Annotated in this window: 41 protein-coding genes and 1 pseudogene; 24 read left to right on the top strand and 18 right to left on the bottom strand. The window is 70.3% G+C overall.

Translation table 11 applies throughout. The annotated features are described in order from the left end of the window. Positions 1 to 557: electron transfer flavoprotein subunit alpha/FixB family protein (locus ACFPMG_RS10885; RefSeq protein WP_376995142.1), on the top strand; the 557-nt coding region annotated here is incomplete at its 5' end. Positions 558 to 586: 29 nt separating this feature from the next. On the opposite strand, the gene ACFPMG_RS10880 is transcribed toward ACFPMG_RS10885, so the two are convergent. From ACFPMG_RS10880 to ACFPMG_RS10810, 15 genes are all read right to left on the bottom strand, one after another. Continuing rightward, complete coding sequence (locus tag ACFPMG_RS10880; protein ID WP_376995141.1) at positions 587 to 1798, bottom strand: YlbE family protein; 1212 nt, start codon at positions 1796 to 1798, stop codon at positions 587 to 589. Positions 1799 to 1972: 174 nt separating this feature from the next. Next, positions 1973 to 2458 (bottom strand): MarR family winged helix-turn-helix transcriptional regulator, encoded by a 486-nt coding sequence (locus tag ACFPMG_RS10875; protein WP_145626201.1) that lies wholly within the window; start codon positions 2456 to 2458, stop codon positions 1973 to 1975. A 98-nt stretch (positions 2459 to 2556) separates the two neighbouring features. Then, positions 2557 to 2937 (bottom strand): oxalurate catabolism protein HpxZ, encoded by a 381-nt coding sequence (gene hpxZ / locus ACFPMG_RS10870; RefSeq protein WP_376995140.1) that lies wholly within the window; start codon positions 2935 to 2937, stop codon positions 2557 to 2559. Next, a complete protein-coding gene (locus ACFPMG_RS10865; protein WP_376995139.1) occupies positions 2934 to 4103 on the bottom strand; it encodes an amidase in 1170 nt (389 codons plus the stop codon). The genes hpxZ and ACFPMG_RS10865 overlap by 4 nt, the downstream gene beginning before the upstream one ends. Positions 4104 to 4160: 57 nt before the next feature. Then, positions 4161 to 4835: an SRPBCC family protein gene (locus ACFPMG_RS10860; protein ID WP_376995138.1), complete on the bottom strand. Its 675-nt coding sequence runs from the start codon at positions 4833 to 4835 to the stop codon at positions 4161 to 4163. 4 nt (positions 4836 to 4839) lie between these two features. Then, the gene (locus tag ACFPMG_RS10855; protein WP_211103669.1) at positions 4840 to 5328 is read right to left on the bottom strand and encodes a (2Fe-2S)-binding protein; all 489 of its coding nucleotides are present in this window, start codon (positions 5326 to 5328) and stop codon (positions 4840 to 4842) included. Then, positions 5325 to 6137, bottom strand: coding sequence for an FAD binding domain-containing protein (locus ACFPMG_RS10850; protein ID WP_376995137.1), 813 nt, complete (start codon positions 6135 to 6137; stop codon positions 5325 to 5327). Before ACFPMG_RS10850 ends, ACFPMG_RS10855 begins: the two co-directional genes overlap by 4 nt. Further along, positions 6134 to 8503, bottom strand: a complete 2370-nt coding sequence (locus ACFPMG_RS10845; protein WP_376995136.1) for a xanthine dehydrogenase family protein molybdopterin-binding subunit — start codon at positions 8501 to 8503, stop codon at positions 6134 to 6136. The genes ACFPMG_RS10850 and ACFPMG_RS10845 overlap by 4 nt, the downstream gene beginning before the upstream one ends. A 22-nt stretch (positions 8504 to 8525) precedes the next feature. Then, positions 8526 to 9230 (bottom strand): ABC transporter ATP-binding protein, encoded by a 705-nt coding sequence (locus tag ACFPMG_RS10840; RefSeq protein WP_145679927.1) that lies wholly within the window; start codon positions 9228 to 9230, stop codon positions 8526 to 8528. After that, entirely contained in the window at positions 9217 to 10020 is an 804-nt protein-coding gene (locus ACFPMG_RS10835) for an ABC transporter ATP-binding protein (RefSeq protein WP_094307001.1), read from the bottom strand. Before ACFPMG_RS10835 ends, ACFPMG_RS10840 begins: the two co-directional genes overlap by 14 nt. Continuing rightward, positions 10017 to 11054 carry a branched-chain amino acid ABC transporter permease gene (locus ACFPMG_RS10830; RefSeq protein ID WP_376995135.1) on the bottom strand — a complete coding sequence of 346 codons (1038 nt, stop codon included), beginning with the start codon at positions 11052 to 11054 and terminating at the stop codon, positions 10017 to 10019. Before ACFPMG_RS10830 ends, ACFPMG_RS10835 begins: the two co-directional genes overlap by 4 nt. Next, positions 11051 to 11923, bottom strand: coding sequence for a branched-chain amino acid ABC transporter permease (locus ACFPMG_RS10825; RefSeq protein WP_376995134.1), 873 nt, complete (start codon positions 11921 to 11923; stop codon positions 11051 to 11053). Before ACFPMG_RS10825 ends, ACFPMG_RS10830 begins: the two co-directional genes overlap by 4 nt. Positions 11924 to 12095: 172 nt before the next feature. Further along, positions 12096 to 13250, bottom strand: coding sequence for an ABC transporter substrate-binding protein (locus ACFPMG_RS10820; protein WP_014199597.1), 1155 nt, complete (start codon positions 13248 to 13250; stop codon positions 12096 to 12098). Between the two features lie 58 nt (positions 13251 to 13308). Then, positions 13309 to 14898, bottom strand: coding sequence for a gamma-glutamyltransferase family protein (locus tag ACFPMG_RS10815; protein WP_376995133.1), 1590 nt, complete (start codon positions 14896 to 14898; stop codon positions 13309 to 13311). A gap of 7 nt (positions 14899 to 14905) precedes the next feature. Continuing rightward, positions 14906 to 15757, bottom strand: coding sequence for a sulfite exporter TauE/SafE family protein (locus tag ACFPMG_RS10810; protein WP_376995132.1), 852 nt, complete (start codon positions 15755 to 15757; stop codon positions 14906 to 14908). A 679-nt stretch (positions 15758 to 16436) separates the two neighbouring features. On the opposite strand from ACFPMG_RS10810, the gene ACFPMG_RS10805 reads away from it, so the two are divergent. From ACFPMG_RS10805 to ACFPMG_RS10740, 14 genes are all read left to right on the top strand, one after another. Beyond that, entirely contained in the window at positions 16437 to 17708 is a 1272-nt protein-coding gene (locus ACFPMG_RS10805; RefSeq protein ID WP_376995131.1) for an amidohydrolase/deacetylase family metallohydrolase, read from the top strand. A gap of 157 nt (positions 17709 to 17865) precedes the next feature. After that, the gene (locus ACFPMG_RS10800) at positions 17866 to 18144 is read left to right on the top strand and encodes a hypothetical protein (protein WP_376995130.1); all 279 of its coding nucleotides are present in this window, start codon (positions 17866 to 17868) and stop codon (positions 18142 to 18144) included. A 108-nt stretch (positions 18145 to 18252) separates the two neighbouring features. Beyond that, positions 18253 to 18642, top strand: a complete 390-nt coding sequence (locus ACFPMG_RS10795) for a hypothetical protein (protein WP_376995129.1) — start codon at positions 18253 to 18255, stop codon at positions 18640 to 18642. Positions 18643 to 18908: 266 nt separating this feature from the next. Continuing rightward, positions 18909 to 20045, top strand: coding sequence for an ABC transporter substrate-binding protein (locus ACFPMG_RS10790; protein WP_376995128.1), 1137 nt, complete (start codon positions 18909 to 18911; stop codon positions 20043 to 20045). Between the two features lie 98 nt (positions 20046 to 20143). Beyond that, positions 20144 to 21016, top strand: coding sequence for a branched-chain amino acid ABC transporter permease (locus ACFPMG_RS10785; protein WP_014200179.1), 873 nt, complete (start codon positions 20144 to 20146; stop codon positions 21014 to 21016). A gap of 1 nt (position 21017) precedes the next feature. Further along, positions 21018 to 21989, top strand: a complete 972-nt coding sequence (locus ACFPMG_RS10780; protein ID WP_149166790.1) for a branched-chain amino acid ABC transporter permease — start codon at positions 21018 to 21020, stop codon at positions 21987 to 21989. After that, the gene (locus ACFPMG_RS10775; RefSeq protein ID WP_040137892.1) at positions 21986 to 22774 is read left to right on the top strand and encodes an ABC transporter ATP-binding protein; all 789 of its coding nucleotides are present in this window, start codon (positions 21986 to 21988) and stop codon (positions 22772 to 22774) included. The genes ACFPMG_RS10780 and ACFPMG_RS10775 overlap by 4 nt, the downstream gene beginning before the upstream one ends. Further along, positions 22771 to 23535, top strand: coding sequence for an ABC transporter ATP-binding protein (locus tag ACFPMG_RS10770; RefSeq protein ID WP_376995126.1), 765 nt, complete (start codon positions 22771 to 22773; stop codon positions 23533 to 23535). Before ACFPMG_RS10775 ends, ACFPMG_RS10770 begins: the two co-directional genes overlap by 4 nt. 97 nt (positions 23536 to 23632) lie before the next feature. After that, positions 23633 to 24844 (top strand): FAD-dependent monooxygenase, encoded by a 1212-nt coding sequence (locus tag ACFPMG_RS10765; protein ID WP_376995124.1) that lies wholly within the window; start codon positions 23633 to 23635, stop codon positions 24842 to 24844. 131 nt (positions 24845 to 24975) lie between these two features. Continuing rightward, positions 24976 to 25731: a maleate cis-trans isomerase family protein gene (locus tag ACFPMG_RS10760; RefSeq protein ID WP_376995122.1), complete on the top strand. Its 756-nt coding sequence runs from the start codon at positions 24976 to 24978 to the stop codon at positions 25729 to 25731. Positions 25732 to 25745: 14 nt separating this feature from the next. Next, the gene (locus ACFPMG_RS10755; protein ID WP_376995120.1) at positions 25746 to 26555 is read left to right on the top strand and encodes an alpha/beta fold hydrolase; all 810 of its coding nucleotides are present in this window, start codon (positions 25746 to 25748) and stop codon (positions 26553 to 26555) included. 27 nt (positions 26556 to 26582) lie between these two features. Continuing rightward, positions 26583 to 27629: a 2,5-dihydroxypyridine 5,6-dioxygenase NicX family protein gene (locus tag ACFPMG_RS10750; protein WP_376995118.1), complete on the top strand. Its 1047-nt coding sequence runs from the start codon at positions 26583 to 26585 to the stop codon at positions 27627 to 27629. Then, on the top strand, positions 27626 to 28240 hold the full coding sequence (locus ACFPMG_RS10745) for an isochorismatase family protein (protein ID WP_376995117.1): 615 nt from the start codon (positions 27626 to 27628) through the stop codon (positions 28238 to 28240). The genes ACFPMG_RS10750 and ACFPMG_RS10745 overlap by 4 nt, the downstream gene beginning before the upstream one ends. A gap of 91 nt (positions 28241 to 28331) precedes the next feature. Beyond that, positions 28332 to 29096: a TetR/AcrR family transcriptional regulator gene (locus tag ACFPMG_RS10740; protein WP_376995116.1), complete on the top strand. Its 765-nt coding sequence runs from the start codon at positions 28332 to 28334 to the stop codon at positions 29094 to 29096. Between the two features lie 125 nt (positions 29097 to 29221). Here ACFPMG_RS10740 and ACFPMG_RS10735 read toward each other — a convergent pair whose 3' ends face one another. Beyond that, on the bottom strand, positions 29222 to 30250 hold the full coding sequence (locus ACFPMG_RS10735; RefSeq protein ID WP_376995115.1) for a LacI family DNA-binding transcriptional regulator: 1029 nt from the start codon (positions 30248 to 30250) through the stop codon (positions 29222 to 29224). Positions 30251 to 30471: 221 nt separating this feature from the next. On the opposite strand from ACFPMG_RS10735, the gene ptsP reads away from it, so the two are divergent. The 5 genes from ptsP (at position 30472) to ACFPMG_RS10710 (ending at position 38340) form a co-directional block, all read left to right on the top strand. Continuing rightward, the gene (gene ptsP, locus ACFPMG_RS10730; protein ID WP_376995114.1) at positions 30472 to 33012 is read left to right on the top strand and encodes a phosphoenolpyruvate--protein phosphotransferase; all 2541 of its coding nucleotides are present in this window, start codon (positions 30472 to 30474) and stop codon (positions 33010 to 33012) included. After that, positions 33009 to 33977 (top strand): 1-phosphofructokinase, encoded by a 969-nt coding sequence (gene pfkB, locus ACFPMG_RS10725; protein WP_376995113.1) that lies wholly within the window; start codon positions 33009 to 33011, stop codon positions 33975 to 33977. Before ptsP ends, pfkB begins: the two co-directional genes overlap by 4 nt. A 35-nt stretch (positions 33978 to 34012) precedes the next feature. Continuing rightward, on the top strand, positions 34013 to 35743 hold the full coding sequence (locus ACFPMG_RS10720) for a fructose-specific PTS transporter subunit EIIC (protein WP_376995112.1): 1731 nt from the start codon (positions 34013 to 34015) through the stop codon (positions 35741 to 35743). A gap of 261 nt (positions 35744 to 36004) precedes the next feature. Further along, positions 36005 to 36592, top strand: a complete 588-nt coding sequence (locus ACFPMG_RS10715; RefSeq protein ID WP_376995111.1) for a DUF6655 family protein — start codon at positions 36005 to 36007, stop codon at positions 36590 to 36592. A 143-nt stretch (positions 36593 to 36735) separates the two neighbouring features. Next, positions 36736 to 38340, top strand: a complete 1605-nt coding sequence (locus tag ACFPMG_RS10710) for a sensor histidine kinase (RefSeq protein WP_376995110.1) — start codon at positions 36736 to 36738, stop codon at positions 38338 to 38340. A gap of 61 nt (positions 38341 to 38401) precedes the next feature. Here ACFPMG_RS10710 and ACFPMG_RS10705 read toward each other — a convergent pair whose 3' ends face one another. Then, positions 38402 to 39118 carry a LuxR C-terminal-related transcriptional regulator gene (locus ACFPMG_RS10705; RefSeq protein WP_376995109.1) on the bottom strand — a complete coding sequence of 239 codons (717 nt, stop codon included), beginning with the start codon at positions 39116 to 39118 and terminating at the stop codon, positions 38402 to 38404. Positions 39119 to 39387: 269 nt separating this feature from the next. Between ACFPMG_RS10705 and ACFPMG_RS10700 the strand changes: the two genes are divergently transcribed. The 4 genes from ACFPMG_RS10700 (at position 39388) to ACFPMG_RS10685 (ending at position 41732) form a co-directional block, all read left to right on the top strand. Next, a complete protein-coding gene (locus ACFPMG_RS10700) occupies positions 39388 to 39588 on the top strand; it encodes a hypothetical protein (protein WP_014200194.1) in 201 nt (66 codons plus the stop codon). 100 nt (positions 39589 to 39688) lie between these two features. After that, positions 39689 to 40117, top strand: a complete 429-nt coding sequence (locus ACFPMG_RS10695; RefSeq protein ID WP_376995107.1) for a VanZ family protein — start codon at positions 39689 to 39691, stop codon at positions 40115 to 40117. 109 nt (positions 40118 to 40226) lie between these two features. Further along, positions 40227 to 40469, top strand: coding sequence for a hypothetical protein (locus tag ACFPMG_RS10690; protein ID WP_376995106.1), 243 nt, complete (start codon positions 40227 to 40229; stop codon positions 40467 to 40469). A 153-nt stretch (positions 40470 to 40622) separates the two neighbouring features. Then, positions 40623 to 41732, top strand: coding sequence for an FkbM family methyltransferase (locus ACFPMG_RS10685; RefSeq protein ID WP_376995105.1), 1110 nt, complete (start codon positions 40623 to 40625; stop codon positions 41730 to 41732). 6 nt (positions 41733 to 41738) lie between these two features. Here the strand turns inward: ACFPMG_RS10685 and ACFPMG_RS10680 are convergent. After that, positions 41739 to 42921: pseudogene (locus ACFPMG_RS10680) on the bottom strand (tetratricopeptide repeat protein); the annotation flags it as partial.

Raw genomic sequence — 42921 nt, 5'->3', positions numbered from 1 at the left:
GGCCCATCTACGCCGGCAACGCCATCGCCACGGTGAAGTCCGCCGACCCGATCAAGGTCGTCACGGTGCGCACCACCGCCTTCGAGGCGGCCGCCGCCACCGGCGGTTCGGCCACGGTCGAGAGCATCGCCGGGACGGGCGACGCCGGTTCGGCCAGGTTCGTCGGCCAGGAGCTGACGAAGTCGGAGCGTCCGGAGCTGACCCAAGCCAAGATCGTGGTGTCGGGCGGCCGCGGCATGCAGTCGGGCGAGAACTTCAAGCTGCTGGAAGCGCTGGCCGACAAGCTGGGGGCCGCGGTCGGCGCCAGCCGCGCGGCGGTCGACGCCGGCTTCGTGCCGAACGACTATCAGGTCGGCCAGACCGGCAAGATCGTGGCGCCCGAGCTGTACATCGCCGTCGGCATCTCCGGTGCCATCCAGCACCTCGCCGGCATGAAGGACAGCAAGGTCATCGTCGCCATCAACAAGGACGAGGAGGCGCCGATCTTCCAGGTCGCCGACTACGGCCTCGTCGCCGACCTGTTCAAGGCGGTGCCGGAGCTGGAGCAGGCTCTGTGACGCCATAGGCGTCGCCGGCCCCCCGGACGTCAGGCGCGACGGTCGGGGGCGTCCGGGAAACCGGCGCGGCTCAGCCGGTCCACCGCCGCCACCGCCTCGGCGTGGCAGGAGGGCGGGTGCCAGGCGAGGCCGCGCCCGACGATCCCGTCCTCCCCCGCCGCGTGCAGCGCGGCCAGACAGACCGGGGGCACCGGGCCGCCCAGCAACACGGCGCGGGCGTCCAGCCCGACGCGCCGCCCGTGGATGGGATGGTCGGCGCAGAGCAGCCGGTCCGCCGCCGCGATGACCGTCTCGGCCGCAGCCCCCAGCTCCGCCCGCAGCAGCGGGGCGGCGTCGAGCGCCAGCGCGCCGAAGCCCAGCGCGTCGATGACGGCGCTGTCCCCGATCGCCGGCAGACGCGGGCGGGAGGCTCCGCCGGGAGAGCCGATGTCCGGCCCCTGCGGTGCGGCCACCGGCGCGCTCGCCCAGCCCTCGCCCATCATGCCCGACAGGCGCAACCCGAAGCGCATCCCGTTGCCGCCGGCCGCCGTCACCAGCGCCGCCCCCGGCACCCCGTCACCGGCCAGCATCGTCGCCTTGCAGGCGGCCATCCACGGGTTGAGGAAGAACTGCCCGGCCTCCTTCAGGAAAGCGCAGACCGCACCGGTCCCGCCCAGCCGCGCCACCAGCGTCTCGGTCAGCAGGGCCGAGGCCACCCCGACGCGCCCGTGCAGCTCGTCCCCCTGCTCCATCGCCTCGCATGCGATGCCACGCAGTTCCACCGGCCCGATCCCGGCCAGCGCCGGGCCGACCACGCCGTGCAGCAGGCGCAGCCGCTCCACCACCGCGCCGCTGACGATGCCGAAGCGCAAAGCGGGGCCGCCGCCCTCGTTGAGCGGGCTGTAGGCGCGGGCGCCGGAGCCGCCGGCATCCTCCACCACATGCAGCCACATCGACCGCGACACGACGGCGGCGAGCGGGGTGACCACGCCGGAATCCTGCGCCGGACGCAGGGTCACGGCGCCGCTCCGCACCAGGGTGCGGGCCTCCTCCACGCCGTCGGCCATGCCTTCGAACAGCAGCGCCGCGGCGGCGGCGTTGAGGATCGGCGGGCAGATTTCCGCCGGATCGGCGAAGGGCGGTCCGGCGTGCAGCAGCGTGTGGCGGTCCAGCCCGATCCGATCCCCGGCGGTTCCGGTCTTCGTCCACACCGGATCGGCGGTCAGCATCCGCTCCACGGCCCGCGCGGTGGCGTCGTTCATCGCGTGTGTCCTTTGCGTCCAACCCCTCTCCCGTCCCGGGAGAGGGTGCCCGCGAGAGCGGGCGGGTGAGGGTCGTGCGAGGATCAAGGCGCCGAGCCTTGGCGGCACCTTCACCCTCCCACGCTGGCGCGTGGGTCCCTCCCTCTCCCGGGGCGGGAGAGGGAATGCTTCACCTCATGGCAGGTGCAGCGGGGCGCGGCCGTAGCCGTTGCTGGCGTCGACCAGATGCAGCAGGTAGCGCAGGAAGACCGCGCGGTCCTCCTTCGGCAGGGGCGCGATGGTGCGGTCGTGGGCGCGCTGGGCCTTCTTGTCCATACGGCGCAGCAGCTTCCGGCCCTCCGCGGTGATGGCGGCCAGCTTCATGCGTTTGTCCACCGGGCTGGCCCGGCGCTGGATCAGCCCGCGCTCGGCCAGCCGCGCCAGCACGCCCGCCGTGGTCGTGCGGTCGATGCCGATCTGGGCGCCCAGCGTCACCTGATCCAGGTCGGGCCGGTCCACCAGAGCGGTCAGCACGCTGTACTGGACGGGGGTGATGTTGAACTCCGCGCACTCCTCCATGAACATGGCGACGTGGATCTGGTGCAGGCGGCGGATGAGGAATCCGGGACGCTCCGCCAGGACGCGGTACGCCTCTTCGATCAGGGGGTCGTCTAAGGTCATCGCGGGCGGTCCGTCGGAGCGGGTTTGGGAAAGCGGTGAACAGAGAGAGGATGGCGGCGGGCGTGAGAATCGGCAACCGGGCCGGACGCCCGTGACCTCTAGCCCATTAGCGACACATGCGCCGCGACGATCCGCCAGCCCTCCGGCATGCGGACCCAGGTGTGGCTCTGCCGCCCGACGCGCTCGGTGGAGGGGCGCGTGAACTCGGTATTGGCGGTCGCCATGTCGCGGCCATAGGTGGTGATGACGGTGTTACGCAGGGTTCGGTCCAGCCCCGCCGCCGGGCGGCCCTGGCGGAAGGCGGCGATGGCGTCGTAGCCGTACAGGTTCTCGCCCACGCCGTAGCGCAGGGTTGCCGGGTGGTTCCAGAACAGCTCGTCCAGGACCGCCACGTCGTTGCCGGTCAGCGCGCGCTCGTAGCGCTCGAAGGCGGCGGTGACCTCGGCCACCACCTCGGGGATGTTGATCTCAAGCGTCATGCGAACAGATCCTCGGCGATGGCCAGAAGCGCGGAGTCGCTTCCACGCGGCCCGATGAGCGACAGGCCGAGCGGGCAGCCCTGGAGCCGCGCCGCGGGAATGGAGAGTTGCGGCAGCCCGGCCAGACCGGCGGGGCAGAGGATCGCCAGCGCCCGACCGCGCTCCGCGTCCACCGCCGCCCCCGACGAGCCGCGCAGCGGCGCGATGCCCGGCGCGCTGGGCAGGACGATCAGCCCGTCCGGTCCCAACAGCTCGTCCATCCGCCGGCGGATGCCCTCCCGCGTCTCCGCCGCTGCGCGGGCCAGGTCGGGGTCGAGCGTGGCCGCCGCCACGAAGCGGTCGCGCACCCCCGGCCCGAAGGTCGGTTTCGTCGCCGTGATCCAGGCGCCGTGCGCCGCCCAGGCCTCGGCGGCCTGGAGCGTCTGGAAGACCAGGCGCCACCGCTCCAAGCCCTCCGGGGCCAGCGTCACGGCCTCCGCCGCCCCGAACCGCTCCCGCAGCCGGTCCAAGGCCGGGGCGAGAGCGGCGCGCACCGCGTCCCCCGCGACGGCGAAGGCGTCCTCGGCGATCAACAGGCGGCGAAAGGCCAGATCGGGCGCCGGGGGCAGCAGCACCGCCCCGACGCGGCGGAGCAGCGCCGCCTCCCACGCGAACCAGCCCACCGTGTCGAAGCTCGGCGCCAGGGGGACGGAACCATCCAGCGGAACCGCCCCGTGGGTGGGCCGCATGCCGTAGAGGCCGCAGTAGCTCGCCGGCAGGCGGATCGACCCGCCGGTGTCCGTCCCGATGGCGAAGTCCACCGCCCCGCCCGCCACCGCGGCGGCCGACCCGCTGGAGGAACCACCGGGGATGCGGCCCGGCGCCTTCGGATTCTCCGGGGTGCCGTAATGGGCGTTCTCGCCGGCCAGGCTCCAGGCCAGCTCGTCGGTCAGCGTCTTGCCGGCGACGCGCGCCCCGGCGTCGAGCAGCCGCTGCACGGCGGGCGCGGTGTCCTGCGGAACCTCGTGGGTGCGCAGCCAGTCCGGGTTGCCGGCCCCGGTGGGCAGGCCGGCGATGTGGAACAGGTCCTTCACCGCGAAGCGCAGCCCGGCCAGCGGGCCGTCCGCGGCTCCGGCGACCTCGGTCCGGCCGTAGGGGACGAAGGCGTTCAGGGGGTCGTTCGGCATGATGCGGTGATGAATCTCATCATAGGTTCGAATCCCCTCTCCCCTCTGGGGAGAGGGTCAGGGTGAGGGGGTTGCGCTTTTGCCGGACGCACCGCCACGTGCATCCCCCTCACCGGCCCTCCGGGCCACCCTCTCCCCAGAGGGGAGAGGGTTGGAAAAGAGCTTGCGCAGCCAATCCTTCAACATGCTCCACAGGAGATTGCCAGCGTTCAGTTCCTTGGCAGGCTCCGGCGAAGCCGCGGAAGCCGCGACGGGCTCCGCGTCCTCCACCACCGCCGGTGCCGTGGCGGCGAGCTTGGTTTCCAGGTTGCGGGCGAACTCGGCGGTCAGGCGGTTGGCGATCTCCTGAACGATGGCGCCGCGACTGAACTGGGCCAGCACGCCGGTCAGCGTGAAATCGACGGTCAGGTCGATGCGCGTGCCCGGCCCCTCCTCCACGACGGCGAAGGTCACGTCGGCCTTGGCGCGGGAATTGTTCTTGGGGTCCGTGCCCTGGCCGTGGATGACGCCGGTGTGGGTGGCCTCGTCCATCGTCAGCGTGCCCTCGCCGGCGAAGGCGGCGGCGATGGGGCCGAGCTTCACGCGCATCTGCCCGAAGATCCGGTCGCCCTCGCGCGGCTTGGTCAGCGAGGCGCCGGGCATGCAGGCGATCACCTGCTCCACGTCGCCCAGCAGCGGCCAGACGCGGGCGCGCGGGAAATTGACGGCAAGGGTCTGGGTCATGGTCGGCATGGGATTACCCCGCGTTCGTGTTGCGCGCGTCGATGACGCGGCGGATGGCGTTGACGATCCCGACATAGCCGGTGCAGCGGCACAGGTTGCCGCTCATCGCCGTGCGGATCGCCGGGTTGTCGGCGTCCGGGCAGCGCAGCACCACGTCGCGCGCCGCCACCAGCATCCCCGGCGTGCAGAAGCCGCATTGAAGCCCGTGCTCGGCGGAGAAGGCCTCGCGCAGCTCCGCGGCGACGGGGTCGTCGTCTAGCCCCTCCACCGTGGTGACGGACCGCCCGTCGCAGGCCACCGCGAAGGTGATGCAGGAGCGCGCCGGCTCGCCGTCGATCAGGATGGTGCAGGCACCGCACACGCCGTGCTCGCAGCCCAGATGGGTGCCGGTCAGCAATTCCCGCTCGCGCAGGAAGTCGCCCAGATGCTGGCGCGGCGGCACGCTGGCCTCGACGCGCGTGCCGTTGACGGTCAGGGAAATGGTTTTGGCGTGGGCGCTCATGACATCACCTGCGCGATGGCGCGCTTCAGCGCGACGGTGTGGGTCTTCAGGGCGATGGGGTCGTCCGCGGCGGGGCTGCCGGCGAGATGCGCGGCCAGCGCCGCTTCCGTGCAGCCGCCCGCGAACAGGGCGGGGCCGTCGATCACCACCGGTTTGCCGGAGGTCGCCCCGGCGACGCAGCGCTGGACGCCGCGGGCCGGGTCGATCAGCACCGCGCCGGTGGCGTGGGAGAACTCGCCGGTCTTGCGGCAGACCTTGTAATAGCCCCAGCGCGCCCGGTCGGACAGGGCGGGCACATGGATCTCCGCGACGATCTCGCCCGGCTGCAGGGCCGTCTCGAAGACGCCGAGGATGAAGTCGGTCATCGGCACACTGCGCCGCCCGCCCTGACCGACGATCACCACGTCGGCGCCGAGCGCGGTCAGGACGTTCACCCAGTCCGCCGCCGGATCGGCGTGGGCGAGGCTGCCGCCGATGGTGCCGCGGTTGCGCACCGCGCGGTAGGCGATCACCGCCGCCACGCTGGGAAGCACGCCGCGCGTCACGTCCGGGTAGTCGCCGTCCTCCAGCCGCGCGTGGGTGACGCAGGCCCCGATGACCAGCCGATCGCCCTCCCGGCGGATCGTTTGAAGCTCGGCGATGCGGGTGATGTCCACCAGCAGCTCCGGCTGGGCCAGCCGCAGGTTCAGCATGGGGCCGAGCGACTGGGAACCGGCCACCGGCCGCACCATCACGTCCTCGCGCGCCAGAAGCTCCAGCGCCGCGTCCAGCGTCGCCGGCTGCGCGTAGTCGAAATCGACCGCCTTCATGCCGCACCCCGCTCGCCCGCAATGGCGGAGAGAATGGCTTCCGGCGTCATCGGCGCGTTCGTCACGATGACTCCCAGCGGCTTCAGCGCGTCGTTGATGGCGTTGCAGATCGCCGCCGGCGGGGCGATGGCGCCGCCCTCGCCGATGCCCTTCACGCCGAACTCAGTGTAGGGCGAGGGGGTCAGCATGTGGATGATCCTCACGTGCGGGACCTCGGTGAAACCGGGGATCAGGTAATCCGCGAAGGTGGAGGCGAGCGGCTGGCCCTCCGCGTCGTAGGGCATCCGCTCGTAGAGCGCGGTGCCGACGCCCTGGGCGACGCCGCCGTAGATCTGGCCGTCGACGACCATCGGGTTGACCATGGTTCCGGCGTCCTCGACCACCACGTAATCGAGGATTTCGACCTGCCCGATCTCCGGGTCCACGGCCAACGCCACGGCGTGGGTGGCGTAGGAGAAGGTACCGTGGTCGCTGCCCGGCTTGTAGCCGGCGGTGACCTCCAGCCCGCCGCGGTCCACGTCGGCGGGAAGAAGCTGCGGCGCGCGGTACCAAGTGTGGGCGATCTCGCGGATGGTCACCGCGGCGGCCCCGGCCTTCACCGACCCGCCCTCAAGCACCACCCCGTCCGGCCCGGCCTGCATCAGATGCGCGCCGATCCGGCGCAGCCGCTCGGCCAGCGTGCGGCAGGCGGTGGCGACGGCGCCGCCGGCCATGACCATGCTGCGCGACCCCCAAGTGCCCGTCGAATAGGGCGTCAGGCCGGTGTCGCCGTGCACCAGCTTGATCTTCTCCAGCGGGATGCCCAGCACCTCGTGCGCGACCTGGGCGAAGGTGGTCTCCATGCTCTGGCCGTGCGACTGCACGCCGACGCGCAGCTCCAGCCCGCCGTCCGGGGTGATGCGGGCCTGCGCCTGCTCGTGCCCCGGCACCATGGGAATGCCCCAGCCGTGATAGACGGCGGTGCCGTGGGCCGACTGCTCGCAATAGGTGGCGAAGCCGACGCCGATCAGCCGCCCGTCCGCTTCCCCGGCCTTCTGGCGGGCGCGCCAGCCCTCAAGCTCGATGGCGGCGACGGCGCGGCGGACGGATTCGGGATAGTCGCCGCTGTCGAAATGCTTCTTCGTCACGTTGTCGAAGGGCATCTTCTCCGGCGGGACGAGGTTTTCCAGCCGCACCTGCCACGGCTCCCGCCCGACGGCGTCGGCGACGGCGTCGATCATCTGCTCCATGGCGAAGCACACGCCGGTGCGCGCCACGCCGCGGTAGGGGACGATGGGCGGCTTGTTGGTGCAGACGGAGAAGGTGCGGCAGCGGTAATGCGCGAAGTCGTAGGGGCCGGGCAGGATGCTGCCGACTTGGGCCGCCTCCAGGCAGGCGGAGAAGGGATAGACCGAGTAGGCCCCGGCATCGACCCAGGCGTCGGCCTCGATCCCCAGCAGCCGCCCGCGCGCGTCGGCGTAGGCGGTGATCTCGTAATGGTGCTCGCGGGCGTTGGCGGCGGCGACCAGATGCTCCCGCCGGTCCTCGGTCCAGCGGACGGGGCGGTCGAGACGCATGGCGAGCCAGCCAGCCACGACCTCCTCCGGCTGGAGCAGGCCCTTCCAGCCGAAGCCGCCGCCGACGTCCGGCGCCACCACGCGGATCAGCCCCTGGTCGAGGTCCAGGCATTCCGACAGGCCGGCGCGCACGATGTGCGGCATCTGGGTCGAGGTGGTCAGGACGAGCTGTTCGACGTGGCGGTCCCAGTGGGCGACCACGCCCTTCCCCTCCAGCGGCACCATGCACTGGCGCGCCGTGCGGATGGTCCGCGACACCTTCACCGGGGCGGTGGCGGCGATCTCCGCGATGTTGCCGCCGACGTTGGTCTCCAGGAAGACGTTGTCCGGCCAGTGGTCGTGCACCTTCGGCGCGCCCGGCGTCACCGCCTCCAGCATGTCGGAATTCACCGGCAGCTCGGCGTAATCGACGAAGACGGAGGCGGCGATGTCCTCGGCCTCGGCGCGTGTGGCGGCGACGCAGACGGCCACCGGCTCGCCGACGAAGCGCACCTTGCCGTCGGCCAGCGCCGGCTGCTCCGACACCTTGAAGCCGGGCAGGCCCGAGACGGCGCGGATCGGCTTGACGCCGCCCGCCGCCAGATCCGCCCAGGTGAAGACGGCGCCGAGGTGCTCCTCCGGAATCTCGATGCCGGTGATGGTGGCGTGGGCGACCGGGCTGCGCACGAAGGCCAGTTCCTTCATGCCAACCAGGGCAATGTCGCCGACGAAGCGGCCCCGCCCGCGCAGCAGCCGGTCATCCTCCTTGCGGCGGACCCTGGCGCCGACACCGGAACCGGCGCCCGATCCGGCGGTGCTAACCTCTCCCATTCCCTGACCCTCTCTTTTTTGCTTAACCGCCCAGATAGGCGCGCTGGATGTGGTCGTTGGCGAGCATGGCCTGTCCGGTGCCCTGCTCCATCACCTGCCCGCTTTCCAGCAGGTAGGCGCGGTCGCACATGTCGAGCGCGGCATAGGCGTTCTGCTCGACCATCAGCACGGTGGTCCCTTCCCGGCGGATGTCCGACACGATCTCGAAGGTGCGCTCCACGAGGTTGGGGGCGAGGCCGAGCGACGGCTCGTCGAACAGCACGATCTTCGGGCGCGACATCAGTGCCCGCGCGATGGCCAGCATCTGCTGCTCGCCGCCCGACATGGTGCCGGCGGGCTGGTTCAGCCGCTCCTTCAGGCGGGGGAAGCGGTCGAACAGCCGCTCCATGTCCTGGGCCACCGCCTGATGGTCGCGGCGCAGATAGGCGCCCATCTCCAGATTCTCGCGCACCGTCAGGTGGGGGAAGACGCGCCGCCCCTCCGGACAGTGGGCCACACCCAGCGCCAGCACCGTGCGGGGGGCGGCGTTGCCGATCTCCCGCCCCTCGAAGGTGATGCGGCCGGACGCCAGCGGCAGAAGGCCGCTGATGGCGCGCAGCGTGGTGGTCTTGCCGGCGCCGTTGGCGCCGATCAGGGTGACCAGCTCCCCCTCCTCCACCGTCAGCGAGACGTTGCGGAGCGCCGGGATCTGGCCGTAGCAGACGGTGATCCCCTCAACCTTTAGCATGCTTCACCCCCTGGCCCAGATAGGCCTGGATCACGTCCGGATTGGCGCGGATGACCTCCGGCGGGCCTTCGGCGATGATGCGCCCGTGGTTCAGCACCACCACGCGGTCGGAGATGGTCATCACCATGCGCATGTCGTGCTCGACCAGCAGGATGGTCACGCCGCGGTCGCGGATGCGCTGGACGACGCCCATGAAGGCCTCCGTCTCCGACGGGTTCAGCCCGGCGGCCGGCTCGTCCAGCAGAAGCAGCTTCGGATCGGCGGCCAGCGCGATGGCGATGCCGAGCAACCGCTGCTCGCCGTAGGCGAGATTGCCAGCCAGCTCGTCGGCGCGGTGCGACAGGCCGACGAAGGCCAGGATCTCGGCCACCGCCGCGCGCATCCGCTCCGTCTCCGCCCGCACCGAGGCGAGGCGCAGCAAAGCCCCCCAGGTCTCCGCCCGGCCCTGCCGGTGCATCCCGGTCAGCACATTGTCGAAGACGGTGCAGCCGGCGAAGATGCTGGTGCGCTGGAAGGTGCGCACGACGCCCAGGCCCGCGATGCGGTTGGAGGACAGGCGAGTCAGGTCGGTGCCGCGGAACAGCACCTTGCCGCCGGTCGGCTTCAGGAAGCCGGTGATGACGTTGAAAGCCGTCGTCTTGCCCGCCCCGTTGGGGCCGATCAGGCTGACGATCTCCCCCTCCGGCACGGCGAAGCTCATCGAGGCGATGGCGATCAGGCCGCTGAAATGAACGGCGACCTCGCGCACTTCCAAAATCGGCGCGGCGGATTCGTCGAACGCGAGGCTCATGCCGAGGTCTCCTTGCGCAGGCCCAGCGCCGTTCCGGCGACGCGCTTGCGGCGGCCGGCGAACCAGTTCTTCACCGCCGGGACGATGCCCTGCGGCAGGAAGAAGACGACCACGATCATGGCGACGCCGTAGATGATCCACTGCACCTCGGGCCGTGCCACCTCGCGCAGCACCTCGGGCAGGATGCCGAAGGCGAGGCCGCCGACGATCGGCCCGGCCAGCGTGCCCTTGCCGCCCGTCACCACCATGATGACCATGGTCACCGTGTAGATGAACATGAAGACGTCCGGGTCGACGATGCGGATGTAGTGGGTGTAGAGCCCGCCCGCGGCCCCGGCCATGCCCGCCGCGATCACCGTGGCGACGACCAGATAGCGCGTCACGTCGATCCCGACCGAGCGCGCCAGCGACTCGTTCTCGCGCAGCGCCACCAGCGCGCGGCCGACCCGCGACTGCACCAGCCGCTGGATCACCAGGAAGCAGACCACCGCGACCGCCAGCACCAGAAGGTAGTTGTATTCCTTCCTGTAGAGCGGGAGCACCCCGTCCCACGGCAGCCACACCGACAGCGGCGGGATGTTGTTCAGCGCCATCGGCCCCTCGGTCAGGTCCACCCAGTTCAGCGCGACCATGCGCATGACCTGGGCGAAGCTGATGGTGACGATGACGAAGTAGGCCCCGCGCACCCGGAAGGCGAGCTTGCCGATCAGGAAGCCGAACAGCGCCGCCACCAAGATGCCGCCGAGGAAGGCCACCCACACCGGCTGCGGCCCCAGCACGAAAGGCTCCACTCCGCCGAGGTCGAGGTCGAAGCCCAGCGACAGAAGCGCGCTGGTGTAGGCGCCGATTCCGAAGAAGGCAATGTGGCCGAGGCTGAGCTGCCCGGTGTAGCCGAGCAGCAGGTTCAGGCTCATCGCCCCGATGATGAAGATGCCGGTCGAGGTCAGGACGTAGAGGATGTACTGGTCGCCCAGCCACAGCGGCCCGACCGCCATGACCAGGACGAACAGCCAGGGGAGGAGACGCGTCGTCATCCGATCCGCTCCTTCATGGCGAAGAGACCCTGGGGCCGCACGATCAGCACGGCGATGATGAGGATGAAGCCCATGGCGTCGCGGTAGCCCGACGACAGGTAGCCGGCGCCGAACTCCTCGGCGAGCGCCAGCACGAAGCCGCCGATGGTGGCGCCGGGGATGTTGCCCAGCCCGCCCAGGATGACGATGGCGAAGGCCTTCAGCGCCACCAGATCGCCCATGGTCGGGGTGACCACGAAGATCGGGCCGAGCAGCGCCCCCGCCGTGGCGGCGAGGCCGGAGCCGAGCGCGAAGGTCAGCGTGTACATCAGCCCGCGGTTGACGCCCATCAGCGCCGCCGTGTCCGGGTCCTGGAAGGTGGCGCGCATGGCGACGCCCAGCTTGGTCCGGTTGATGAGCAGGTAGAAGCCGCCCAGCAGCAGCAGCGCCACGCCCAGGACGAACAGCCGGTTCATGCCCACCGACACCGACCCCAGCACCACCGGCTCGGTCGGGAAGGGGCTGGGCACCGACTTCGCGACACCGCCCCAGACGAGTTGTTCCCCGGCCTGCATGGCGATGCCGGCGCCGATCATCACCAGCATGGTGGTGTCGATGTCGGCGCCCTTGAGCGGGCGCAGCAGAGTGAATTCGATCAGCGCGCCCAACGCCATGCCCAGCAATGCTGCCATCGCCAGGGACATGAAGAAGTTCAGCCCCATCATTCCGGCCAGCATGTAGGCCATGTAGGCGCCGAAGGTGTAAAGCTCGCCATGGGTGAAGTTGACCACGCGCATGATGCCGAAGATCAGCGTCAGGCCGATTCCCAGCAGCGCGTAGGTCCCCCCCAGGACCACGGCGTTCAAAAGATGCTGCAGATGCGCTTCCACCGCGTGTCTCCTTACTTCCCCTCTCCCGTCCCGGGAGAGGGTGGCGCCGAAGGCGACGGGTGAGGGTACCGGCAAGGATCAGCGCCTTGATCCTCGTACGACCCTCACCCTTCCCACGCCTGCGGCGCGGGCCCCTTCCCTCTCCCCAGAGGGGAGAGGGCGGTGAAGCCGGTTACGGCATCGTCACCTTGCCGTCCTTCACCTGGACGACGTAGACGTTGGCCTCGTTCTGACCGCTCTCCTTGCCCTCCGGGCCGTCCTTCTTGAAGGCGATGTCGCCGTTCACGCCGTCCAGCTTGACGGTCCACAGCGCGTCGCGGATGGCCTGCGGCTCGGCCTTGCCGGCTTTCTTGATGGCTTCCACGATGGTCATGATGCCGTCATAGCCGCGGTAGCCCTCGGTCAAGCCGGCGAAGTCGTAACCCTTCTTGTTCCAGCCATCGACGAAGGTCTTGGCGACCGTCGGGTGCACCGCCTTCTCCGGGAACCAGGGGGCGAAGAACAAGGTGAAGTAGCCGCCGTCCGCCGCGGCACCCGCCTGCGCGATGAGCTGGTCGGGGGACGAGGAACCACCGTTGGTGATGACCCGGTGCGGAAGGCGCAGCTCGGCCGCCTGCTTCAGGATCAGGGTGATCTGCTCGACGCCGGTGGTGACGAACAGCGTGTCGCCGCCCGACTGCTTGATGCTGGAGAGCTGCGCCGACAGGTCGGTGGCCTCCGGCGCCATCGTCTCGGTGACGCCGATCTTGACGCCCTTGGCCTGGAGCATCTTGCGGAACTCGTCGGCCGAGCCGCGGCCGAAGTCGTTGTTCACCGCCAGGAAATCGGCCTTCTGGATGGCCGGCTGGAAATGGTCCAGCTTCTCCGCGAAGGACTTAGCCTCCATGGCGGAGGTCGGGGCGATGCGGAAGACCCACGGGTTGCCCGAGGTGGTGATCTTGGTCGAGGAGGAGGTCTCCACCACCATCGGCACGCCGTATTCCACCAGCTTCGGCATCACCGCCAGGGTGAAGGTGGAGCTCCAGGCGCCCATCAGCACCGGGACCTTGTCGCGCACGATCAGCTTCTCGGCGGAGGCGACGGCCTCCTTCGGGTTGCTCTTGTTGTCCTCGATGATCAGCTGGATCTTCTTGCCGAGAACGCCGCCGTTGGCGTTGACGACCTCCTCCGCCACCCGCGCGCCGTTGGCGACGTAGTTGCCCGACGCGGCGACCGCGCCGGTCAGCGGCTGGGTCACGCCGATCTTGATCGTCTCCTGCGCAAAGGCCACGCCCGGCGCCAGCAGCGCGGCGCTCAGCAGCAACGCCGTGGTCTTCATCGTCCGCATGTCGTCTAGCCCCCTCTTTTTGATTTGAACCGTCAGGTCGTCGGTCGCTCGGCGGCACTCACCAAGCGGCGACCGCGCCGTCGCTGCGGGGATCGGTCGCCCCCTCCAGCGTTCCGTCGGCATGGCGGACGATGGCGCCCGCATGCCCCATGGTGCTCGTGTACGGATCGAGCAGTTCGACCGCGTGCCCGGCGTCGCGCAGGGCGGCGACCAGGGCAGGGTCGAAGCGGCTTTCCAGCTTCAGCGTCACGCTGTCCTCGCCCCAGGTGCGGCCGAGCAGCCAGCGCGGCGCCGTCACGGCGGCCTGCAGGCCCTGCCCGAACATCGCGTAGCGGGAGAAGACGGCGGCCTGCGTCTGCGGCTGCCCCTCCCCGCCCATGGTGCCGTAGACCATGCTGCGCCCGTCGTCGAAGCGGGCCATCGCCGGGTTCAGCGTGTGGAAGGGCTTGCGCCCCGGAGCCAGCGCGTTCCAGCCATCCTCCACCAAGCGGAAGGAGGCGCCGCGGTTCTGCCAGGTGATCCCGGTCTCCGGCAGCACGAGGCCGGAGCCGAATTCGAAATAGACGCTCTGGATCATGCTGACGGCGCGGCCCTGCCCGTCGATCACGCCCAGCCACACCGTGTCGCCGGGCTTGGCGACATGGGGCCAGGGCAGCGCGCGGGCGCGGTCGATGTTCGCCGCCAGCCCGTCCAGCACCGCGTCGTCGAGGAAGCTCTGCGCCTCGCGCCCCATGTAGGCCGGGTCGCCGACCTCGCGGTCGCGGACCAGGAAGGCCTGCTTGGTCGCCTCGATCAGCCCGTGGATGTGGTCGAAGCCTTCGCCCTGCGTCACGCCCAGCCGGTCGAACAGCGCGAGGATCATCAGCGATGCCAGACCCTGCGTCGGCGGCGGGTGGTTGAACAGCAGCGCCCCGCGCACGCCGACCGACAGGGCCGGGCGGCGGTGCGCCGCGTGGGCTGCAAGATCCGTCGCATCCACCGGCGAGCCGGCGCGCTGCAGATCCGCCGCGATGACGGCGGCGAGCGGCCCGCGGTAGAAGCTCTCCAGCCCCTCCGCCGCCAGCCGGCGCAGCGTGGCGGCCAGCGCCGGCTGCTTCAGCGTGGAGCCTTCCGGCGGCACGGCGCCGCCCGGCAGGAAGGTGTCCTTGAAGCCGGGGACGTCCTTCAGCTCGTGCAGCTTCTGGCGGGTCAGCCCTTCCTGGCTGGCGGTGACCGGGATGCCCTGCTCCGCGTGGGCGATGGCCTCCTCCAGGATGCGGGCGAGCGGCAGCGGCTCGGCCCAGCCGGCGCTGACGGCCAGCGCCTCGCGCCAGCCGTCGATGGTGCCGGCGACCGTGTTCGCCGCCAGCGGCCCACGCCAGGGCACGGTGGCGTGGCCGTGGCGCCGGTAGAGGTCGAGCGAGACGGCCTTGCCCGCCCCGCCGCAGGCGTCGATGGCGACGGGGTCGCGCCCCGGCTCGGCGATCAGCCAGAAGCCGTCGCCGCCGATGCCGGTCATGTGCGGGTAGACGACGGCCAAGGCCGCGGCGACGGCGACCGCCGCCTCGACGGCGGTGCCGCCGTTGCGCAGGATCTGGAGGCCGGCCTGGCTGGCGAGATGGTGCGGGGAGGTGACCATTCCCCGGCGGCTGCGCGGCGTGTTCAGCATGGGAACCTCACGGAAGAAGGCCGTAGATCATCCGCGCCGCCGTCAGACCCAGGAACAGGGCGAAGACGCGGCGCAGGACACGGGTGTCGAGGCTGTGGGCGAGCCGCGCGCCGAGCGGCGCCATGGCCATGGAGGCTGGCAGGATCAGCGCCAGCCCCAGCAGGTTGACATAGCCAAGGCTGAAATCCGGACGGCCCGGCACGCTCCAACCGGTCAACACGAAGCCCACCGTTCCCGGCACGCCGATGATGAAGCCCAGCGCCGCCGCCGTGCCGACCGCGCGGTGGATCGGATAGCCGAACAGGGTCAGGATGGGGACGCTGAGCGTGCCGCCGCCGATGCCCATCATCGCCGACACCATGCCGATGCCGCCGGCCAGCCCCTGGCGCGGCGCGCCGCTCGGCAGCCCATCGGCAATCCGCCACTCGGGCTTGCCAAACAGCATGTGCAGCGTGACCAGAACCGCCATCCCGGCGAACACCGCCGTCAGCACCGGGCCGCGCACCACGCCGGCCACCGCCGTTCCCGCCAGCACGCCGAGGAAGATCGCCGGTCCCCAGGCCCGCAGCAGCTCGCCGTCGACGGCGCCGCGGCGGCGGTGGGCGCGCAGCGACGTCAGCGAGGTGGCGATGATGGTGGCGAGCGAGGTGCCGACCGCGACGTGCATGCGCACGGCCTCGTCCACGCCCAGCGCGGTGAACAGGTGATAGAGCACCGGCACGATCACGATGCCGCCGCCGACCCCCATCATGCCGGCCGCCAGCCCGGCGAAACCGCCGGCCAGCAGCAGCCCGCCGCCGAGGATGGGAAGCTGCGGCACCGCCGCGATCCCCAGCCCGGTCACGGGATGCCCCGCCACATCTGCAGAAACCCTCTCATTTTTATGGATATCCGACTTTTTCCGTTGGTTTCCCATCCCTTTGCGAACGCCGTGCCAACCGGCAGAACACTGCGCATTTCGGTTCGAAGGGAAGGAAGGCGCGGCGTGGCGCCAAGGCCGGTAATCGCCCCAATATTGGGCAAATGGATTGACGGAGGGGCATCGCGGCTCTTGGAAAACGCACTCCATCGCATTGAAAAACAATCAATAATCGTGTGTTTCGGGAACTTTGATTCTCCGCTTCATTCGTGCGCAACCTCTGCCTGCTGCGCGGGCATTAATCAGCATACTGACGATATGATGATGGCCATGGATGGCCTTTGCATGCCCCACCGCGGCGACGGTGACCAGCCCCTGGAGCCCTTTGAAACCCCTGGTTTTTGCCTTGGCTTCTGTGTTCGTGCACAAATTGGTGGCAGGGTGCCACGCCATGCCGCCACGCCGTGAATCATCAGCATACTGCGGAAAATCGAGCACCGGCGGGCGGCGGGCGCATGCCGTGGTATGCCGTATTGTGCGTATTTTGACCACCAAATGCCCAACGGACGGTCATTCGTCAGTATGCTGAAGTTTTGTGCGCCCCGGCACCTCCGACCCGCCCTGGCATGATGCTTGCTGAAAGGACGGCCAGATAAAAATCAGCGCAAGAAGGTGGGTTATGTCAGAGACGCACACGTTCGACCTCGTGCTCCGCGGCGGACGGATTCTCGATCCGGCCAACGGGCTGGATCTGGTCGGCGATCTGGCGGTCGCGAAGGGCCGCATCGCGGCGGTGGCGGAACGGCTGCCCGACGATGCCGCCGACACCATCCTCGATGTCTCCGGAAAGCTCGTGACGCCGGGCCTGATCGACACCCACGCGCACGTCTTCGAGAAGGTAACCGGGCGCTTCGGACTGAACCCGGACATGGTGGGCGTGCGCTCCGGCGTGTCGACGCTGGTCGACCAGGGCGGGCCGAGCCTGATGACCCTTCCGGCTTTCCGCCGCTTCATCGCCGAGCCGGCGCGCTCGCGCACGCTGTGCTTCCTGTCGGCCTATCTGGTCGGGGGGCTGGAGGGCCATTACTACCCGCAGCTCTATCGCCCGGATTGCGTCGATGTGGACGCGACCATCCGCGTCGGGCGCGAGAACCGCGACATCGTCAAGGGCATCAAGGCTCACGCGGAGGTCGGCGGCGCCTCGCGCTGGGGCTTGGACGTCATCAAGCAGGCCAAGCGCATCGCCGACGGCATCGGCGTGCCGCTCTACGTCCATCTCGGCCAGCTCTGGCCGGAGGTGGAAGGCGGCGAGGCCGTCGATCCCGACATGCTGGTGGAGGAGTTGGTCCCGCTTCTGGATTCGCGCGACATCCTGGCCCATCCCTTCACCCGCCACCCCGGCGGCTTCATCTCCACCCGCACCGGCGAGGTGCATCCGGTCATCTACAAGGCGCTGGAGCGCGGGCTGACCGTGGATGTCGGCCACGGCTCGCATTTCAGCTTCGAGATGGCGCGGCGGACGCTGGCGGCGGGCATCCTGCCCTACACGCTGGGCGCCGACCTGCACGGCTACAACGTGAAGGCCCCGACGGCGGGCGCCGGCGGCGACCGCGAGGCCAACCCTTTCTACGGCGTCGCCCCCTTCAGCCTGACCCACGCGATGACCGAGCTTCTGACGCTCGGCATGGCGCTGGGCGACGTGCTGAAGACGGTGACCAGCAACCCCGCCGCCATGCTGGGCATGGCCGACGAGATCGGCGCGCTGTCTCCGGGCATGGCCGCCGACGTGGCGGTGCTGGAGGTCAAGGCCGGCCGCTGGCAGCTCAGCGACAACAGCGGCGAGCGGGTGACCGCGCCGGAGATGATCGTCCCGGCCTTCTCGCTGCGCGAAGGCGTGGTGCAGGAGGTGGACAGCCCGCTGCTGCCGAAGCCGATTCCGGTTGCGGCGTAAACGAAACGGTGCCCCCACCCTAGCCCTCCCCCGCTGACGCAGGGGAGGGGACTGCCGCCGCTTCGCATATTTCTCCCTCCCCTGCGAAGCGGGGGAGGGCCGGGGTGGGGGCACCGTCGGCCCCCGAACACTTCATCATCCGACAAGGACTCCGCCCATGTCCGAAGCCGCGCTTGCCTTCTGGATGTTCGAGGTCCCGGCCCGCTGCCGCGATGCCGAAGGGCGGCGGCTGGGCAAGGCCCGCGCCCTGCTGCTGTCCCACCCGCGGCGCCAGCAGCGCATGATGCTGGAACTGGCCCACGACACCCCGCTCGGCACGGGAAGCCGCGTCGTCACACGGCGCGCGGCCTTCGTGGTCGAGCGGTGCGAGGGCGAGTCCGGCTTCGGCTTCCGGCGCTACGCCGTGCGCTGCGTCGGGACGCGGCCGGCGCCCTGACAAAAGCAGGCGTGACAAAAGCTGGGCACGGCTGATCCACATCAAGGCGCCGAGCGCTCCGATGGCGAATATTAATCGAACGATTAATAACCAGCTTCGGAGACTCCCATGACCACCCCCGCCCCCGCGCCGCAAGAGGGCCTGTGCGCGACGCTCCTGCGCGGCTGGCGCGGCGTCCGCTCCCTGAACGCGCTCCAAGCGCTGGCCCCGCACGACCGCGACCGCGTGCTGGCCGATGCCGGGCTGACCGACCTGACCGCCCCGGCCGTGCTGCGCGCCGGCCATGTCGGCGCGCTGCTGCCCGCCGCGATGGCGCTGCACGGCGTCGACGGCGCCGCGGTGGAGCAGGACCGCCCCGACCTGATGAACGACCTGCAACGGGTCTGCGCGCTCTGCCGCGGCGCCCGCACCTGCCGCCGTCTGCTGGCCGAGGGCTGCACGCAGCCGGAGCACGCGCTGCTCTGCCCCAACGCCGACACGCTCGACGCGCTCCGCTGAGGAGCGCGCCGAACACGGCGCCAAAACACAGCCGCAAAAAATCCCCAACCGTCTTCGTCGGAAAAGCGATTGACAGCGCCGCGACGCGACCGTTAGCATCCCTGCATAATTAATTGGCCGTATAATAAAACACGGGAACGGTTGCCGCATCGGACGGCGCGCGTTCCCGCAACGGGCCGACGCGCCCACGCCGGGAACGGCGGGGCGCCGACAGGGAATCGTCATTCGCCGTCATCGCGACATCACCGTCGAACGCGGAGGGAGAGATGAGAAACGTGGTACTGGGCGGCCTGCTGTTGACCGGCGTCACCGCGTCGGTTCCGGCGCAGGCGCAGGACACGGTCAGGATCGGGCTGGTCCAGCCGCTGACCGGATCGGTCGCCTACAACGGCAAGTCCGTGGTGGAAGGCGCCCGGCTCGCCGTCGAGGAAATGAACGCCGCGGGGGGCGTTCTCGGCAAGAAGATCGAGCTGATCGTCGAGGACGGCCAGTGTACCCCGGCCAACTCGGTCAACGCCGTCGAGAAGCTGGTGCAGAAGGACAAGGTTGTCACGCTGGTCGGCGCCTTCTGCAGCTCCGCCACCGCGGCGATCATGCCGGTGGCCCAGAAGTACAAGCTGCCGCTGATCACCGGCGTGTCGTCGAAGGCCAGCCTGACGGAGCAGGGCAATCCCTACTTCTTCCGCGCCGCCGAGACGGACGCGCTGATGGCGGAAGCCTTCGCCAAGATCCTCGCCAACGACCTGAAGCTGACCAAGGTTGCCTACATCGGCGTCAACGACGACTGGGGCCGCGGCGGGGTCGAGGAATTCTCCCGCGACCTGACGGCGCTGGGCGTCAAGACGGTGCTGACCGAGTATTTCGACCACGGCGCCACCGACTTCTTCACGCTGCTGACCAAGCTGCGCGCCGCCAAGCCGGACGGCGTGTTCGTCGCCGCGGAGACCCAGGACGGTTCCATCCTGGTCAAGCAGATCCGCGAGATGGGTCTGGACACCAAGGTGTTCGGCGTCGGCTCCTGGGCCACCGCCGACTTCATCAACCTGACCGGCGAGGCCGCGGAGGGCATCCACGCCGCCGTCCCCTACGCCTCCAGCATGGACACCCCGCGCAACCAGACCTTCGTCCAGAAATACCAGGCGAAGTACGGCATCAAGCCCGGCAAGTACGGCGCCGCCGGCTACAACGCGCTGAACATCGCCGGGCAGGCCATCGCGCGGGCCGGCGGCACCGACGCCGAGGCCATCCGGGCGTCGCTCGCCAAGACCAGCTACGAGGCACCGAACGGCGTCTACAAGTTCACCGACAAGGGCCAGGCCTACGGCTTCGACGCGGTGCTGGTGCGGATCGAGAAGGGCGAACCGAAGGTGATCGCCTCCACCCCGGTGGACGCGCCGCACTGACCGGCGGATGCGCCGCGGGGCTGCCGTGACGGCACCGTCCCCGCGGCGCGCACCGATCCAACGCACCGTTTGTGCGGGCCTGCTTTTGCGAGAACGTCATGGATCTCTTTCCGCAGTTCCTGGCCAACGGGCTGGTGATGGGCGTGTTCTACGCGCTCTCCGCCCTCGGCCTGACGCTGATCTTCGGCCTGATGCGCGTGGTCAACTTCGCCCACGGCGAGTTCTACATGCTGGGCGGGGTCAGCGGCTGGTTCGTCACCAATTACCTGGGCCTCGACTTCTTCAGCGGCCTGATCGTGGTCGCCGCCTTCATGGCCGCCGTCGGCTGGCTGGTCGACCGCTTCCTGATCGAGCGGGTGCGCGGCCAGGGTGAGGAGCCGGGCATCCTGCTGACCATCGGCCTGTCGATCTTCCTGGTCAACGGCACGCTTCTGCTGGTCGGCCCGGCGCCCATGAAGGTGGCTGGTGCTGTGGCCGAAGGGCCGCTGTTCTTCGGCCCGATCGCGGTGACCAAGCTGCGCCTGCTGGCCGTGGCGGTGGGCATCGCGCTGATCGTCGGCGCCCATCTGCTGATCCGCCGGACCCGGCTGGGGGCGGCGATGCGCGCCACCTTCCAGGACCCGATGGCGGCCAGCCTCGCCGGCATCCGCACCGGCCACGTCTACGCCGCCACCTTCGCGCTGGGCTGCACGTTGGCCGCGCTGTCGGGGATGCTGCTGGCCTCCATCTACTCCGCCCAGGCGTCGGTCGGCGGCCTCATCAGCCTGAAGAGCTTCGTCGTGGTGATCCTCGGCGGCATGGGCAGCTTTGCCGGGGCCATCGCCGGGGGCCTGCTGCTGGGCGTCGCCGAGGCGATGTGGGGCGGCTACGTCTCCATGGGCATGGTGGACGTCATCGGCTTCGTCCTGGTCATCCTGATCCTGCTGTTCCGGCCCCAGGGCCTGTTCTCGATCCGCACGGAAAGGGCCTGACATGACCCTGGAACGCAACATCCTGCTGGCCTTCCTGGCGGGGGCGGCGCTTCTGCCCTTCGCGGTGACGGACCAGTACATCCTGCACCTCGCCATCATGGCGCTGTTCTACGCGGTTCTGGCGAGCAGCCTCAATCTGGTGGTCGGCTATGTCGGCGAGTTCTCGCTGGGCCACACCGCCTTCCTCGGCACCGGCGCCTACACGGCGGCGCTGCTGTCCACCCAGGCGGGGATGCCGATGTGGGTGACGATCCCGCTGGCCGGGCTGGTCTCCGCCGTCTTCGGCTTCGCCATCGGGGCGATCACGCTGCGCCTGCAAGGCCCCTATTTCGTCATCGTCACCCTGTCCTTCGCCGAGGTGCTGCGCATTGTCGCCAACAACTGGATCGCGGTGACCAACGGCCCGATGGGTCTGGCGGGCGTCGGCCAGAACCTCTTCGGGGACGTGGCCGTCACCGACAAGGCGGGCTTCTTCCTGATCGTGCTGGGCATCGCCGCGGTGGCGCTCTACCTCTCCTACCGCTTCGTCTATTCCAACGCCGGCCGGGCGGCGGTGGCGGTGCGCGAGAACCGCTACGTCGCGCAGTCCATCGGCGTCGATCCCTTCGGCACGGCCATGCAGGCCTTCGTGCTGGGCGCCTTCCTGGCCGGCTTGGCTGGTGGCTTCTACGCCCACTACATCTCCTTCGTCGGGCCGGAGGTGTTCCGCTTCGCCTTCATGGCGACGATGATCATCATGGTGCTTCTGGGCGGCAAGGGAACGCTGATCGGCCCGCTGGCCGGCGCGGTGATCGTGACCGTGCTGGAGGAATACCTGCGCGAGGTGCAGGAACTCCGCCTCACCCTGTTCGGGCTGATCGTCATGGCCATTGTCCTGTTCCTGCCCAACGGCCTGATGGGCTTCATCGCCCTGCGCCGCGAGCAGCAGGCCGCCAAGCCGACCCTCAACGCCGCGAAGGAGCGCACCGTATGACGGCGACAACCGACCGGCAGCCGCTTCTGCGCGCCGACGACCTGACCATGACCTTCGGCGGCATCACCGCGGTGAAGGACTTCAGCTTCCACATCGAGCCCGGCGAGATCGTCGGCCTGATCGGCCCCAACGGCGCCGGCAAGACGACCTGCTTCAACATGCTGACCGGCTTCTACGCGCCGAGCAACGGGCGGGTGCGCTTCAAGGGGCAGGACATCACCAACCGCAAGCCGCACGCCATCGCCCGGCTCGGCCTCGTCCGCAGCTTCCAGAAGACCAACGTCATGAAGCGGCTGACGGTCTTCGAGAACGTGCTGACCGGCCATTACATGGCGAGCCGCCAATCCCTCCTCGCCACCTTCTTCCCCGGCGAGGCGGTGCGCCGCGCCGAGCGCGAGGCGCGGGAGAGCGCCGCCGCCATCGTCGAGACCATGGGTCTGGCCCAGCGCATGAACGCCCCGGCGCATCTGCTGTCCTGCGGCGAGCTGCGCCTGCTGGAGGTCGCGGTGGCGCTGGCCGCCAAGCCCAGCCTGCTGATGCTGGACGAACCCGCCGCCGGGCTGAACAGCCACGAGGCCGGGACCTTCGGCGCGGTGCTGAAGACGCTGATCGGGCGCAGCATCGACGCGCTGCTGATCGTGGAGCACAACATGGATCTGGTCATGTCGGTGTCCGACCGGATCGTCGTCCTCAACTTCGGCCGCAAGCTGGCCGAGGGCCGGCCGGCCGAGATCCTGGAGAACCGGCAGGTCGCCGAAGCCTATCTCGGAAAGGCCGCCGCATGACGCTGCTCTCCGAATCCCCCTCGCCCTCCGCCATCGCGCAGGCCGCCGACGCGCCGGTCCTCGCCGTGGAAGGCTTGCACGTCGCCTATGGCTCCACCGCCGCGCTGCACGGCGTGTCGCTGGACGTGCGGGCCGGCGAGACGGTCGCCCTGATCGGCGCCAACGGCGCCGGCAAGAGCACCATCCTGCGGGCGATTTCCGGCCTGCTGAAGGCGCGCTCCGGCACCATCGTCTGGAACGGCAAGCCGATCGCCAACCTGCCTGCCGACCGCATCGTCGCCGCCGGCATCGCCCACTGCCCGGAGGAACGGCACGTCTGGCCGAACATGACGGTGCAGGAGAACATCGCGCTCGGCGCCTATCTCTGCCGTTCGCGCGAGGAGGTGCAGCGACGCATCGGCATGGCCTTCCACCGCTTCCCCCGCCTGCGCGAGCGGTCGCGCCAGATGGCCGGGACGCTCAGCGGCGGCGAGCAGCAGATGCTCGCCATCGCCCGCGCGCTGATGTCGGAGCCGCGGCTGCTGATGCTGGACGAGCCCAGCCTCGGCCTCAGCCCGAAGATGGCCGACGAGGTGTTCGACGTGGTGCGCTCCGTCAACGGCCACGGCGTGACCGTCCTGCTGGTCGAGCAGAACATCCACAACGCGCTGGGCGTCGCCAGCCGGGCCTATGTGGTCAAGACGGGCCGCATCACCGCCAGCCGCCCCTCGGCGGAGCTGCGCGGCGATCCCGACCTGCTGCGCGCCTATCTGGGCGGCTGAGGCCGCCACACGGCGAAAGGCCGTGTCACGAATAATTAAACGAACGACCGAACAATTCTCGGTCGCCGTCCTTCAGGAGGCAAGAGTGCGAACCAACATGCGAATTGGCATCGTCGGCGGCGGCATCGGCGGCGTCGCGCTGGCCGGCAGCCTGCTCCAGCGCGGCTTCGAGGTCCGCCTGTTCGAGCGGGCGCCGGGCTTCGGCGAGATCGGCGCCGGCATCCAGATGACGCCGAACGCGGTGAAGGTCATCAAGTCGCTGGGTCTGCTCGACAAGATGCTGGCCGCCGGCTTCCTGCCGCAATCGCTGGTCGGGCGCAACTGGCGCAGCGGGCGGGAGACGTTCCGCACGCCGCTGATCGAGACCTGCCCGGTGCTCTACGACGCGCCCTTCATCCACATCCACCGCGCCGACCTGCACGCCATCCTGGCCTCTCTGGTCCCGGAGAGCGTCGCCAACTTCGGGGTGAGCTGCACCGGCGTGCGCCAGGACAAGAGCACGGCGGTCGCCAGCTTCAGCGATGGCAGCGAGTACGAGGCCGACCTGATCGTCGGCGCCGACGGCGTGCGCTCCGTCGTGCGCTCCGCCCTGTTCGGGCCGGAGGCGCCGCGCTTCACCGGCCACATGTGCTACCGCGCCGTGGTGCCGACCGGCGGGGTGGTGGACTACGTCAGCCCCGACGCCTCCTTCTGGTTCGGGCCGCACAGCCACGTCGTGACCTACTACGTGCGCGGCGGCAAGGCCGTGAACATCGTGGCGGTCGCCGAGACCAAGGAGTGGGTGGAGGAGTCCTGGAACGCCCCCAGCAGCAAGGAGGAGATGCTCGGCGCCTTCCGCGGCTGGCACCGCAACGTGGAGACTCTCTTCAGCAAGGTGGACCAGGTCTACAAATGGGGCCTGTTCGACCGCGACCCGATGACGAGCTGGTCGAAGGGCCGCATCACGCTGATGGGCGACGCGGCACACCCCATGCTGCCCTTCCTCTCGCAGGGGGCGGCCATGGCGATCGAGGACGCCTATGTGCTGGCCGAATCCCTGAAGGGGCACGGCGGCGACGTGGCCTCGGCGCTGCGCGACTACGAGGCGGAGCGTCTTCCCCGCACCAGCCGCGTCCAGCTGGAGGCGCGGGAGCGCGGGCGGACCTACCACCTGCCGTCCCCGCTGGCCCAGGCGAAGCGCGACTTCATGTACTGGCTGCGCGGGCTGTTCAACCCGCAGGCCACCGGCATCCAGGCCAACTGGGTCTACCAGTACGACGCCCGCGCCTTCCGCCCGAACCTCTCCGACAAGCCGCGCCTCGTGGCGTGAGTGGGCGTCGCTTGCCCCCACCCTAACCCTCCCCCGCTTCGCAGGGGAGGGGACAAAACTCCCTCCCCTGCGAGAGCGGGGGAGGGCCGGGGTGGGGGCCAGCCGCCGCAAGACCTCTCCAAGGACCGACCATGAACAGCAAGACCTATCGCATCGGCCAGATCGTCCCCAGCTCCAACACGACCATGGAGACGGAAATCCCGGCGATGCTGACCGCCCACGCGCTGGCGCACGGCACCCGCTTCACCTTCCATTCCAGCCGCATGCGCATGAAGACGGTGAAGAAGGAGGAACTCGCCGCCATGGACGCCGAGTCCGACCGCTGCGCGCTGGAGCTGTCGGACGCCCGCGTCGACGTGCTGGGCTACGCCTGCCTCGTCGCCATCATGAGCATGGGCAAGGGCTACCACCGCGTTTCGCAGGAGCGGCTGCACGGGCGCACCGCGGAGAACGGCGGGACGGCCCCGGTCATCACCAGCGCCGGCGCGCTCGTCGACGGGCTGCACGTGCTGGGCGCCAAGAGGATCGCCCTGGTCGCCCCCTACATGAAGCCGCTGGCCCAGCTCGTCGTCGATTACATCGAGCATGAGGGCGTGCAGGTCGCCGATTGGCGCGCACTGGAAATCCCCGACAATCTGGAGGTCGGGCGCCACGACCCGTCCCGCCTGCCGGGGATCGTCGCCGGCATGGACACCGCCGGGGTGGACGCCGTGGTGCTGTCGGCCTGCGTCCAGATGCCGTCGCTGCCCGCCATCGCGCAGGTCGAGGCGATGACCGGCAAGCCGGTGCTGAGCGCCGCCGTCGCCACCACCTACGCCAAGCTGAAGGCGCTGGGCCTGCCGACGCGCGTTCCGGGCGCCGGCGCCCTGCTCTCCGGCGCCTACTGAGCGGGGGTTACGCCATGACCAGCAGCACCTATCGCTACGGCGCGAACGTCCGCGCCAACGGCATCCGCCAGCATTACCTGCGCTACGGCGGCCAAGGGCGTCCCGTGGTGATCGTGCCCGGCATCACCAGCCCCGCCGTCACCTGGGGCTTCGTGGCGGAGCGCTTCGGGCGCAACTTCGACACCTACGTGCTCGACGTTCGCGGGCGCGGCCTGTCGGAGGCGTCGGGCGCGCTCGATTACGGACTGGACGCCATGGCCGCCGACGTGACGGCCTTCGCCGAGGCGCTGGGCCTGCGCGACTACGCGCTGGTCGGCCACTCCATGGGCGCGCGCATCGGCTTGCGCGCGGTCAGCCGCCATGGCGCCGCCCCGGCGCGGCTGGTCATGGTCGATCCGCCGGTTTCCGGGCCGGGCCGCCGCCCCTACCCGGCGCAGCTTCCCTGGTACGTGGACTCCATCCGCCTGATGCGCGAGGGCGCGGACCTGGAGGCGATGCGGCCCTTCTGCCCGACCTGGACGGAGGACCAGCTCCGCCTGCGCGCCGAATGGCTGCACACCTGCGACGAGCGGGCCATCGTCACCGCCTTCAATGACTTCCAGACCGACGACATCCACGCGGATTTCCCGCGCATCCCCTGCCCGGCCCTGCTGATCGCCGCCGGGCGCGGCGACGTGATCCGGCCCGAGGAGGAGGCGGAAATCCACCGGCTCCAGCCCGAGCTGGCCGTCACCCGCGTCGAGGGGGCCGGGCACATGATCCCCTGGGACGACGCGGAGGGCTTCTACCGCGCCTTCGGAACCTTCCTCGGCACCGCCGTCTGACCGCCCATCCGGAAAGGGACACGCATCATGCCCGTCAGTGACGCCGATATGGTCCGCGCCTGGACCCATGTTCTGACCTTGTCGAAGCTGAAGCCGCAGGAGGTGGTCACCGTCCTGACCAGCGACGGCACCCATCCGCAGACCCTGCGCACCGCCCTGATCGCCGCCTCCACCCTGGGCGCGCGGGTCAACCGGCTGGACCTGCCGCCGGTGAACGCGGAGCACGCCCACAGCCGCGACAGCCTTGCCTATCTCGGCACCACCCCGCTGACCGGAAACCGCGCCGCCATGGCCGCGCTGAAGGAAAGCGATCTGGTGCTGGACCTGATGACCCTCCTCTTCTCGCCGGAGCAGATGGAGATCCTGGAGAGCGGCACCAAGATCCTGCTCGCCGTCGAGCCGCCGGAGGTTCTCGTCCGCCTGCTGCCCAGCCTGGAGGACAAGGCGACCGTCGGCGAGGCGACCGCGCTGCTGAAGGCGGCGAAGGAGATGCACGTCACCTCGCGGGCCGGCACCGACCTGCGCCTGCCCATCGGCGAGTTCCCGACGGTGCAGGAATACGGCTTCGTCGACGAACCGGGGCGCTGGGACCATTGGCCGAGCGGCTTCGGCTTCACCTTCCCCAACGAGGGGCAGGCGAGCGGACGGATCGTCCTCGACAAGGGCGACATCCTCTTGCCGATGAAGTCCTACCTGACCTCGCAAATCGAGATGACGGTGGAGAAGGGCTACGTCACCGCCATCACCGGCGGGCTGGATGCCGATCTGCTGAACGACTACATGGACGCCTTCGCCGATCCGGAGGCCTACGCCATCTCCCACATCGGCTGGGGCACGCAGAAGCGGGCGCGCTGGTCGACGCTCGGCCTCTACGACCGGGAGCAGACGCTGGGCATGGACGCGCGGGCCTTCGCCGGGAACTTCCTGTTCTCGCTCGGCCCCAACAACGAGGCGGGCGGGTCGCGCACCACCGCCTGCCACATCGACATCCCCATGCGGAACTGCACCGTCCGCCTGGACGGGCGCGCGGTCGTCCGCGAGGGCAAGCTGCTCGTCGGAAAGGAATTGGCATGAGTGTTTCGGAACAGGCCGTCTACGAGCGGCAGGGCTTCGGCCGATCGCTGGGCATCCAGGGCCGGATTGGGCTGCTGATCGTCGATTTCGTCAACGGCTTCGCCGACCCGGCGGTGTTCGGCGGCGGCAACATCGCGCCGGCCATCGCCCGCACGGCGCAGGTGCTGGAGAAGGCCCGCGCCATGGGCTGGGCGGTCGCCCACAGCCGGATCGTCTACGCCGACGACGGGTCGGACGGGAACGTCTTCTCCATCAAGGTGCCGGGCATGCAGACCCTGACCGAGCACGCGACCATCAGCGCCATCGTGCCGGAGCTGACTCCGGTGCCGGGGGAGCTGGTGGTGCGCAAGACGGTTCCCTCGGCCTTTTTCGGGACCGGGCTGGCGCCATGGTTGACACAGCGCGGCGTCGAGACTCTTTTGATCGCCGGAGCGACGACGAGCGGCTGCGTGCGGGCCAGCGTGGTGGACGCCATGTGCCACGGCTTCCGTCCGGTCGTCATGGCCGATTGCGTGGGCGACCGCGCCCTGGCGCCGCACGAGGCCAACCTGTTCGACATCGGCCAGAAATACGGCGACGTGGTCCCGGCGGAGCGCATTCTCGCCTTGTGAGACGCGGTCGGGGTTGAAAAGAGGATCAGGCGTTGCACCATGTTAGACTTTCCATCCGAAGAGTGCCGCCGGGAGTGAAATGAGCCGACCGATGAGCAAAGTCCAGGACAGCGCGCCCGTCGCCGACACCGCGCCGGAGAGCAGCACCGCGCGGGGCCGGCCCGCGCGCGGCCGCCGCGCCGGCCCGGGCCGTCCGGAGGGCACCAGCAACGTGCGCGACCAGATCCTGGACGCGGCGGAGCTGGAGTTCGCCAACCTCGGCTACGCCGGCACCAGCCTGCGCAACGTCGCCGACCGGGCCGAGGTGACCCAGGCCCTCATCAGCTACTATTTCGGGTCCAAGCACGGGCTGTTCGAGGAGGTCTTCCTGCGCCGCGGCCGGAAGATCGCCGACGAGCGCATGGAGCGGCTGGAGGCGCTGCGCCGCGGCCCTGCGCCGCCGCCGGTGCGCGACATCGTCTACGCCTTCCTGATGCCGGCGCTCGCCATGCGCGAGACGGAGGGGGGCCGCACCTTCATGCGGCTCCAGGCCCGGCTGCACACCGAGCCGCCGGAGATTTCCTACAAGCTGCGCAACGAGGCCTACGACGCCTCGACCCGCATCTTCGCCGCCGCGCTGAAGGAGGCGCTGCCGCATCTGTCGGAGCGGGACGTCTACTGGCGGATGACGCTGATGATCGGCGCCTATCTCTACGCCTTCTCCGACACCCACCGGCTGGAGGAGCTGGCGCCGGGCATCTGCAACCCCGGCGACCCGGACGAGATCATCACGGAAATCAGCAGCTTCGTCAGCGCCGGCATGCTGGCCCCGGTGCCGGAACCGGCGCGGGCGCCGGGGCGGGGGAAGCGGGGGTAGGAGTGATTGGGGAGGGTGGTTTCATCGAGCCCCCACCCAACCCTCCCCCGCTTTGCAGGGGAGGGCTTTTTCTCCTCCCCCTGCGAAGCGGGGGGAGGTCAGGAGGGGGGCACCGCCGCAACCACTCACCCCACCCCGCCCGTCGATCCCCGCGCCACGCAGGTCCCCGACAGCACGACCTTGCGCGTCGCCCGCTCCGGGTCGTCGAGCCGCTCGAACAGCAGCGTCATCGCCGCGCGCCCGATCTCGTGGACCGGCTGTTCGATCACCGTCAGGCCGGGGCCGACCAGCTCCGTCCACGGCTCGTTGTCGAAGCCGGCCACCGCCAGATCGCCGGGAATCGCCAGCCCCAGCGTCCGCGTCGCCTTCACCACCCCCATCAGCAGCAGGCTGTTGCTGACCATCACCGCGTCCGGCATGGCGCCGGAGCGCCGGGCCTCCGCCAGCCAACGGGCGATCTCCGCCTCCGCCGCCTCGGCGGTCGGCGGGACGAAGCGGGCCTCCGCGTGCAGACCGTGGGCGGCCAGCGCCGCCTGATAGCCGGCGTGGCGCTCCACCGCCGTGGTGCTGGTGTTGCCGAACAGGCCGGCGATGCGGCGGTAGCCCTGGCCATGCAGGTGATCGACCAGCAGGGCGGCGGCCTGCGGGTTGTCCAGCACCACCGAATCGAAGCGCCCGGCGGGCGCGCTGCGATCGATCAGCACCACCGGGAAATCGAGGTCGGCCCGGTCGAGCTGGGCCAGCGTCGCGCGGGTCGGCGCGAAGATCAGGCCGGTCACCCGCTCCTCCTGCATCAGCCGCAGGTACATGGCCTCCCGCTCCGGGTTCTCGTCGGTGTTGCACAGGATCACCCGCATGCCGGCCTGGAAGGCGGCGTCCTCCACCGCGCGGCTGACCGCGGTGAAGAAGGGGTTGCGGATGTCCGAGACGATCAGCCCGATGGTCTGGGAATGCTGCGAGCGCAGCCGCCGCGCCGACAGGTTCGGGCGGTAGCCGGTGGCCCGCACCGCGTCCTCCACCCGCGCGCGCAGCGCGTCGCTGACCGGGCCGTTGCTCAGCACCCGCGACACCGTGGCGACCGAGACGCCGGCCTCGCGGGCGACGTCCTTGATACCGATGGCCTTGATGCTGGTGGCTTTGACGCTGTCGCTCATGATGATGCGGCCACCGATCCGTCTTGAAAGTGTTTTTGAAATCGTTTCCATCCCTTAGGGCCAATCCACCGCCCCATACGGCGCAGTCTGCCCGAAGGAGTCCACGGATTCAATGCAAACTCCGTTGACAGAGCCTGATGTAATCGTTTTCAATAACAGCGCTGCAAGGACGACGCCCAAGAACGCCCGGCGCCAAACCGAACGGAGGAGACGGACCCGCCATGGCCCCCGACGCCAACACCGCCATCATGCCCACCGATCTGCTGCGGCCCGATCTGCTGCGACTGAACGCCAGTCCCGCCGGCAAGGAGGAGGCGATCCGCGAGGCCGCCCAGTTGCTGATCGCCGCCGGCTGCATTGATTCGGCCTACGCCGCCAGCATGCTGCGCCGGGAAGCGGTGGCGAACACCTTCCTCGGCCATGGCGTCGCCATCCCCCACGGCATGGTGGAGGATCGCGGCTTGGTCCGCCGCAGCGGCATCGCCGTCCTCCAGGTGCCGGGCGGCATCGACTGGAATCCCGGCCAGACGGCCCATCTGGTGGTCGCCATCGCCGCCCAGTCCGACGCCCACATCGCCGTGCTGCGCCGCCTGACCCGGCTGATGCAGGACGAGGCGCGGCTGACCGCCCTGTTCACCGTCGCCGACCCCACCGCCCTCGCCGCCGCCCTCAGCGAGGACGCGCCCGTGACCGCCCCCACCACGCCGGGCGGCGATCTGGCGGAGCGCTTCGACTGGGTGGTCGACTACCCCACCGGCCTGCACGCCCGCCCGGCCACCGCCTGGGTGGAGACGGCGCGCGCCTCGGCCGCCCGTATCCAGGTCCGCCACGGCGATCTGGTGGCCGACGCCAAGGCGCTGGTGGCGCTGCTCCAGCTCGGCCTGCGCGCCGGCGACAGCGTGGTCGTCTCGGCAGAGGGCGATGACGCCGTGGCGGCGCTGGCCCGCATGAAGGCGACCATCACCCGCCTGACCGCGCGGGAGAAGGCGGACGCCGCCGCCGCGGCGCAGAAGGCCCGCGCCCCCGCACGCGGCTGGACGCCGCCGAACCCGCTGCCCGCCGTTCCGGGAATCGCCGCCAGCCCCGGCCTCGCCATCGGCCCCGTGCATGTGCTGCCCCGCGCCGTGGTGTCCGTTCCCGACGAGCCGGTGCCGCTGATCGAGGGCGGCGACCGCCTGCACGAAGCGCTGAGCCTGACCCGCCAGACCCTGAAGGTGCTGGCCGACGACACCGCACGGCGGCTCGGACCGTCCGAAGCGGCGATCTTCACCGCCCAGGCGGAAATCCTGAACGACACCGACCTCGTGACTCTGGCCTGCCAGCTGATGGTCGAGGGGCACGGCGTCGCCTGGTCCTGGCATCAGGCGGTGGAGCGCACCGCCGCCGGGCTGGCCGCGCTCGACAACCCGGTGCTGGCGGCCCGCGCCGCCGACCTGCGCGACGTCGGCCAGCGCGTCCTGGCGCGCATCGACCCGGCGTTGCGCACCGGCGGCGCGCCGGACCTGCCGGACACTCCCTGCATCCTGATCGCCGAGGACCTATCGCCCTCCGACACAGCGGCGCTGGACATGGCGCGGGTGATCGGGCTGGCGACGGCGCAGGGCGGTCCGACCTCCCACACCGCCATCCTGGCGCGCACGCTGGGGCTTCCCGCGATGGTGGCGGGCGGCGCGGCGCTGATGGAGCTGGCGAACGGCACCCCGGCCATCCTCGACGGGCAGACCGGGCGCCTGCACCTGTCCCCCGCCGAGGCCGACATTGCCGACGCCCGCGCCTGGATCGCGCGGGAGGAGGCCCGCAAGGCCGAGGAGGAGGCCCGGCGCGGCCTGCCCGCCCGCACCCGCGACGGCCACGCGATGGAGATCGGCGCCAACGTCAACCGCCCCGATCAGGTGGCCGTCGCCCTGTCGCAGGGGGCGGAGAGCGTCGGGCTGATGCGCACCGAGTTCCTGTTCCTGGAGCGCGGCGACGCCCCGAGCGAGGACGAGCAGTACGAGACCTACCGCGGCATGCTGACCGCGCTGGAGGGCCGTCCGCTGATCGTCCGCGCGCTGGACATCGGCGGCGACAAGCAGGTGCCGCACCTCCAGCTTCCCCACGAGGAGAACCCCTTCCTCGGCGTGCGCGGCGCCCGCCTGCTGCTGCGCAAGCCCGAGCTTCTGGAGACGCAGCTCCGCGCCCTCTACCGCGCTGCCAAAGATGGTGGGGCCAAGGACAGCGGAGCCCTGTCGATCATGTTCCCGATGATCACGGCGCTGGGCGAGGTGCAGGCCCTGCGCGCCGCCTGCGACCGCATCCGGGCGGAGCTGGACGCCCCTGCCGTGCCGCTGGGCATCATGGTGGAGGTTCCGGCGGCGGCCATCCAAGCCGACGTTCTGGCCCGCCATGTCGATTTCTTCTCCATCGGCACCAACGACCTGACGCAATACGCGCTGGCCATCGACCGCCAGCACCCCGAACTGGCGGCGGAGGCCGACAGCCTGCACCCCGCCGTCCTGCGGCTGATCCGCCTGACGGTGGAGGGGGCGGAACGGCACGGCCGCTGGGTCGGCGTCTGCGGCGGCATCGCCGGCGACCCGTTCGGCGCGGCCCTGCTGACCGGGCTCGGCGTGCGCGAGCTGTCGATGACGCCGCGCGACATTCCCGCCGTGAAGGACCGGCTGCGCGGCAGCGACCTGTCCGCCCTGAAGGACGCCGCACAACGGGCGCTGGAGTGCGAGACAGCCGACGCGGTGCGCGCGCTCGACGGAGGTGAGGCATGAGCACGCGCGAAGAAGACATCCGGCCCGTCGTCACCGTCACGCTGAACCCGGCCATCGACCAGACCATCACGGTCGAGGCGTTGCGCCCCGGCCATGTGCACCGGGCCAGCGCCGTGCGGCGCAACGCCGGCGGCAAGGGCGTGAACGTGGCGAGCTGCCTCGCCGACTGGGGCACGCCCGTCGTCGCCACCGGCCTGCTGGGCAGCGGCAACGCCGCCGCCTTCGAGGCGCTGTTCGCCGCCAAGGGCATCGCCGACCGCTTCGTCCGGCTGCCCGGCGAGACGCGCGTCAACGTCAAGATCGCCGACCTCGCCGCCGCCGACACCACCGACCTCAACCTGCCCGGCCTGACCGCCGACGCCGACGCCGACGCGCTCGACCGCGTCCGCCGCACCCTGCGGGAGCTGGTGCTGCCCGGCACGCCGGTCCTGCTGGCGGGAAGCCTGCCGGACGGGCTACCGGCGGACAGCTACGCGACGCTGACGGCGGACCTGCGCGCCCAGGGCGCCCGCGTCGTGCTGGACAGCAGCGGCCCGCCGCTGGCGGCGGCGCTGGCCGCCCCGGACCTGCCCTTCTGCATCAAGCCGAACCGGCACGAGCTGGAGGCCTGGGCCGGCGCGCCCCTGCCCGCCACCGCCGACCTGCTGGAGGCGGCGCGCGGCCTGCACCGGAACGGCGTGGCGGTCGTGGTGGTCTCGCTGGGGGCGGACGGCGCGCTGTTCGTGGCCGACGGCCCGGCGCTGCACGCCCGGCTGCCGGCGGTCAACGCGCTGAGCACGGTGGGGGCCGGCGACGCCATGGTGGCGGGGCTGATCGCCGCCTTCGGCGCGGACGCGCCGCTGGAGGGCATCGCCCGCCTGTCCGTGGCCTTCGCCACGGCGAAGCTCGGCTGCTTCGGACCCAACCTGCCGGGGGCGGACGCGGTCCGCGCCCTGGCCGGACAGGTCGACATATCAACGCTTTAATGAACGGGGAGCGGGCGACCGCTCGGGAGGAAACCATGGCGAACATGCTGGCCGTGATCGCGGCGGGCGATCTCAGCACCCAGGCCGTCCTGGCCGCCGAAGCGCTGCGCAAGGCCGCGGCGGCGCTCGGCCACACCATACAGGTGGAGGTGCGCTCCAGCCTCGGCGTCCGCAACACGCTGCCCGCCGGGGCGGCGCAGGGCGCGCAGGGGGTCATCCTCGTCGGCTCCGGCGATCTCGGCGAGGAGCGCTTCGCCGGGCTGAAGCGCAGTGCCGCGGCGCTCGACGCCGTGCTGCGCGACGCGCGGGCGGTGCTGGAACAGGCGTTGGCCGCCCCGGCCCAAGCCCCGGTCCGGACGGAGACGAAGAAGATCGTCGCCATCACCTCCTGCCCCACCGGCATCGCCCACACCTTCATGGCGGCGGAGGGCATCCAGCAGGCCGCCCAGGCGCTGGGCCACGCCGTGCGGGTCGAGACCCAGGGCTCGGTCGGCGCCCGCGACACGCTGACCGAGCAGGAGATCCGCGAGGCCGACGTGGTGCTGATCGCCGCCGACACGCAGGTCGATCTCGCCCGCTTCGCCGGCAAGCGCGTCTTCAAGAGCGGCACCAAGCCCGCCATCAACGACGGCCGCGCCCTGGTCGAACGCGCCCTGGCCGAGGCGCAGCCCCACGGCGCCGCCCCGGCGCCAGCCGACAGCGTGGCGGCGGGCAAGGCGGAGCCGGCGGCGGCGCAGCGCAGCGGCCCCTACAAGCATCTGATGACCGGCGTGTCCTTCATGCTGCCCTTCGTGGTGACCGGCGGCCTGCTGATCGCCATCGCCTTCGCGCTCGGCGGCATCTACGTGTTCGAGGACAGCCAGCAGGGCACGCTGGGCAACGCGCTGTTCCAGATCGGGGCCAAGGGCGCCTTCGCGCTGATGGTCCCGGCGCTGGCCGGCTACATCGCCTTTTCAATCGCCGACCGGCCGGGCATCACGCCGGGCATGGTCGGCGGAATCCTGGCCGCCAACCTCGGCGCCGGCTTCCTCGGCGGCATCGTCGCGGGCTTCATCGCCGGCTACGCCACCAGCTTCCTCAACCGCAACATCAAGCTGCACAAGAATCTGGAGGGGCTGAAACCGGTGCTGATCCTGCCGCTGCTCGGCTCGCTGATCACTGGCCTCGCCATGATCTACGTGGTCGGCGCCCCGGTGGCCGAGGCCCTGGCGACGCTGAGCACTTGGCTGAAGGGCATGCAGGGCAGCAGCGCGATCCTGCTCGGCCTGCTGATCGGTGCAATGATGGCCTTCGACATGGGCGGGCCGGTCAACAAGGCCGCCTACGCCTTCTCCACCGGCCTGATCGCCTCCCAGGTCTACACCCCGATGGCCGCGGCCATGGCCGCCGGCATGGTGCCGCCGCTGGGCATCGCCCTCGCCACCAAGCTGTTCGCCGACCGCTTCACCCGGGAGGAGCGGGAGGCCGGCAACGCCGCGGGCATCCTGGGCATCGCCTTCATCACCGAGGGCGCCATCCCCTTCGCCGCCCGCGACCCGCTGCGCGTCATCCCGGCGCTGGTGCTCGGCGCGGCGCTGACCGGCGCCATCTCCATGGGCATCGGGGCGGAGCTGAAGGTTCCGCATGGCGGCATCTTCGTCCTGCCCATCCCCAACGCCGTCACCCATCTGGCTGGCTACGTCGTGGCGCTGGTCGCCGGGACGCTCACCACGGCGGTGGCGCTGCGCGTCCTGAAGCGTCCGGTCAGTACCGTGGTGACGGCGTAACAGCGCTGCGAAAGCATCGCCGAGATGAAAACGTTTACATAACCCCTGGACAGAACGCTTCCCCGGCCCTATCTTTGTTTTGCTGCCTCGGCAGCACGCTCTATAGGGCGTTTCCTCCCTAGACTCAGGCCACGCACGGTTCCCGTGCGTGGCTTTTTTTTGCCCAGTGTGTTCTGCGGTGTGCGGGACCGGTCACAAATCTCTCCCTTGCCCAGCCCGGGCGAACCTGAGAAGCCGGAGGCGAAAAGCACGAGGACCCGAATGCCCCGCAACAGACCGATGATCCTTGCAGCGCTGGCGGCCGCCGCGGCCCTGGCCGCCGGATGCACCGATGTGAAGGAAAGCCTTCCGTCCCGGACCGCCACCGAACAGCTCCTGATCTCCAGCGCCGCCGACAACGCCGCCGACCGCCTGCGGCTGGACCTGCCGGCGGACAAGCGGGCCTTTCTGGACACCGGAAACTTCGATGGCACCGACGCCAAATACGCCGCAAGCGCGATCAAGGAATCGCTGCTGCGCCAGGGCATCCGCCTCGTCCCCGACCGGGCCGCCGCCGACACGATCATCGAGATCCGGCTGGGCGCCCTGTCGGTGAACCAGAGCAAAACGGTGCTGGGCATTCCCCCGATCACCCTGCCCGGCACGATCACCTTGCCGGAAGCGTCGGTCTACAGCTCCACCGAGAACCAGGCGGTCGCGAAATTCTCCGCCTTCGCCTACGACAACCGGAGCGGCGCCCTGGTCGCCTCGACGGAGCCGGCCTACGGCCTGTCGGGGGAGCAGAGCTACCGGGCGATGACGCTGTTCTCCTGGCGCACCTCGCCCCCCTACCCCGAAGAGACCAACTGACGACACCGACCGACGCGGACATGTCCGCGCGAATTTTGCGTTCGCCCAAAGCCATAGCCGCATTCTCTGGCGCGGCTGGGGGTGGACGCGTACCATGCCGTGGCCCCGCGGGGTGCGGCATCAAGCGCAAAGGCGACGGCACAGTGGACGATCATGGGGCGGAGCGGGACAGCGGCGGCGTCCGACGATCGGAACGGCTGCTGCTCGCCCAGAAGACCGCCCTGGAGCGGGCGATCGGCGGCGCCGGGCTGGACGAGGTGCTGGCCCTGCTGGTCCGGGCGGGCGCCGAACAGCTCGGCGCGCGGGCGGCCATCTTCCTGGTGAACGAGGACGGCCTTACCCTGCGCCTCGGCGTGGCGGCGGGCCTGCCGGACTCCTGCGCGCGGGCGATGGACGGATCAGCGATCGGCCCGCAAGCCCTCTCCTGCGGTCAGGCCGCCCACAGTGGAAAACGGGTGGTGGTCGAGAATGTCGCGCTGGACCCGCACTGGGCGCCCCACCACGCGCTGGCGCGCGAGCATGGCATCGCCGCCTGCTGGTCCACCCCGATCCGCGCGGTCAGCGGTGCGATCCTGGGCACCTTCACCATCTTCCACGCCGTCCCCTGCGTCCCCGGCCCGCCGGATCTGGAAACGGTGGATCTGCTGACCCACACCGTCGCCCTGCTGATCGAGCGGGACCGGACGGAGCGGGAGCGCCAGTCCAGCGAGGCGCTGCTGTCCTCGGTTCTGGAGCATCTGCCGGTCGGCGTCGCCGTCTACGACGCGCAGGGCCGCACCACCCGCAACAACCGGCTGATGCGCGACTACACGAACGGCTCCCTGCCCTCCGCCGACGACCGGGAGGCGTCGCGTTGGCGCGCCTTCCACCCCGACGGGCGTCCGGTCGAGCGCAAGGATTTCTCGGGCGCGCGCGCTTTGCGGGGCGAGATCGTGGTGCCCGGCATGGATTTCCTGCACCGTGCCGCCGACGGGACGGAGCATTGGACGCGCGTGTCGGCGGCCCCGTTGCGCGACGGCGACGGGCGGATCACCGGCGTCGTCGCCGTGGTCAGCGACATCGACGCGGAAAAGCGGGCGGCGCAGGGCCTGGCCGCGGCGCTGGACGAGGCCCGCCGCAGCGAGCTGGTGGCCCACGAGATGAGCCACCGCATCATGAACAGTTTCCAGCTTCTGCACGGGCTGGTGTCGATGCAGACCGCCACGGTCACCGACCCGGCGGCGCGCAAGGCGGTGGAGCAGGCCTTCTCACGAATCCAGGCGATGGCGCTGGTGCAGCGCCGCCTGTTCGAGGCGACGCGCAACGACCTCGCCACGCTCGACGCGGCCGACTATCTGCAACGGCTGGGGGAAAGCCTGACCGGCGCCTTCATCGATTCGGGCCGCTGCACCCTGGTCATCGACGCCGCGCACGGAATCCCGATGCCCGCCGCGCAGGCCTCGTCCATGGGGCTGATCGTGACGGAGCTGGTGCTGAACGCCCTGAAGCACGCCTTCGGCGCGCAACAGCAGGGGACGGTGACGGTCCGCTTCGAAGCCTGCGGAAACGACCGCCGGCTGACGGTGACCGACGACGGAACCGGTCTGCCGGACGGCGCCGGCACCATGAAGCCCGCCGGGTCGGGGCAGGGCATGGGCATGACCCTGGTGCACGGTCTGGTGCGCCAGCTCGGCGGAAAGCTGGAGATCGACCGCCCCAATCAGGGCGGCCGCCCCGGAACCCGCTTCGTTCTGACTTTTCCAGCCTGACCGTTCCAGCGTGTCAGGCGTCGAAGTCACCGGATTCCGGGATGGCGCGGCGTCCTGAACCTTAGGCGACGGCTTCCATCGGCTTTTCCACCTTGCCGCCGAACCCGTTCTCCAGCGCCCAGATGGCCGCCTGGGTGCGGTTGGAGGCGTTGATCTTGCGCAGCAGGCTCTTCAGGTGAACCTTCACCGTCGCTTCGGTGATGTTCAGATGATTGGCGATCATCTTGTTGCTGTCACCCTGCAGCAGGCGCTCCAGGATCTGCGTCTCGCGCTGGGACAGGCCCTTGGCCGCGGTCGGGCCGTTGGCGCTGGTGTTGGCGCCGGCCTTGCCGGTGATGAGGAGGGCGGCGAGGTGGGTCGGGAAGACCTTTTCGCCGATCATCACCAGACGCAGCGACTGCGCCAGCGCAGCCGGGGAGATGTCCTTCATCAGGAAGGCGTCGGCGCCGGCCTGGATGGCGTTGGCCATTTCCTGGGCGTCGAGGTGGCTGGCCAGAAGGACGAGCCGCGCGCTCGGATACTGCTCCCGCAGGACGGTGACGGCCTGGACCGTGCCGTTGGCGGAAGCCGGGTCCATCATGATCAGCTCGGGCGTGTCGCCCTCCATCATGCCCGGCGGCGGTACGTCGCTGAAACTGGCGGCCTCTTTCGTGATGCGGAACTCCCCTTCCGAGAAGAGGGCCTTCATGCCTTCGCGGAAAAGTTTGTTGGCGTCGATCAGAAAGATGGAGACCGATTGCATCGTCCAGTCACTCTCGAAGGTGATTGAGATGAGCAACCCTACCCTATCGTTGGCGGGCCGGCTACCCGTCCGTTAGTAGAATATTAACCAATGAAGTCCGAGGCACGTCCTCCCATCGGGCATATGCCCTCCCCGGAAAGCCGGTCCAGGACGCTCCCGGATGCCCGGAAACTCCGAAAAACCATGCCTGAACAGGCCACTACCTATTTTGCGCGGGAATCGGACGCCGTCTCGTTAATATCACGGCAACCATAATCGGCCATTGGTACAGTCATCGTAATTCATCGCTTGGATGGGTGCCCGACATGCCGATGGTGTCCATGTGGAAGAAGATCAGTCCCTGTCACTTCGTGATGCAGGACTGTCACCGCCGGATTGAAATCCGTTACCACGCCACCGGCTCGCAGAGCGGCTGGGGCGTCTACGCCGACGGGACGCTGGTGCAGCAGCGCGCCGCCTTCACCGAAGCGCGCGGCATTGCCATGGGGCTGGCGACCGGCTCCTGAACCGGGCCTTGCCCGCCTGATGTCACAGCGCGGACATCGGGCGGTTAACCGGCTATTGAGACTGTTCCGCGCAGGATGGCCTTCGTCGCAGGAGGCCGTCATGACGTTCCGCCCACTTCCCCTTGTTTGGCGCCGGCTCGCGCTCTGCGCCCTTCTCGGCCTCACGGGGATCGCCTTCTGGGCCGCGCTGCAACCGCAGTTGGCGCCCAGCGGCCTTTACGGCTTCGACAAGCTGGTGCATGCCGGGGCCTTCGGGCTCCTCACCCTGCTCGGCATCCTGGCCAGCGCCAGCCGGCGCGCCGCCGTCCTGGCGGTGCTGGCGGTCTTCGCGCTCGGCGGCGCCATCGAGGTGGCGCAATCCTTCGTTCCGGGACGCGAGGCCAGCCTGTCCGATCTGGCCGGGGACGCCGTGGGAATCGCCCTGGGAATCATGACCGTCCGGCTGGGACATCGCGCCATCCAACGCGCGCGCCGCGCGCGCCATGGAATAGTCACGCAGCCCGCGGCGTTTGCGTCCTTACCGGAGTGAGGGGACGCAGCGTCCGGAGCGGCAATCCCGAGCAGCCTCCTCCGTTTTTGGTTTTGTTCGTCTACCGAACTATGCTATGCCGAAAGGCAGGACATCTGGAGTAACGCTTATGGACTGGCATAACGAAAAGGCTAAGACCGGCGCCCGCGCCCTGGAATCCGCGTACGGCGTGATGCTGACGGTCTGCGAGGCCACCGACGGTTGGTGGAATTGGCACGCGGAGCATGAGGGGCTGAGCTGGACCCCCGACGCCCGCTGGTTCGCCACCCGCCGCGAGGCGCAGGACGCGGCGGAGGAGTGGGCCTCCACCCTGGCGCCGCAGCATCTGGGCTTCCTCCACCGCGCGGCCTGACGCCGCAAGCCGGTGCGGCCAAGGCCAATGTGAACGGGGCGGCGCCGTTGACCCGCCCCTCGTCCGCTTCCACAATGGCCACCGTGCCAAGGCGACGGGAAGCGGCTGCGATCATCCCTTGGGACTGTCAATCAGGCCCAGGACGGTGATCAGATGCAGCACGAAACGCTTCCCCTTCCCGGTCTTTCGCTTCAGAAAGCCTTCCTGCCGCCCGAAGCCATTCTGGTGGCGGTCGGAACCGGTGCCGGGCGTTGGACCGACGCCGCCACCGGCCGGAGATGCTTCGCCCTGTCGTCTTCCCCACCGGGACTCGATGCATGGTGCGGTCCGGTCGGGCCGCGCCAGATCGACTGGCTGGTTCTGGACGGCTGCGGCGATGCCCTGGCGGTGCTGGACAATGCTGCCGATCTGTTGCGCCTGCGCCGCATCGACTTCCTTCAGTTCGAGGAGGCCGAGGCCGATGGGCAATTGGCCGCGCTGTACGCGCGCCTGCAGGCCAACGGCTATTCGCTGTTCCGCTTCGCCGACCGCAATCTGGAATTCCGCGGCACGCCGCCGGAGGACGGGCGCGGCGGCACGCACATGGCGGTCGCCCCGCGGCACTGGAACCGGCTGTTCGCGCGCAGCCAGGGCATGTTCCGCTACAAGGACCTGTTCCCCCGCCATGGAGTCGTGCCGCGCGGGATCATCCATGTCGGCGCCCATGAGGGCGAGGAATACGCCAACTACCGGGAGGCCGGCGCCGACCGCGTCCTGTTCGTCGAGGCGGACCCGGCGACCTTCGCCACGCTCAAGGCCCGTTTCGCCGGCCATGGCGATGTCGTCTGCCTGAACGCCGCGGTGTCCGACCGGGCCGGGCGGGCGCGCTTTTCCCGCATGTCGAGCCGCCAGTCCAGCTCCCTGCTGGAGCCGACCGGCCATCTGACCGTCTATCCCCACATCACCATCGACGAGGTCATCGAGGTGGAGACCCGGACCCTGCCGGACCTGCTGGCGTCCCACGGCCTCGCGCCGGAGGGGTTCAACGTGCTGGCGATCGACGCGCAGGGGTCGGAATGCCGGATTCTGAACGGCTGCCACAGCCTGCTGCCCCGGTTCGACGCGGTGGTGACCGAGGTGAGCTACGCGGAGCTGTATGAAGGCTCGGGCCTCGCCGCCGACGTGGACGACATCCTGTTCGCCCACGGCTTCGACCGCGTCGCCGAGATCAGCTCCTACCATCACAGCTGGGGCGACGCGCTCTACGTCCGCCGTCAAGGCTGACGCCGGTCAGGGCAGCAGGACCGGCCCGTTCCAGGGATCGAAGGGCACCAGCCGCGCCCGTTCGCGGTCGGGGCGCAGGGCGGCGCGCAGCGCCGGGTTGAGCAGCGCAGCCGTCACCGAGAAGGAGCTGTTGGACACGGCGACGTGGTCGGCCCGCGACAGGATCCAGTGGTCGGTGAAGAACTCCACCCCCGGCAGCGGCGCCCCCAGATCCTCGGCGAGGACGGGGCGGTAGCGGGCGAAGCGGTCCGCCAGTTCCGGCGCATCGGTGGCGAGGTAGAGCACCGGCTGGTCCAAACTGGGCCACAGCTCGGCCAGCCAGTCGAGATACCAAGCCTCCGGGGCGATCCAGAACCGGTCGTTCCGGCCGAAATCGCCGCGGCGCAGATGGATCGCCACCAGGGTCCGCCCGCGCGCCCGCACCCCGTCCAGCGCCGCCGCGGCCCGCTCCGCCACCGCCCCGACCGGCGTGAAGAGGGCGCGGAACCGCGCGCGGTGCGGCGCCAGCGGCGTGGTGTCGCCGCAGAAATAGCCGACCACGTCATGACCGCCCGCGCCCGACAGCGTCCGCCCGTCCAGCAGCGCCGGAACGCCGCAGTCCTCCTCGTGCAGGCTGGGCAGCGGCGGGCCGGGAAGCGGGTCGTCCAGGCCGTAGAGATGGCGTCCGATCCATTCCGGCGTTTCCAGCTCCATCCCGTTCCGCTCCGCGCAGACGCGCAGACACCCGTATTGCAGGAGCTGGTTGCCGAACCGCCCGGCGTGGCCGAGCGTGGACACCGACAGACGCCGCTTGCCCGACGGTTGGCGCGGCGGCGGGGCGTCGCCCACGGCCCGGCGCAGCAGCAATATCGCCCGGCGGGAGAAGCCCGTGCCGATGCCCGGTGCAGCGGCGATCGCCCGGTCATAGAAGGCCAGCGCCTTGCCATCGGCCCCTTGCCCCTCGCGAACCGCGCCGGCCAGCAGCAGGCCGGTGGGCAGACCGGGGGCGAGCCGCAGCGCCCAACGCGCGCAGCGGCCGGCCCACGCCGCATCACCCCGCCGCAGCGCGGCGCGGCCGAGCGCCACCCAGGAGTCCCCGTCGTCCGGGCGCGCGGCCAGCGCCCGTTGCAGCAGCGCCGCCGCCCGCTCCACCAAGCCGGCGCGCTCGCACAGCCGGCCACGCTCGGCCAGCGCCGCCGCGTCGCCCTGG

Origin of the sequence: Azospirillum himalayense, assembly GCF_042657465.1 — a bacterium.
In the GTDB taxonomy this organism is placed as follows: Bacteria; Pseudomonadota; Alphaproteobacteria; order Azospirillales; family Azospirillaceae; genus Azospirillum; species Azospirillum himalayense.
The sequence above is the reverse complement of the archived record's forward strand: the minus strand, read 5'-3'. Positions and strand labels throughout refer to the sequence as shown.

Coding starts and splice junctions, on each gene's coding strand:
- ACFPMG_RS10800 (WP_376995130.1), top strand. CDS start 17,866: ATGTCCGAAGCCGCGCTTGCCTTCTGGATGTTCGAGGTCCCGGCCCGC.
- ACFPMG_RS10850 (WP_376995137.1), bottom strand. CDS start 6,137: ATGAAGGCGGTCGATTTCGACTACGCGCAGCCGGCGACGCTGGACGCG.
- ACFPMG_RS10770 (WP_376995126.1), top strand. CDS start 22,771: ATGACGCTGCTCTCCGAATCCCCCTCGCCCTCCGCCATCGCGCAGGCC.
- ACFPMG_RS10775 (WP_040137892.1), top strand. CDS start 21,986: ATGACGGCGACAACCGACCGGCAGCCGCTTCTGCGCGCCGACGACCTG.
- ACFPMG_RS10795 (WP_376995129.1), top strand. CDS start 18,253: ATGACCACCCCCGCCCCCGCGCCGCAAGAGGGCCTGTGCGCGACGCTC.
- ACFPMG_RS10745 (WP_376995117.1), top strand. CDS start 27,626: ATGAGTGTTTCGGAACAGGCCGTCTACGAGCGGCAGGGCTTCGGCCGA.
- ACFPMG_RS10785 (WP_014200179.1), top strand. CDS start 20,144: ATGGATCTCTTTCCGCAGTTCCTGGCCAACGGGCTGGTGATGGGCGTG.
- ACFPMG_RS10835 (WP_094307001.1), bottom strand. CDS start 10,020: ATGAGCCTCGCGTTCGACGAATCCGCCGCGCCGATTTTGGAAGTGCGC.
- ACFPMG_RS10740 (WP_376995116.1), top strand. CDS start 28,332: ATGAGCAAAGTCCAGGACAGCGCGCCCGTCGCCGACACCGCGCCGGAG.
- ACFPMG_RS10720 (WP_376995112.1), top strand. CDS start 34,013: ATGGCGAACATGCTGGCCGTGATCGCGGCGGGCGATCTCAGCACCCAG.
- ACFPMG_RS10815 (WP_376995133.1), bottom strand. CDS start 14,898: ATGCTGAACACGCCGCGCAGCCGCCGGGGAATGGTCACCTCCCCGCAC.
- ACFPMG_RS10845 (WP_376995136.1), bottom strand. CDS start 8,503: ATGGGAGAGGTTAGCACCGCCGGATCGGGCGCCGGTTCCGGTGTCGGC.
- ACFPMG_RS10735 (WP_376995115.1), bottom strand. CDS start 30,250: ATGAGCGACAGCGTCAAAGCCACCAGCATCAAGGCCATCGGTATCAAG.
- ACFPMG_RS10750 (WP_376995118.1), top strand. CDS start 26,583: ATGCCCGTCAGTGACGCCGATATGGTCCGCGCCTGGACCCATGTTCTG.
- ACFPMG_RS10715 (WP_376995111.1), top strand. CDS start 36,005: ATGCCCCGCAACAGACCGATGATCCTTGCAGCGCTGGCGGCCGCCGCG.
- ACFPMG_RS10765 (WP_376995124.1), top strand. CDS start 23,633: ATGCGAATTGGCATCGTCGGCGGCGGCATCGGCGGCGTCGCGCTGGCC.
- ACFPMG_RS10880 (WP_376995141.1), bottom strand. CDS start 1,798: ATGAACGACGCCACCGCGCGGGCCGTGGAGCGGATGCTGACCGCCGAT.
- ACFPMG_RS10875 (WP_145626201.1), bottom strand. CDS start 2,458: ATGACCTTAGACGACCCCCTGATCGAAGAGGCGTACCGCGTCCTGGCG.
- ACFPMG_RS10760 (WP_376995122.1), top strand. CDS start 24,976: ATGAACAGCAAGACCTATCGCATCGGCCAGATCGTCCCCAGCTCCAAC.
- ACFPMG_RS10755 (WP_376995120.1), top strand. CDS start 25,746: ATGACCAGCAGCACCTATCGCTACGGCGCGAACGTCCGCGCCAACGGC.
- ACFPMG_RS10685 (WP_376995105.1), top strand. CDS start 40,623: ATGCAGCACGAAACGCTTCCCCTTCCCGGTCTTTCGCTTCAGAAAGCC.
- ACFPMG_RS10855 (WP_211103669.1), bottom strand. CDS start 5,328: ATGAGCGCCCACGCCAAAACCATTTCCCTGACCGTCAACGGCACGCGC.
- ACFPMG_RS10865 (WP_376995139.1), bottom strand. CDS start 4,103: ATGCCGAACGACCCCCTGAACGCCTTCGTCCCCTACGGCCGGACCGAG.
- ACFPMG_RS10790 (WP_376995128.1), top strand. CDS start 18,909: ATGAGAAACGTGGTACTGGGCGGCCTGCTGTTGACCGGCGTCACCGCG.
- ACFPMG_RS10695 (WP_376995107.1), top strand. CDS start 39,689: ATGACGTTCCGCCCACTTCCCCTTGTTTGGCGCCGGCTCGCGCTCTGC.
- ptsP (WP_376995114.1), top strand. CDS start 30,472: ATGGCCCCCGACGCCAACACCGCCATCATGCCCACCGATCTGCTGCGG.
- ACFPMG_RS10830 (WP_376995135.1), bottom strand. CDS start 11,054: ATGACGACGCGTCTCCTCCCCTGGCTGTTCGTCCTGGTCATGGCGGTC.
- ACFPMG_RS10700 (WP_014200194.1), top strand. CDS start 39,388: ATGCCGATGGTGTCCATGTGGAAGAAGATCAGTCCCTGTCACTTCGTG.
- ACFPMG_RS10690 (WP_376995106.1), top strand. CDS start 40,227: ATGGACTGGCATAACGAAAAGGCTAAGACCGGCGCCCGCGCCCTGGAA.
- hpxZ (WP_376995140.1), bottom strand. CDS start 2,937: ATGACGCTTGAGATCAACATCCCCGAGGTGGTGGCCGAGGTCACCGCC.
- ACFPMG_RS10780 (WP_149166790.1), top strand. CDS start 21,018: ATGACCCTGGAACGCAACATCCTGCTGGCCTTCCTGGCGGGGGCGGCG.
- ACFPMG_RS10805 (WP_376995131.1), top strand. CDS start 16,437: ATGTCAGAGACGCACACGTTCGACCTCGTGCTCCGCGGCGGACGGATT.
- pfkB (WP_376995113.1), top strand. CDS start 33,009: ATGAGCACGCGCGAAGAAGACATCCGGCCCGTCGTCACCGTCACGCTG.
- ACFPMG_RS10860 (WP_376995138.1), bottom strand. CDS start 4,835: ATGCCGACCATGACCCAGACCCTTGCCGTCAATTTCCCGCGCGCCCGC.
- ACFPMG_RS10840 (WP_145679927.1), bottom strand. CDS start 9,230: ATGCTAAAGGTTGAGGGGATCACCGTCTGCTACGGCCAGATCCCGGCG.
- ACFPMG_RS10820 (WP_014199597.1), bottom strand. CDS start 13,250: ATGCGGACGATGAAGACCACGGCGTTGCTGCTGAGCGCCGCGCTGCTG.